Origin of the sequence: Microcoleus sp. AT8-A3 (genome assembly GCF_036705675.1) — a bacterium.
Classification (GTDB): domain Bacteria; phylum Cyanobacteriota; class Cyanobacteriia; order Cyanobacteriales; family Microcoleaceae; genus Microcoleus.
In genome coordinates, this window is the sequence record NZ_JAUBVD010000023.1 from 1 (window position 1) to 52745 (window position 52745).

The window sequence follows — 52745 nt, forward strand, 5'->3', positions numbered from 1 at the left end:
AAGGATCGCCAATTAAATAACTTACAATTTTAATTGTTATTGTGGGATGGGCGTCCCGCCCGTCCAGAAAGGGCGGGCGGGACGCCCATCCCACAATAACCATCACGCATTGTAAGTTATTTAATTCTCATTCCTCACCACTTTCCTGACATCGTGCCCTTGAGTCTCAATTCTTCTCGACTAACTAGAGCTTCGTAGTAATCGGGTTTGATTTCGAGGGCGACTCCGTAAGAGCTAATGGCATCTTGAGTTCGCTGCAATTTTTGCAAAACGTCGCCCCGCTGCGCCCAAGCTTCCCAATTGTCTGGCTTGAGTTGAATCACTTGGTCAAAAGCGACGAGTGCTTGGGAATAGTTCTGCATTTCCCCTAGAATCACACCTCGCTGCACCCAGCCTTGATAGTTGTCCGGCCAGACAGTAATTGCTCGATCGTATGATGCTAGAGCTTGTTCGTACTGCTGCAATTTTGACAAAGCGTTGCCGCGTTTCAACCAAGCTTCAAAATTGTCGGGCACGATTTTAATTACGCGGTTGTAAGCTGCGACGGCTTCTTCGTAACGCTGCAATTTTTCCAGCGCTGCGCCTTGCTGCAACCCTACTTTTGATGTAATTTCTGCTTCTGAAGTCAGAGAGATTACTTTATCAAAACAGGCGATCGCTTCTTCGTATTGCTGCAATTTTTCCAAAGCTTCGCCTCGCAAGTTCCAAGCTTCTAGAAAATTACCTTCAATTTGTAGGGCATTACTGTAAGCGATAATTGCCTCTTTGTAGCGTTCCAATCCTGCTAGGGCGATGCCTCTACCCAGCCAAGCTTCGGGAAAATTCGGATTAATTTGAACGGCTTGGTCAAAAGCAGCGATCGCCCCTTCAAAATCTCTCGATTCTGACAGTGTTTGACCGCGCCCGATCCATGCTTCGGGATACAAAGAATTAATTTGAATTGCCCGATCGAAACAAGCAATTGCCGCGTCGGCCCACTGGTGTTTGAGAGCCATTCCTTTATAAAACCAAGCTTCGCAGTCGTTGGGCTGCATTTGCAGTACGCGATCGTAAGCTGTCACCGCTTCTGCATATTTGTGCAATTTTGCTGAAGCAATGCCGCGATTGAACCAAGCCAGACTATTTTGTGGTTGCAGTTGAATGGCGCGATCGTAAGAAGTTACAGCTTCAGCGTAGCGTTCCGCTTTCATCAAAGCCAAACCTCGGTTCAGCCAAGCTTCCCAATTAGTCGGGACGAGTTTCAGCGCGCGCTCGAAAGCCGTCACGGCTTCAGGATAGCGCTCCGCTTGAACCAACACGTTGCCTTGCCGATACCACATGGCGGGCAAATTCGGATGAAGTTGGGTTGCTTTTTTGTAACAGGTTGCTGCTGCATCCCACTGCTGCAATTCCTCTAAAACTCTGCCTCGCTGATACCAAGCTTCGTGCTTTTCTGAATTGATTTGAATTGCGGTGTCGAAAGCCGCGAGCGCTTCTGAGTGATTTTGCAAACTTAACAGCCCTGTGCCGCGCAGCATCCAAGCCCAGTATTCTTCCGGATTAATTGCTGTAGCTCGATCGGCGCAGGCTACGGTTTCTGCGTAGGAATGCAGTTGTTTGTAAGCTTTGCCCAGATTCAGCCACGCCCGGGCCCAGTCCGGCTTAATTTGAACCGCTTTTCCGTAGCAAAGGACTGCCGCTTCGTACCTTCCCGATGCGTACAATCTATTGCCCCGATCGTAATCTGGAAATGCTGCAAAAATTCTTAAAATCGGCGGCAGCAGAGCTGGTTGGGGGTTTGAGGAGTTTTCAGGAGCCGAAGTCGAGAGGTCTGGCATACGCCTTGCACATAAAAAATTTAGTTGGATAACAAGCTTGCGGTCTTATATATTAACTTATGCTTTTCTTAATCTCGCTGCTGTTTTGAAACAAATTTAGCATATCAGGCTTGGTGCAACCAATCATTTTTACTTAATTATAGTCGGTATAAAATTATGCACCCTTCCCACTTTCGGTACACGCCTATAAAATACGGTCAGTCGATTTTCGATTTTCGATTTTCGATTGACAATTCCCGCATCCAGGATACCCGCCACGTGATTCATCCGTCCAGAAATCAAAAACCTGTATCCCATGAAACTTGCCGAACGTATTTATCTCGCGCAAGTCAATGCTTAAATCTAAAATCTAAAATCTAAAATCTAAAATCGATTGACCGAAAGCATCCAGAATACAAGCAGATATGTCCTAATTCAGATTTCAAACCAAATTTAATATGTTAGAATTTCACGCGCTTTTAGATGTCACGGACTGTCATTGGGAGTCGATCGACTCGCAGCCGAATTATTGGTACGAAGGCCGTTGTCCTCAAAGCGGCGAGCTGCTGAGACTGCCGCGCACTCGAATGTCAGAGGATCTGGCCCGGGGTTTGATGCAGTACCTTGCTGCTGACGATTTCTACGATCGCGAAGGGAAGATGTACGGCATATTGCTGGTGGAGATGCCTTCGGGGGAACAGGGGATACTCAAAGCATTTTCCGGGCTGCTGAACGGTTGCAGCATTGTTGAGGGGTGGGTGCCACCGATTCCGGGACGAGATCGTGTGGCTTTCGAGGAAGCCCGCACCTTAACTCAATTGGAGGCGATGAAACAGGAACTGATTGCACTCAATCAACTCCCGCAGCGACAAGAGTATGAAGCCTTATTTCGGGAGTTTGAATTGCAAGTGCAAGTTTTGAGCGATCGGCATCGCAATTGCAAGCAGCAGCGAGACGAAAAACGCCAGTTACTGTGTCAAACTCTCGCAGCAGAAACGCTAGAGATTGCCCTGGAACAACTGAATAAAGAAAGCCGTTTGGAGAAAAGTGAACGCAGGCAATTGAAACGGCAGCGGGATGAAACATTGCAGCCGCTAAAACAATTAATTGAAGCTGCGGATCGGCGGATGCGCGCGTTGAAACAGCGGCGAAAAGAACTTTCCCGCGAACTTCAGACGCAAATGCACGCGGCTTACACTCTGATGAATTTTTTGGGGAAATCGAGCTCGATCTCCTCATTGATGCCAACAAATTCTATTCCCACTGGCACCGGCGACTGTTGCGCGCCAAAATTGCTCCACTACGCGGCAGTACACCATCTGAAACCGCTGGCAATGGCTGAGTTTTGGTGGGGGCCGCCATCGGGCGATAAGATTCAGGGAGAATTTTATGGTGCTTGTGGCGATCGGTGTCAGCCGTTGATGGGTTTTTTGCTGTCAGGATTGGCTCAAAACCCGATTGTTTCTAATAATATAAATGAGGGTTTGACGGGCGGGCTAGAAGCCCAACCCCTACTCCCCACAAGCAATAATATTTCTTGTGGAACGGGCATCTTGCCCGTTGCGGGCGGGCTAGAAGCCCAACCCCTACTCCCCACAAATCATCATATTTCTTGTGGAACGGGCATCTTGCCCGTTGCGAGCGGGCTAGAAGCCCAACCCCTACTCCCCACAAGCAATAATATTTCTTGTGGAACGGGCATCTTGCCCGTTACCCAAATGCTACCGATTATCTATGAAGACAAATGGTTAATTGCGGTGAATAAACCTTCAGGGTTGCTGTCAGTCCCAGGTCGTTATTTAGAAAATCAAGATAGTGTTTTCAGTCGTTTGCGTAACTTGTTACTTGATAGTTTAAATTTGACAGTTGTGCATCGTTTAGATTGGGAAACATCTGGGATTTTGCTATTGGCGCGGGACAAAGAAACTAGCAGTCAACTCAGGCAGCAATTTGCACAAAAGCAGGTTCACAAAGTTTATGAAGCGGTGCTTTCGGGTACTGTAAAAATAGATGCGGGGACGATCGATCTTCCACTTTGGGGCGATCCAGAAAATCGCCCTTACCAGCAAGTCAATTGGGAGTGCGGAAAGCCCAGTGTTACTCGCTTTCAGGTAATGACGAGGGAGGGAAATTGCGATCGCGTCGAGTTTTTGCCGCTGACGGGACGCACGCATCAATTGAGGGTTCATGCAGCGGATGTTCGAGGGTTGGGGATACCGATTTTGGGCGATCGACTTTACGGATGTCGGGATGCTGCGAAGCGGCTACACTTGCACGCGCGGGAACTTTCGTTTGAGCATCCGCAGTTGGGAGAAAAGCTGCACTTACAGGCAGAAACACCATTTTGAGCTAAGGGCGATCGGGCCACGATCACTATCTGTACAATAACTAATAACTAATAACCCACAACTACCACTGGGGATCGGAAGCCATCAAAGCAGTCGCAGCCTCGCTGGGTAACGGCTTAGCAAAAAAATAACCTTGGCCGTATTCGCAGCCGATCGACCTCAACCGGGCTAATTGTGCCGCCGTCTCCACACCCTCAGCAATCACATCCATACCCAAAGCATGAGCCAGCGCCACAATCGTCCGCACGATCGCCACATTCTCCCCCTCGCTTTCGAGCTCCATTCGCCCCACAAACGACTTATCAACCTTCAAAGTATCCGTAGGAAACCGACTCAAATAACTCAACGACGAATAACCAGTGCCAAAATCATCAATTCCCAACTTGACATTTAACGCTTTCATCTGCTTCAAAACCGCGATCGCCGACTCCACATCCTCCATCACCACACTCTCAGTAATCTCCAACTTCAAACTCTCGGCACTCAAACCCGTTGTTTCCAAAATCACCTTCAGGCGATCGACCAAATCCGGCTGAGCAAACTGCTTCCCAGATAAATTTACACTCATAATCAAAGCTCGATCGAAACCAAACATTTCCTCCCACAGCCGCAACTGCCGACAAGCCTCCTCCAACACCCACTCACCCAGCGGCACAATTGCCCCCGTTTCCTCAGCCACCGGAATAAACTTGATCGGCCCAATCAAACCCCGCAGCGGGTGTTGCCAGCGTACCAAAGCCTCAAACCCAATAATCCTCCCGCTTGCCAAAGAGACAAACGGCTGATAGTGCAGCAAAAATTCCCGACGCTTGAGGGCAATCCGCAAATCCGTCTCCAACTGCAACCTCTCCACCGCCAAAGCGTGCATCGAAGCATTAAACACCTGATACCTTCCCGTTCCCAAAGCCTTCGCCCGGTACATCGCCGTGTGGGCATCCCGCAGCAAGTGTTCCGGCTGTTCCCTGACAGTAGCAGCGGGTTCGCCCCCCAGGGCAATCCCGATGCTTGCAGTCACAAACACCTCCTGCCCATTCAACTCAAAAGGCACAATTAAAGCTTTGTGAATTCGATCGGCCAAATCCACAGCACTGTCAACATCAATATTCCTCACCAAAATCGCAAAATCATCGCCTCCCACCCGCGCCACAGTATCCGCGCGACCAATACTTGCCCTCAACCGCAGCACCACCGCTATCAGCAGTTCATCCCCCACCAAATGACCCAAAGAATCATTAATCACCTTAAACCTGTCTAAATCCAGAAACAGCACCGCAAACAGATGGCTGTGGCGGCCCCTAGTATTGGCGATCGCCCGCCCCACGCAATCCACGAACAAATCCCGGTTGGGCAAACCCGTTAGAGAATCGTGAAAAGCATCGTAAAGCTTCCTGTAAGCACTGACACCCACACCAGTCACCACCAAACCCAAAGTCGGCGACACTAACGGTATCCAACCACCCAGGGTAAAAATTCCATAACTAATCCCCAACAAAGCCATCAATCCCACACCCCCAGCCAATCCCGCCCTCGCAGGATGCTGAATCCGCCAAGCCACAACCCCGCCAACCATCGCCCAAGCACCGTTCCACAAAATTTCCGCCCATTCCGGCCATACCCAAAACAGCGATCGTCCATCCAAAACCGCACTCAATATTTGGCTGAGCATTTGCGCGTGCAGCAACACCCCCGGCATTTTCGGACTTTGCTTTTTAACCGGGCTGTAAGGCGTCAAAAACAAATCTCTGGTACTCGGTGCCGTCGTCCCGATCAGCACAATCTTGTCCTTAACCCAGCTTGGTTCAATTTCCCCGTTCAATACCTGCCTGATACTGACTTGTCGCGCCACATCCTTACCAGAACGGTATTTGAGCAGAATTTGGTAGCCTGTGGTGTCAATATTTGCATAGCCGCCGCTGTCAGAAGTTAAAGGCACAAATTCTGCCTTTCCCCAGTCGATTTGGTGGGGATGAACAGCGCTATTTTTCTGCTGTACTCTGTCTTTGAGATAGAGCAAAGCCACTTGCATAGAAAACGATAAAGCAATCTTTTTGTCTGGTTGCGAGACTGAGAGCAAATTGCGGCGTACAACACCATCAGGATCGAGCACGAAGTCGTTAAAACCAACTCGATCGGGCGGTATCCCCGGAGGCGCAGGCACTCCCTGACTTTCTGAATCGCTCAATTTATAGATCGCCACCACATTCGGTGCTTTCAGCGCTGCCAGCAATTCTTGGTGTCCCGGCGCTTGAGGCAAATCCCGGTACAAATCCAAACCGATGACTTTTGGCTGATACTTTTGCAGTTTTGTCAAGGTTTGAGCGATCGCACCGTCGGAAACCGGAAATCTCCCCAAAGCTTGAATATCGGCTTCAGAAATTTCCACTACCAGCAGTCGCGGATCCGGGCCGGAATCTGGCTGCAAGCGCACTAACGAGTCAAAACTCCCCAACTCCCAGCTTTGCAGGCCTCCCAACTGCCGAACTCCCATATTCAGCAGCGTTACAGTCGCGCCCACAAGCATTGCAGGCAAAATCCTCACCCGTCGGTTTTGAGAACTCAGGTTGAGGCCAGTTGCCACAGACATGACATATCGAAGATTTCGAGAGAATTTGGCAGTCACAGAAAAAATATGTCGGTGCAAATTAGCTTTGCACAAGTCTGTTCTTACAGAATTGAGCTTAATATGAGATTGAATGTAATTTTTTCAGAACTTGTGCCGCAACCGAGTTTCTTTAAGCTAATTACTCGATGCAGGCAAAGTATTTCTCGAATGGGAACCGGGTTTTTGAAGATTTGCCGACAAATCCTGTCTTTCATTGCTTGTTTCCCCAAATTCGCACAAGCGTTAAAATTTAGTCGATCGAACTTTCAGGATATTTTTGAGATTATGGCGAATCAACTTCCGATTCCGGTGATTGTTAACGGTGCAGCAGGCAAAATGGGCCGCGAAGTAATTAAGGCGATCGCCCATGCTAGTGATATGACCTTATTTGGGGCTGTAGACCGCTCTCCTGAGTGCCTCAACGCCGATGCCGGCGAATTAGCCGGATGCGGCCCGTTAGAAGTTCCCATCACTGACGACTTGCAAGGAATGCTGGTATTAGCAGCTCAGGAAAAGCAGTTAGGCGTGATGGTAGATTTTACGCACCCTTCGTCAGTTTATGAAAACGTGCGATCGGCCATAGCTTACGGCATTCGCCCGGTAGTCGGCACTACTGGCTTGAGCAGCGAGCAAATTCAAAAATTAGCTGAATTTGCCGATAAAGCTAGCATCGGCTGTTTGATCGTACCCAATTTCTCGATCGGCATGGTTTTGCTCCAACAAGCCGCCGTCACGGCATCTCAGTATTTTGAACACGTAGAAATTATCGAGCTGCACCACAATCAAAAAGCCGACGCCCCCAGCGGCACGGCAATTCAAACTGCCCAAATGTTAGCAGAGATGGGAAAAACTTTCAATCTGCCAGAAGTTGAGGAAACCGAAAAATTAGCCGGAGCTCGAGGTTCACTGGCCGATGAAGGGATTCGCATTCACAGCATCCGTTTACCCGGTTTAATTGCCCACCAAGAGGTAATTTTTGGCGGCGCCGGTCAAGTTTATACTTTACGACACGATACCAGCGATCGAGCTTGTTATATGCCAGGAGTCTTGCTGTCTATACGCAAAGTCCTTGAATTGCGATCGCTCGTTTACGGCCTGGAAAAAATCTTGTAGTCATTAATCATTAGTCATTAATCATTAGTCATTAGTCATTGGTAATGTGGAATTAATCTGACTTCTAATATTATGTCCGGTCGATTACCCCTAATACGGTAGGGGCGGGTTCACGAAAAATATCAGCCAATAATTGACAATCTCAAAAACCCGCCCTTTTAATCGCGGTCACTCGATCGCACATGATATAACTTCTGATTTGTGACTTCAACATCAATCAGTTAAATCTGTTAAATGCCTTAATATAATCAGCTTCCGAACAGACAGCCGTTGCATCCCGTACATTGCTCGTTGCCAAACTTCCTATGCTAATTCCCTTAACCCGCGAAACCTTTCAAGAACTAATTCCCGCCGTCGCCACGGGAGCGCAATACAAATATATCTGGGGAAAACCGCCCGATTTTTTGAGGCGAATGTTAATCTCAGCAGTCAGCGTAGTTTTCCTCCTGGTAGTCTACAACTTCGCCGGTTCCGATGTCGCGCCGCTAGTTTTAATCACCGGATTGATAGCTGGTTTGTACTGGCTGTGGGGGCCCATTTTGTGGGCGAGTTTGCGGAATGCAGAATGCCGCAAATATCAATACTGCGGTTTTTGGCAAGGACGAGTTTTGGATATATATATTACAGATGAAGTCACAAGTCAAGAAGAAACAGTCAATCAAAAAGGACAACTCGTAATAGTTGACAACCTAGAGCCACGAATCAACTTAGAAGTTGGTGACAAAACGGGATTTACTACTACACTTCGAGCTCCATTGCGGAAAGATCACCAAGGAATTGTCCCCGGTCAAGCTGCTTTAATGTTAATTATGTCAAATCAAGAAGATTTAGGCAGAATTGCCAAAGTTTCAGATATTTATATTCCCAGCCGTGACGTGTGGGTGAGCGACTATCCTTATTTACGCAGAGATTTGTTTGTAGAAATGAGCCAACAGATTAAAAAAGGCAGGAAAAAAGACCGCGATCGCACTAATCCAAGCAGAGATGTAAAAAGGCGATCGTCCGCTGATTATTAATATTCATCGTAGCCACAAATTTAAGAGCGATCGCAATTTCAACTTAGGACAAAATTCACTCTTATAGCTCGTAATGCCTACGGTTCTTCAGGTTTGCCCCTACAGTTTCATCTTTTTTAGTTCCGATCGAGGCGAACCAGCCCACATTCATGTTAAGGATCGCGAATTAAATAACTTACAATTTTAATTGTTATAGTGGGATGGGCGTCCTGCCCGTCCACTCATGACGGGCGGGACGCCCATCCCACTTTCAAGAGTGGAAGTTATTTAATTCTCATTCCTAAGCGCGATCGGCAACTTGCCAAATTTTGGATGACTCCTGTATCTCTAGAAAAAAATCGAGGCTTCAAAGAGCATGAATTCTCCCAAATCCGGCTCTAATACCCCCTTTATTTTTTAGTCTCTTAGAGAGAGACGCAAGGCAAGTCTAGGATCGGTTTCAACCGCCGAGTCTTATAAAAGGGATTTCTAACCCGAATTTAGTATTAGTTCAAGCTCTCAGATTCATCTGTGGAGTCAATCTAAAATCTAAAATCTAAAATCTAAAATCGACTGACTTCTCGATCAACTGTTCCCCTCTTGGCCGTAAGCTTGCCAAGCCAAATCCACCAGCCCGTTAACAATAGCCACAGCCACCACCGCAGACCCCTTGCGGCCCTCAATCCGAATGTGAGGAATCATCGAATCGTGCAGCCGCGACTTAGCCACATCAACCCCCACAAACCCAGAAGGAGTCCCAATCACCAAAGCTGGCCGAATTTCCTCAGATTCAATCAAATCTACGATCGCCGACAAAGCAGTTTGAGCCTGGCCCACCACAAAAATCCCTTCAGGATAGCGTCTTGCCAAAGTTTCAATCCCCCAAGCCGCCCGCGTCCTTTCCCTTTGGGGGCGCGTCAAAGCCTCCATCGAACAGTAAACCGGATTCGCAAAGGTACTTTGGATCAAGGGCGTAATGCCCACCTGCACCATCGGCACATCTACCACAATCGTAGTTCGAGCAGCCAAAGCCGCCGCCCCAGCCTGCAAAGCCTGATCGGAAAAACTAATTAAAGACTTGTACTCAAAATCAGCAGTCGCATAAATCACGCGGCGGACTATTTCGTACTCCGCCGCGGAAAAACCGTGGTCGCCAATTTCGTTATCGATTAATCCCAGACTCTGGGCATCGCTTACGTGCCATTCCATTTGTTGGATAGCTGTTGCCTGTGAGTTGTCAGGTATCAGCTTACCAGCTTTTAGTCATTCGTTGACTGTTGATTGTTGACTGTTGACTGTTGACTGCCAACTGACAACTAAGGATCGTCAATTAAATAATTTCCCTTTTTTCTTGTGGGACGGGCGTCGGGCCCGCCCAGAAAGGACGGGCCCGACACCCATCCCACAACAAACATGAAAAGTGGATTTTATTTAATTCTCATTCCTAAGTTTCCGACGAAGAAGATTTGCCCAACACCGGAGTCAGGAATGCCACCAAAACTCCGATCGCAAAACCGGACACATTCCGAACCACAGGCAACCAGTCAGAAGTCCGAGTCACCACCGGCCCCAGTCCGAAAGCAAAAAACAGAATGCCCCACAGCGGCGAAAAAATCAGCGCCCACTGCCAAGCCACAACCTGTCCCGGCTTCCGAGGCTGAGCCGCAAACCCGCAGATGACGCCACCAACCACCGACGTAATTAACGTCAGAACCCACTGTTCCCTCGGCAAACCGGGAACCACGCGGCATCCGCCCTGACGCAAACAGCCTTCTATGGACTCCAAAGATTCAATAATCGCTCGATCTTCGCCATTGTCCCGCACAAAAAATTGATTACCGTAGCGGGTTTGCAGTTCCACCCAAAAAGTGCGCGGCAGCAGCGGATACAGCGAGTCGCCCACATTAAAATTGAGCAAATTGCCCCCTCGCGGGTCAGCAACTAATAACACACTCTTGTCATCTAGCCCCCAATAGCTTTTGACAGCCAAACCGGGGGTGCGATCGTACTGAGTCAGCACTCGCAGTTTCCAGCCGGTTTCGGCTTCAAATGCCTTTAAATTTTTTGCCAAAGTTTGTTCTTCAATATCCGTGAGGGCTTTAGCTAAATCAATGATCGGCGTCTGAGTTGACGGCAACAAATCGGGGTTGTTGAAAGCGTGGGCCGCAGGTGCGATCGTCCACACGGACAAAGCCAGAAAAAATGCGGCAACAGAGGCTAGAAATTTTCGCGGGAAAAGCTGTGACATAGGAACTTATAATCCGGGTCTTAATTGTGAATGCTAGCTGGCGGTCTTAACCAGAGGATAAGAGAAAACTCATATTTCTTTACAATTATTTACTTTACAGGAAGCCGAGAGCAAGGGGAAGGGTTCGGGGAAGGAAAGTTTTGAACAGGGAAGGGACTGACAATTAACTGTAGAGGGCGCAGTTGCGATCCAGGGCCAACCATCGTTAAGCAAGAGCTCGATTTCCTGACGGGGTGAGTATCGATCCCAGATATTGCACCCGCAATCAAAAACCTGTAGGCGCGGGTTCACCAAAAGCTTTAAGGGGTGCAGACAGGTTAAATAAACCCGCCCCCACCTACAAAAAAGCCCCTTATTGATATTGGTGCAACATCTCAGATTAATAATAATTCAAGCCGATGGTAACAAAGAGAGACCCTGTGTGCGATCGGTTATTTAAGTATTTTCCTGCCTGAAAAAACTTACCTTCATAAAGATTTAGCATAAGTTGAAAAACTACCAGTAAATATACTGGAAATCCAACAGACTAGCAACACCCAAAAAAGCTCTAAAATTATGTATTTTCCCGAATATCTTTATCATCGAGCCGAGCCGATAATGATGAGCAACCGCTGAATAATGATTTAAAAAAAATTAACCATTTCTCAAGGAGCGCCCAGAGTGCCTTTAACCGACCAGATTAGAGAACCTTTAACAGAAATGGAATCCTTAATTCCCGGACTTGCCCCAACTTTCGCCCCACAACGGCCGGGAATTCAGACTAACAAAACCTTATTAGATCAAACTCCGGGCTCTTCTCAAAACCCCGAACAACTTAACTTAATAGAACCCGCAAGCGGGCCCGCATCCGAATTCAGTCGAACAGAAGCTGATGCTTTTATTATTAATAAAGCCTCCAATATTAACAGCATACCGGAGGCTAACACCAGCCCTCTGATAACTAACAGCACTCTCAGGGATACAACAAATTCTGAAGTTGACCCCCTAATTGGTAAACTCGACTCGGACTTAGGAGACCCCCTAACCAACCCAAATCGAATTGCCTCAAATAACGTTTCTTCTGATTCTAATAAATCTGCGACTGACATACCTCCAGTCAACTCGTCAATCAGCAGCTCAGAACTAAATAAAACCACAGCAGCTACAACCGCTGTTCCCGATCAATTGCTGGAAAATAAAACACAATTATCGCCAACCGCCTCCACAAAATCAGAACAAGATTCGGACAAAACATTACCAGTTGTAACTGCATCTACCACGAGCGAAAAAGCTTCCGACAAAACGCCATTACCCGCTACCGCTGAAACGACTTCAAAACCCGAAGAACACCAAACGCCTTTATCATCAGAGACTACACTCTTCTTCGAGTCATCACCAAACAAAATATCATCGGCAACTGCATCAACGTCTGACAATTCAGGAGAAAATACAACATCACCCGCAACTGCCTCAGCCACTGAAAACCCTGAACTAGATCGAACATTACCTGCAACTACATCAACGACTGATAAATCAGAACCAGATCGAACATCACCTGCAACTGTATCAACGACTGACAAATCAGAACCAGATCGAACATCACCTGCAACTGCGTCAGCTTCTGATAAATCAGAATCCAACAAAACCTCAGTTGCGACTACATCAACCACTGACAAATCCGAACCCAACAAAACTTCACCTACCGAAATCTCCACCACCAAAAACTTAGATACAGCCACTAATCTAGAACCCAATAAAACCTCAACCCCAGAACCAGATCAAACCTCAACTCCCCCAACCAACATCAACTTTGACTCAAACGCATTCAGTGTCGATGAAAAAGGAATAATCGGCATACAATTCACATCCGACGGCGGCTGGTATAGCGGACAACTAGCCATCGTCAGCCTACTCGGAATGGAAAAATTCGTTCCCGGTTCCGAGGCGTTCATCAAAGAAGCAGCAAGTCGAGCTTTAAGCAACTCGACAAAGGGCTACATCGCAATGGATGACGATTTAGAAGGAGCATATTACACCGATCCTAACAGCTCAGAAAACCTCAATTCCGGGCAATACCTCGGCACAAAAACATTTGCCATGACGCCTGGGGACAAATTCTTCTTCATGCTAGTACCCAACGGCACCGTACAGCAAGTATACGACAACCCCGCAATCGGCGGCGACAAAAAACCCCTATTTTCAATAGCTACAGACAATCCCAGCGACGGCTTCAGTATCGGTCAAATTGCCGATATTACAGGCGAAGGTCAACTCTTCGTCATGGAAGACATGGGGCTGATTCAAGGGAGCGATCGGGATTACGATGATATCACATTCCGAGTCACGGGCGCTATATCTAAAATCATTCCCCTCAGCCAATTAGTTGACCCCTTCTCCGCATCAATTCACTCCCAGTTAATTCAAAAACTGAAGGGTGAATCGGATAAATCCGATCCGAAATTTACCCGAGAATCAACTGTTACCAATTCCGGTGATAAATCCCAGGGAGAAACACCATCGATAACTGCTGATAACGACCAACAAAAACCTCAGCAAACAGAAACATCAACAGTTGGTAAATCCGACAGCCAAGAATCGCCAGCCACAGAAACATCAACAGTTGCTAACTCAGACAGCCAAGAATCGCCAGCCACAGAAACATCAACAGTTGGCAAATCTGATACTCAAGAATCGCAACAAATAGAACAAACAGCCTCTCCCCCAGAGACACCCAGTGTTAGCCCTAATGAATTAAATTCGGAAATAGAACGGCCAGTATCAGCAGAATCAATTGTCAGCGAGTCAGCAGATGCTGAATTAATTAAAACCGACACAACTGCAACTAATCGCATTCCTAAATTGCCGGCTTCAGCCGACTATGCTGTAAATAATGCTGCTTCCCCACCAACCGCTGAAACTCTGCTAATTCCCACTCCCATCGCGTCACAGCCTCCTGCAAAAACATCTGAGATTGCCGATAATTGGGGCGAAGAATTGCCAAGAGAAACCAATGACAATCTTCCTAATACTGCGTCACAATTGCCGACCCAAATTTCTGAGGTTATTCCCGCAGAAAAGGCTGCTGGTACTCAGGAAAATGACCGGGCTGTTACCGAAAACGCAGCCGAATTTGAAACTGAACAATTTTCCACAACAACCGCTGAGATTATTGCTACAGAAAAGGCTGTCGATTTAATTGAACATGATACCGCTTTCCCTGAAATAGCAGCCGAATTAGAAACAGAAAAATTGGCAACAAAAACTGAGTCAATTGTTGCCGCACCCGAAGCGGATGATACGGTTGAACGCGATATCCCTGTTGCTGAAATAACAGCCGAATTTGAAAGCCAACAATTGCCACCAAAAACAGACGATTTCGCTCTTGCTGAATTCACTGCGGATACAATTGATACGGACATCGCTGTCACCTTCACAGCAGCAGAATTAGAGACTGAAAACTCCCCGGCAACTGTCATTAATTCTCTCGATACCGACCCGCTAATTTCTCACTCAAACTCTAGCGTACAAACCGATTCTCCTATACAGACACTTTTCTCAACTCCATCAGAAACAGCAGCAGGTACGGCACAGATAGCCTCAGTCGAAACAAGCGTTTCACCCTCAACTCTTAAATCCACACCAGAACCAAATTCAAACCCTTATAATAGCAATTCAACTCCCACAGAAACTACCGTCGCCCAGCCCACATATTCTGATACCGAAATTGCGCCAAAACCCGCAGATGTATCGAGCGGTTTGCTGCCGTTAGAGGCAGAAGAATCGGCTCAATTTTCGGACGGTATTGCAGACAGTCAATCTTATTCCACACAGAGTACAGGCAACTTCTAAAGCAATATCAATCCCCCAACAAATTTATCAATAACAACAACAGCCAATTTACCAATCCCCGGTACTTTCCTTGTAGATAACCAAGGAAAAGTCAAATTTGACTATGTATTTGATGGCGGCTCCTTTGAAGGCGAACTCGGAATTTTCAGCCTGGCCGGAATGTCCGCATTCACACCCGGTACTCCAGAATTTATCGCCGAAGCATCCCGTAGAGTTTTAAGCAATTCCACCGACGGACACATTGTAATTAGCGACTCTACAGAATCCGCAAAATTTACTGGTGCGATGCCATTCGACGGGGATTGGGGCAGCGGCGAATATCAGGGTATCAAAACTTTCTCCATGCTACCAGGCGACACCTTTGCCGTCATGTTAGTCCCCAATGGTACAGTACAGTCATCGCTTCAATCCTCGTATTCGGGAAATTTGTTCCCCGAAAACCGTCCCTTATTTAGTATCGCCACAGCCAATCCCAACGATACCGCTCATCTGCTACAAATAGCCGACATTACCGGCAGCGGCAACACCTTTGCCCTCGAAGATATGTCGCCTCCTAACTCGGACAGAGATTACAATGACCTAATCTTTAAAATTAGCGGCGCGACCGGAAACGCACCGCTGCTGGATACAGTCATCAACCCTGACAAAGAGTGGCGCAATACTCCGCTAGGACAACAATTACTCGCCGAAGCCAATCCCCCGAATTCTGACAACAATCCGCCCGTTGTTTCGCCGACAAGCGCTCGAACTTACACAGAATTAGAGACAACTATTTCATTAGACAATCTAGCCACAGATGCAGAGGGCGACCCTCTGACAATTAGCGTCCTCAATCCAGTAAACGGTACTGTAATTTTCAATCCCTTAACTAACAAAGTATCGTTTAAACCGGCACCCGGTTTCTCTGGAATTGCCAGCTTTGATTTCCTTGCCAGCGACGCTTTTGGGAGTTCAACTCCCGCGCGGGTAACAGTCAATGTCAGCGATGTTCCGCTGCTGAATCTAGATTTTGTGAAGCGAAATCCCCGACTGGATGCGGGAGAAAGTACGGAATTGATTGTGCTGGGAGATTTTGCCGACCAACAGAATGTCGTGCTGCCGGATTCTTATTTAACTTACACTTCATTCAATCCAGAAATAGCGCCAATAGATGCTGCTGGAAATGTAACGGGTTTGATCAACGGTACTTCAATTTTGAGCGCGAGTCGAAATAACTTGCAAGCAGTAACAGCAGTGCGAGTAGGAGAATTGCCAGCCCCAACCAACGATGCAGAATTCAATCAAGCATTAGCAGAGATTTATGGTTTGAATGTCTATCCCAAGGCAGTCACGATGACAGCCGGAATGGGGCGAGCGCTTTTAGTAGGAATTGACAAGATCATCCAATCCCCCGATTTGAAATTCGGTTCCACAGGAACTCGCTATTTCCCCGGAAACTCCAACTTATTGCAAGTGAATTCAGACGGCATTATTACTGCAATAGAAGAAGGAGTTACTAACGTTACCGTCATTCACGGAGCAGCCGAACAAGTCGTGCCAGTACGAGTCTCCCTGCCTGCCGCCGCCGGAACAATTTTAGGAGTAAATGGCGGTGCAGTTACTGGCAGTGACGGTTCAATTGTGATGGTGCCGCCCGGTGCTCTTGCCGAAAATACAGCTATTAGCTTGACATCTCTAAGCAGCAATGCTCTATCCCTACAACTTCCCGACGGTTTGCAGTTTGCCGGAGGCTTCAATTTAGACTTGGGTGATGAATCTCTGAAATTGCCCGCTCAATTAGCAATTCCAGCCCCCGCCGGCTTATCTCCCGGTACCGAAGTTTTATTCATGCGAAAAGGTTCGCTGCCGGATGCTAACAATATTCAAAACCCAACTTGGCTGATTCAAGAATCCGGCTACGTCGATGCTTCGGGTACCATCCGAACCAATTCCCCACCATTACCTGGTGTTTTAGATAGTGGCGAATGGGCGATGTTTGCATTTCCAACTCTGGGGTTTTTACAAGCTCCAGTTCCCACACTGGAACAGTTATTCACTATCGCAAATGTAGATGCTACCCTTAAAACTTCTAAAGCCCTCAGCCTCTCAACTAATTTCGGTCTCCAAAGCACCTTTTTAGGAGCCAATGCCGGCTTAATCGGTATCGCCGCCGCCACCGGAGCTCAATTCGCCGCGACAATCTTACTCCTTGCTTACTTAGCTAAATACCTGCAATCTGGATTGAAAGTCATCGCCATTCCACAAGTCGGTTTACCTGTAGTCACTCCTGCGGGTGTCGAACTCGATCCAGAAGGGATTCCCAGCGTCACAGCGACTCTAAATATACCGACATTATTCCCAGCAGACCCCTTCGCACCTCCAGTGCTTCAATCCGCTGAATTTAAGTTGGAAAATGGATCCCCAACCGTCGTCCTGACAGGCAGCAATTTCCTGAATAACTCCAATGATTTGGGCGGTGAATTTGAGGATTTAACTGTCAGCTTCCGCGTCGGCGACAAAACTTATCCCGGCATTTCGATACCGGATAAAAACACAGATTTAGGAGAAAATCGCTACAAAATTGCTGTCAAAATTCCGATTACCGTACCTGTCGGTGAATCCAGCATTGTAGTATCGAGGAAGCAGAAAAAGCGCTTCGGGCCGGGTACTGGAGATTACGAGATTGTCGAACTAGAAAGTGAAGAAAATATCCGCCTCGCCCCTACCTGCGTTGAATTGGCGCTGGTGACCGAACGCACGGGCGACAAAATCAACGTTATTAACCTCAAAGACCCTTTATCAACTGTTGAAACCCAGACCAGCGATAAATTGGCGGTTGCTTTTAACATTCCTGTGGGTAATCCCAATATCCCATCAGACCGACCGGAGTCGATCGCGCCTACCAACAATGCTACCCGCGGCTACGTGACTCTGCGCGACACCGGCCGCGTGTCTGTGGTGGATTTGATAGCCCTGCGAGAGATAGACACTACTCCTGAAACGGCGACTGTAGATGCGATTAGCTTGCCCTCTGGAGCCAGACCGCAAGCTATTGTTATCGACCCCAAAGACAATTATGCTTACATTGCCGACCAAAATCGCCCCAACATCTACGTTCTCGACATCAATCCGAATTCGGCAACTTATCATACCGTTGTTCAGACAATTAACGTCTCATCGCCGCTGGGATTGAGCCAGTTGGCTATCAGCAGCGACGGGCGGCGACTGTTTGCCACAGGTTCCGACAATAACGAACAAACACCTAACCGCCGCATTTACGCTGTCAACATTGACCCCGCCGACAAACCGAAGGCTGAGGGTTCTAACGATCGCAAGTGGCAGCAGCAGATTGGAGTAATTCCCACCGCATCAGAGACAGAGGGCATAGCTGCTACTCCCGACCCCAAGAAAATGGTGTTCACCAACGGATTTGCTAGTGTCCTCACCATAAGTAATGGGGAGCAGATCAAGCTTCAGAATGACGGCCAGGGCTTTGGGGTACTCGAAATTGAGTCTGATGACCCCCTCAACTTTAGTGCTAAAGTCAGCTACGCTCCTCTGTCGCTGGGCCTAGCTAATGACTATTTTGATGTCAACGAGGCAGTGGCTGTAACAGTAACGCCAGACGGGAAATATGCGTTTGTTGCCGGCCGCAACTCTAGGGCAAATATAGGTACGCGCGAGGGTGGAAATATAGGCATTATCAAAGACCCGCTGGGACCCAATCCTCAATTGGTGGCTGCGACTCGACCGATTCCCGACAGCTTAACTAACAACCTAGCGCTTTCGAGCGACGGCAAATATTTGATTGCTTCCTATCCCACCACAAATTTGGGAGGAAGTTCCTACGTTTTCGATGTTCAGGAAATGATTAAGGCTATAGAGAATCCCGGCAATTACAAGCTTGACGCACGAGACAGGGGAGTGGGTACCGTTGGTTTCGCGACTGACACTGAGCGAAATGCGACCCAAGCCGACTTCGCCCGCGTGCCCATTGACGATATCAACCCTCTTGTCAGTATTGCGGCCGACTACGAAATTACGGGGGGAAATTGGATTAATAACTTTGAGTTTAGCGTCCCGGATGGCACGAAACGCGCTCCCATTGGTATCGGCGGAAATCCTAAAGGTTTGGCAATAGCTTCTGTTAAAAATTGGCTGGAATTAAAGGGACCGATTGGTAATAGCGAGAATGATAGCAATCCTTTAACTCCTACTTTTGAGTGGGATATTAAAGGCAAAAATGAGGAATGCGGTCTTCCTAATTTAGACCCAGATAAAGACATTCATGAAGTCAATCTTTATGTCAGCGTATTTCCCAAAGAGGAAGGATTATTACCGGGGGATAGGTGGCCTGGGTTAGAGGCTCTAACATCGGCACAAGACTACAATCCCAATCGTATCCTGACTGCTAAGTGGAGTAAAGATACTGGTAATTGGACTTGGAACGGCGTCAGTAAGCCTGGTAACTTTGAGGAGTTTACTCTTCCTCCCAGTCTCATGTTAACAGCCGGCCAGAAATACTACTGGGCTGTGGAAGCTTTGGGAGAAAATGGAAAACAGCTAGGTACAGGTCAACCCGTAACAGGTGAGTTTAAAACTCTTCTGCCCACGGTAAAAAATAGCAATACTTTCAGCAGCGTCACTGTTTTAACGCGGGGTTTAGAGCCTGGCGAACCGGAACACAGCCAACTGATTGACAACCAACTTAATGGAGTTGCTAAACACATTTATGAAGAAGGAGGTGCCGTTCAGAAATATAACTCTGCAACTGGGAAGTGGCAGTCAGTTGCCCCCGAAGGAAACGATTGGATATTTAGTAACGCCGTTCGGTCTCCTCAATATGGCAAGCCATTAGTGCTGCTAGCTAATTGGGTGGATGAAATTCAACCTCACAAACTTTACAATTCGGGTTTTGCTGAGGCAGCCGCAGATGTTTTATTTGCCTCAATGGTACAACTCGATTTGGAGGAGGGCGGTTCTATCGGAAAGGAGGGTAAACTTTATGATAGTACGGGCAAGTTAATCCGCAATCAAGGAGCTGTTTTCAACTCGCCGCTACATTTTGTTGGTTTCGGTCAGGGGGCTGTTGTTAATAGTGAAATTGTACAGCGTTTGGGTACGTTTTTACCTGATGCCGGAGGTACGAATAGCGCAAATCGCGACCTTCAGATGACGACTATTGACCCTTACGATTACGATGATAATTCTTTTTCTGGACCTTTCCTTAATATTCAAGATCCGGAAATTAAGGTTTGGAATAATGTCACTTATGCTGACAATTACTACCAAACTAATGGTATTGGGAATACAATTAACGGGCGGGAACTTTCGGGAACGAACTGGAAATCTGATTGGAATGTTTCACTCAATAATCTGGCTGGTTTTACGCCGGATGATGGGGAAGGTGCTTCCCATCGGGCTGCTTTGGCTTGGTATGCGGGGACTGCTAATCTCAATGAAAGTCAGTTTCCTTCGGAGAATGGCGAAACAATTTACCGTCGCTTGGGTGATTTGGAGCAAAATAATATTGCTGATGTTACTAAGACTTGGTACACTCCTGAGCACACTAATGCTAGTTTTACTCAGGGCGATACTAAAGCTCCTTGGGAAGGAATTGGTACGGGTTGGTTCGACTCTGTTTTGGGGGGAGGTTCTCAATTACGGCCTTATTTTGATGGTGGGAAGAAGACTAAAAATGAGTTGGGTGACTTTGAGGATTATTTGAAGAAGAATCGGGTTTCGGTTTACGAGGATAATACCTACACAGATAGGATGCGGGGTGATTATGCAGTTCCTACTTTGTTTAATGGGAATTTTGATGCTGTAGCTGGCAGAAAAAGCGCTCAAACTATCCCAGGTTGGTCTTTATTTAATGGTTCCTCTGAAGATGTTTTACAATCCCACTTAGTAGATTGGTATACCATCGGAGAGGAAGTTGCAAAGAATAGAGCCAACACACCCGGCTTAAAAGACTTAATAGGTAGCGGTTACTTAGATGCCATAAGCTACGATGTGGCTCGACCTAATTTTGCCCTGAGAATGGGAGTAGGTGGGACAAAGAAAATCGTACATAACTACTTTGTGATGCCAGAATGGGGAGATTTGCGATTTAACCTCCACGCGCCGTTTCAGAACCGTGGTGGAAAACTTAAGGTCTGGCTGGAAACTACACCAAAGACAGACTCGCAAGGGCAACCAATTATTGGTACTGGCAGTCACCTTCTCAAAGAGATAAATCTCTCAGCAGATCCAGAAAATAAACTAGAGACATATGCAAGCGATATTGACAAAATTGGTTTTGGCAGAGGAGGGTTTGAAACTTTCCATGTAGATAGCAGTAAGCTAGATCAGTTTCGAGGTCAGAGCGCTAAATTGAGGTTTGAAGTTGAGGGAGATACCAGAGTTTATTTAGATGATGTTTTCTTTAAGAGTAGTCACCTTGAATTTGGCAATCCATCAGAAGCTAGGTACAGTCCTGAAGAACCAAACAATAATCCCTATCGCGAAAACTTGTTACTGGAAAAACCGCAGTACACAGCATCTTACAATCGCACGACAAAAACTCCCAACTGGGTAAGCTGGCAGGTAAATAAATCATGGATTGGCGGACAACGCCAAGCTGACGATTTCATCGCCGATCCTACATTACCTAATGGCTGGCCTCAAATTAGTGGTAGCAATTATGAAAATAATAACGGGTTAAGTCTGGGATTTAACAAAGGACATATAATCCCTTCAGGAGATCGGACAAGATATCCCAAAGACAACATAGCCACTTTTTTAGGAACCAACTTAATCCCGCAAAACGCTGACAATAATCTGTTTTTTAGCGCTCCTAATAATCCCGCCGAAGCCTCTGCGTGGTACAATATAGAACAGTTAGTAACAGGTTTAGCTGAAAGTAGTAAACAAGTTTACGTTGTTGCGGGTACCTATGGCACAAATTGGGAACCACAGAAAAAGAGTAACGCTCTCCCCAACGATTCTAGGTATCAAGGGCTTACCAATTCTGAGGCTTTTCGGCAACAAGGAATTAACATTCCTACCTGGACATGGAAAACAAATCTAGTTTTAGAGCATCCTAGCCAAGGGGTGCCTGATGTTAATCGCAATACCAAAATTTACACATTTCTTACACCTAACAGAGCCGAACCATCAGCGCTAGACTGGGCTAATGCTGGGGAGCAAGGAATAGTCCACCCGTTTTATGAAATTGGAGAGCGGTTGCAATTAAATCGAGTTTTATCTCCCATTAAAAATGTGACTGAATGGCGAGACCCCAACACTTGGTTAGTTAGTCTTGAAGAACTGGAAAACTTGCTTAAAGGTAAAAATATTAAGCTGTTTTCAAATATTCCTGGAGATATTCGAGATTCTCTCAAGCAAAATATAAACTTGCCACGTCCATGATTTATAGAAATCAAATTGATGGCAAATAGAACCCTACCTTTTCCAATTAGAAGCATATTCACTAGGACCAATGATAACTTCTCCGTTGGGCAAGGTAGTGTTACGAAAGAATGCAGATTCCGTGAACAGAAGCTCAGCCCCACTCAGGTTAGCTTCTGTAAAATCTACACCATACATTTCTGCATATAAGTTGGCATCTTTCAAATTGGTATAGCTTAAATTTGCTCCTCTCAAGTTAGCAATACACAGATTAGCACCGCTCAAATTTGCCCCCCTAAAATTAACTCTCTTCAAGCAGGACTCTTGAAAATTGACACCGCTTAAGTTAGCATTAGCAAAGTGGGCACTCGGCATAATAATGTTAGGCAAATCCACACCTCTAAGATCGGCCCGATACAAGACTATGCCCTCAAACCTTCTTTCTCCAGCAGCGTAGCGCCGTAGCAATTCTTGAGTTTCAAGAACTCTAACTGGATCGCTTTTATAGCTGCCATCCGGCATAATAGTATGACAAAACAACGCAGATTCTGTATCAATATTCTGCCATTGAGCCGAGACAAAATTGGTGCCAGTTAGGTTCGTCTCAGCCAGGCTAACATTGTTTAAGTTAGTATTCTCCAAATTAGCACCGCTCAGGTCAGCATACTTCAATTGAGCATTAGTCAGATTAGCCTTGCTAAAATTTGCCTCCACTAAGCAAGTGCTCCTCAAATTAGCATTTTCTAGATTAGTGTCACTTAAATTAGCACCGCTCAGGTCGCACCCCTGGAAAATACTTGAGTGCAAATCAGAGCCACTTAAATCGATATCGATCAGGTATTCACCTTGGACAACAATTCCTTCTAAATTCATTCCAGAAAAGTCTCTCCATCCATCTTTGTACAAATTGACAACCTCCGGACCTTCCATCTCTGGGTGATGTTCGTAGAGGGATAGAAGCGGCATAAATTTTTCGGTTTCTTCTTCCCCTTCGAGATATTCTTCGCTATTCATCACTTTTTTTAAGATAAAATATTTACATATTAATAATAGCAGAGCGTGAGCCAGACAAGACTACATCCCAATCGTATCCTGGTGGATGAAATTCAACCTCACAAACTTTATAATTCTGGTTTTAATGTTTCACTTAATAATCTGGCTGGTTTTAAGCCGGATGACGGGGCTGGTGCTTCCCATCGGGCTGCTTTGGCTTGGTATGCGGGGACTGCTAATCTCAATGAAAGTCAGTTTCCTTCGGAGAATGGCGAAACAATTTACCGTCGCTTGGGTGATTTGGCTGAAAATAATATTGCTGATGCTACTAAGACTTGGTACACTCCTGACCACACTAATGCTAGTTTTACTCAGGGCGATACTAAAGCTCCTTGGGAAGGAATTGGTACGGGTTGGTTCAACTCTGTTTTAGGGGGAGGTTCTGAGGTAAGACCTTATTTTGATGGTGGGAAGAATAGTAAAAGTGAGTTGGGTGACTTTGAGGAGTATTTGAAGAATAATCGGGTTTCGGTTTACGAGGATAATACCCCAATACCTGCAATGCGGGGTGATTTTGCAGTTCCTACGCTCTTTAATGGCAATTTTGATGCAATTTTTTACCCGAATAGCATTCAAAATATTCCGGGCTGGTACAGCAATAGAACTGATAACAAACTCAAGCAAAGCGCCCTAATTGATGTAGCAGGTATTCCTGGAGCTACTCCGCCCTCAAATGGCATTCCCAACTATGCTCTACTCCTGGGAGCTGGGAACCCAACCCAAGCCACCCATGACTCGTTTGTTGTACCCGATTGGGGTAATTTGCGGTTTGATGTTTTTGCTCCTGTTCAAAGCGGACAACTGAATGTAAAGCTTGAAACGATCGACGGTCAAAGTAAAGATGTAACCGTCAATCTTGCAGAAGATGCAAACTTTTTGATTGACAGTACCAACAATCAAATTCAGAATACTAAGGATATCTACTCTGATATCGAAAATAAGATTGGGTTTGGGAGAAAAGGATTTGAAACCTTCCAACTTAAGTTAAACCTCACTGATTCAGAAATCGCAGAGTTTCGAGGGAAGCCAGCGAAAATAACCTTTTCTTTAGACGGTGGCGATTCCGTTTACATAGATAATGTTTTCTTCAAGAGCGACCATCTCAAATTTGGCAATCCCACTGAAGCTAGATGGAATCCTAGCAACAGTACATATCAAAACAACTTGCTGCTTGAAAAACCCCAGTACGCAGTGTCTTACAATGCTGACACCAAAATTGCCAACTGGGTTGGTTGGAAAGTAGACAAAACATGGGTTACAAGACCAGAAACACAACCAGGAGAGTTACTAAAAGGATTAAGAGAAAGACCGGAATTTATAACTGACCCCGATCTATTAGCTAGTGGCTTGTCTACCTATGATGGAAATATCTTTACGGGGTTAGGAATGAATCGAGGTCATTTGTCTCCTGACAGAGATAGATTGAGACATCCTAAAGACCAGTTAGCAACTTACCTCACAACTAATTTGATTGCCAGTCAATGGATAATAATCGATTTTTTGTTCAAGGAAGCAACAATGCAGCAGATGCTTCAGCTTGGTTCAATATAGAAAATAAAGTGGTAGCTCCCAGGGTTACTCAATAGCAAACTCATCCCCAAATACCACACAACTCTAGCTTGGCGCTCGGCAGCCGCAGATAGTTTATTTGTCTCAATAGTACAACTCGATTGTTACTTCGTCAAACATAGAAGCTTTCGCATATATGACGCCCAACATAGCAGAACCAGATTGGAATAATGTATCCTCAGATGGGGTTCCAAATCCGCTTAATAATGATGTGTTTTCTCCCTTTTTGGACAGCGCTCGCAGTAACATAACTAATGCAGCGACTTGGAGGAACCCAGATACTTGGCGACTTACTCTTCCACAACTCACAAATATTCTTAACGAACGTAACAAAGTTCGCAACTATGACTTTAAGTTTGATTTCCTGTCAAATCTGCCAGAAGATATTCAGTAAGCTCTGAAGAATCAAGGGAGATATTCTCCTCCTTCTTGATATTTTACTTCTGGGCTAAACGGAACTTAGCCTTACAGGAAGAAGTTCCGTTTAGCCCAGAAGTAATCATACTCTCATAACTTTTTAGGATATTATTATAATCTCATACTTCCCTGTTAGTATTGCTGCAGGAAGAGCGATACAGATTGGAAGTGAAACCAGAAATAAAAACTCCGTCATGGCGAATAACGTCCCAGTAGTTACAAGGGTCTTCGCCAAAGCCCCCAAGCTTCGCACCTTGTAAATTGACTCTAGTAAAATTAACCGAGCTTATGTCGCATCTACTGCTGTTAAATCCTCTCAAGTCACAGTCAAAAAACCTACTGTATTCCAAATGACTTGAGGTGATTTTAGCTTCCCTGAAGTTACAGTACCAAAATTGAGCCGACCCTAACTCGCACCTATGCAAATTGAGTCGGCTCAAATTAACGTAGTTAAATTGAGCACCAGTCAGGTCAATATTTTGCAGTTCAACCCCGCTCAAGTCTGCATACTCCAAAATGATGTTTCTAAAATCTCGATCGCCAGTAGCATAGCGTCTGAGTAATTCTTCTACAGTTATTCTTTCTTTTTCCATAACTCAACTCCTGTATCTATTTACACAATCAACAATAGCACTTTTTTTAATGCTCTATATCCCGACCGCATAACTCATGCAACGGCTTGGAGAAATCCTGATACTTAGAGAGTTACTCTCCTAGAACTCACAGGTATTCTTAACAAACGCAACCGAGAGCGCGATTATAATTTTAATTTTGACTTTCTGTCAAATCTGCCATAAAATATTTCAGATTCTCAACAACCGCCGACTACACAGCCCCCAACAGCCCCATTAATTCCAGCCACATCTAACCCAGTTTCACCTGACACTAATATCAGCGCAGAAGTCTAATCAACCGATTTACAAAACCCAGTACAAACCGCGACTCAATCTTTAACAGACAAACAGAATGATTCAGGAAAAGTTGACCCCCTAGCATTTTTTGGCATCATTGACCCCCAGGGAAATATCGGTCAGTTAATCGACCCGGACAAATTCGTTACCACCCCGGCCTTTACCGTAACTCGCGACATATCTTCAGTACAGGTAGTAGCAATTCCCAAGGTGGGACTTCCCGTCATAACAGAGGTAGGCGTGCAGCGAAACGACGACGGCACTGCAACATTTAAGGCAGCTTTGAATATGCCAGCCCCAACTTCTTCTGACCCCACAACACCTCCTGTCCTCCAAAAAGCTGAGCTGAAATTCAAGGATGATTCCGGTCAACCATTTGAGAACAATGAGCCCCTCTTATTTCTGACCGGGGGCAACATTCTGGTCAACAATGCCAGCGACTCCAAAGGCAGTAAGTTTGAGGATTTGACAGTTAAATTCTATGCAGGCAACTCTATGTATGAGGGGACTGTAGTACCGACACACAGCCGCTCTCTTGGGGGCAATCAGTATGAAGTAGCAGTTAAAGTGCCTGATACAGTAGTGCTGGGCGCTTCAGGCATCGTAGTGGAGAGGAAGCAGAACCAGACCGTCGAGCAAAAAGGTGTTACACCAGTATACAAAGAAATCCAGTACCACAGCAATCCAATTCGCCTGCCACAGGGGGCAGAGTACGTTTTTGCAGCCTTGGGCGGTTCTGACCGAGTAGCGGTTCTCAACGGTAAAAACCCCGAATCAGTGGTTGATACTACAAACAGCAAAGACTTGCTGTTGGCTCAAATTCCTGTGGGGACTAGCAGTGTCACAGATTGGGCAGAATCAACAGCCGTGACTAGCGACGGAAATCGCGTTTACGCAACCTTGAGGAATTCAGGTCAAGTGGCATTGGTCGATGCAATGGTACTGCGACAGGTAGATACTCAGCCAAATACCCCAGGCGTCAATCCCATTGTCCTGCCGGCGGGCGCTAGACCCAAGTCAATAGTCATCAGTCCTAGAGACGATTATGCTTACATTGGCGACTTAAATCAAGCGAAAATTTACGTCCTTGACATCAACCCTAACTCGGCAACTTATCACAAAGTAGTTGAGACTATTAACGTCACTTCACCATTAGGATTGAGTCAGTTGGCAATTAGTAGTGATGGGCGGCGGCTGTTCGGCACGGGTTCTGATAATAATGAGCAAGTGCCTAATCGTCGGATTTATGCAATCAATATTGACTCTAAGGACCGACCGAAGGATGAAGATTCTAATCCTCGTAAGTGGCATCAACAAATTGGAGTTATTCCTACTATTTCGGAGACCGAGGGAATAGCAGCTACGAATGAGCCGACGAAAATGGTGTTCACGAACGGATTGAATCTGATTAATACTGACCAGAATGACGGGCCTGGTTTTGGGGTGTTGGAAATTACTTCGGACGACCCTCTTAACTTTACTGCTTCTGTGAGTTATGCCCCTTTAAGTTTGGGTTTTCCTACTGATTATTTTGATGTGAATGAGGGGGTATCTGTCACTGTAACGCGGGATGGGCGGTATGGGTTTGTGGCTGGTCGCAATTCTGGAAGTCTTGGCCCTAATGCAGATGTGCGTTCTGGGGGAAATATTGGGATTATTAAAGACCCCTTGGGCCCGAATCCTCAATTAATCGGTGCTACCAGACCGATTCCAGAGGCTCTTACTAACGATTTAGTGCTTTCTAATGACAACAAATACCTTTATGGCTCTTATCCTTCTCTGACTGGTAGCGGGAGCGTGTATGCTTTCGATGTTGAGGAAATTATTAAAACTCTGGACAATCCCGGTCAATTCAAAATTGATAGTCTTGACAGGGGTGTTAAGTCTCCTTTCTTCAATGCTACTACGGCGAGGTCTGTGACTGCGGCTGATTTCACAAGGGTTCCTATTGATGATATCAATCCGGCGGTTAGTATTGCTGCTGACTATGGGATTACTAAGGAGAATCGACCTGCTAATCAGTTTACTTATGGGGTGCTGCCGGGGACAACACGCGCACCAGTCGGTACTGGAGGCAATTTACGGGATTTGAGTTCTGCACCGACTGATTGGCTGGATTTGAAGGGGCCTGGTACAACTACAAGTGACCTGACTCCGACTTTTCAATGGCAGTTTTCTCCTGGTTGGGAGGATGTGAAAGAAGTTAATCTTTTTGTCAGTACCTTCGAGCAAGGGAAGGGCTTATTGCCTCGGGATAAGGTTGTCAATTTATCAGATTCGGCACTCCTTCCCGGATTCTCGGAAACACAAAAGCGTCAACTTCTTTCTAAGCCTTGGAACGGTTATGACGATTTCAATCCCAACCGAATTCTGACGGCGACTTGGAAGAAAGATACTAACAAGTGGTACGGCCATGACGGGATTACGCCTCTTAACCAACCTTTAAATGACCCCGCAAATACTAGCACTAACTTCACGCTACCTCAGAGTCTTACTGCGGGGCAGAACTACAACTTTGCTGTAGAAGCTGTGAGTAATAGCGGCGCTGTGACCAAAGATTTGGGGCAGTTTAAAACCCTACCTCCTGATAGCAACAGTCCTTTCAGCAGTGTCAGCGTGTTGACTCATGGTTTTACACTTTTGCCTAACCAGTCTGGGATTCCTGATTCCTTTTTCCAAATGGCCAACAAAATTGCCACTGTTAGCGGTAATACACCGGAAAACAGCGGGTTAATTATGCGCTACGACAAGCCTACAGGTAACTGGATTCCTATAGATATACAGGGACGGGTGATAACTAATTTGACCGAGGGGCTTAACACCAGCGAACCTAATTATTTATCAACTTTGGCAAATAACTTAAAAGCCGGGGTAGTTATAGATGGAAAGGAGATTAAATACCTCAACCAGAACAAACCGTTAGTGTTGCTAACAGAATGGTCGTTGGACAGAGAATCAGTCATTCCTGACGTTGGCTTTTCTGAGGGTGCGGCTGATGCTTTATTTGCTTCTCTGGTGCAGTTGGATCTGGCATTAGGGGGTAAGGTTGGAGAGTATCAAGGCAATCAATTAAACCGGTTGTACAACAGCGAAGGGAAGCTGATTCGCCAGCAGGGGGATTTGTTCAATTCGCCACTACATTTCATGGGCTTCAGTCGAGGGACGGTTGTCAATAGCGAAATTGTACAGCGTTTAGGGACTTTCTTCCCCCAAGCGGGCGGCAAATCTATGGCTGACCGAGACCTCCAAATGACAACAATTGACCCGCACGATTTCTACCAACCTAGTTTGAATTTACAATTACCTGGCTTTATCAGCACAAATTTCAGCGATTTCTACGAACCCAAAATTCAGGTTTGGAATAATGTTACGTTTGCTGATAACTATTATCAGACTGTGGCTGACCCGAATGGTGGTACTGCTACTCCTAATGGTCGTTCTTTGAGCCAACTTCCACAAGAGGAGTTGGATAAGAATCCCAAACCTGCTGGACTGAATTTTCCTAAAGCTAATGGTGTTACTTTAGGGAAGGCAGACCGAGAGATTTTACTCGGTACTCGTGAGAAGGAACCAGGTCGTGAAAACAGTCGTATTGGGTTTACTAAGGATGATTTTGTAGGAGGGACGCACAAGCGAGCATTTGGATGGTATGCTGGGACGGTTGATTTAGACCTGGAGGAAGTTTTACTTCAGTATCCTCATGTGGAGGCTTCTGAGAAGCCTCAAGCAGTTAACGATATGTTGGGTAAAATGGGTTTACCCGAATTGTTCGATCCGAATTTCCCGGCTGCTAAACCTTGGTATGATAATGGCAATGGTGAAGGGGTTGGTGAGGGTTGGTTTTATTCTGTTTTGGGTGGAGGTAAAGACCGACGGACGTTGAGTTCTGTTGGGCGCGTTCCGGTGAGTTTTGATAATACTCTTTCTGCTGGTATGCGGGGGGATTATGCGGTTCCTACTCTGTTTAATGGGAATTTTGACCAGTTTATTCCTAATAAGAGTGGGGCTGAAGAATTTGGTCGGAATACTATCTCTAAGGAAATTCCTGGGTGGTCTTTTCATAATAGTGCCACATCAACTTTGGTGTCACCTATCAACAACCTTGTAGAGTGGAATGAGATAGCTCAACAATCTCCCAATTTTTCCAATTACTTGAGCTTATTAGGTATTAACTCTCAAGCTCAAGATTATCAACCCAATTATGCTCTGAAGTTAAAAGGTGGTGAAAGCATCTCCCATAATCGCTTTATGCTAAATGATTGGGGAAATTTGCGGTTTGATATTCACGCTCCCAGCAGAAGTGGAATACTCAATGTAAAACTTGAAGTAGAAGGAGTAAACATACCAATAAAGAGAATAAATCTAGCTCAGGATTCCGTTACTGTAGCTGAGGCCAACAAAGAAGATGTCGATGAAATCAGAAAAATATATAGCCAGAATATCAATAGTATTGGATTTGGAAGAACAGGATTTGAAACTTTTCAGTTACCCTTGCAATTACTGGCTTACGAAGATTTCGCAAAATCTGTAGGAAAACCAGCTAAGCTGACGTTTAGCCTAGAAGGTGATGACAATGCAAATGTTATCATAGATAATGTATTTTTCAAGAGTCCACACCTCAAGCTTGGCAACCCTACTAACGCTAGATGGGATTTAACTCAAGAACAACCAACAAATTTACTGATTGAAAAACCAGGATATGTAGTATCCTACAATACTCAAACAAAACTTTCTAACTGGGTGAGTTGGCAAGTTAATAAATCGTGGACTGTACCATCTAGTACAAGAACAGACATCCAGTTCATAGCAGATCCTTTTTTGTCGCCCACTTCAGCAAATTCTAACCTGCCTCAAATTGATGGTACTATATTTCGGCAGCCTTGGGTAGGAATGGATAAAGGTCATTTAATTCCTGATCGAGACAGAAACAGAAACTCTAAAGATGCCATAGAAACCTATATGGGGACTAATTTAATTGCACAATCTATGGACAATAATAGATTGTTTTCTACAAATCCATTGACTGCCTCTGCTTGGTTTAATATTGAACAAAAAGTACAGGATCGTGTTCAGCAAGGGCAAGAACTTTATATTATTGCCGGTGCTTTAGGAAATAATTGGACTACTCAGAAAAAAACTAATGTTCCAGCACTCTTAAATCAACTAACAAACAATGGTATTTTTATTAACAGAGGGAATACAAACCCCCAAAACTTTGAGAACAATATTCAGATTCCTGAATGGACCTGGAAAACAATTATGGCTTTGCCTAAACCAAATGGTGAAATTACCTCTGAAACACTTATGTTTACATTTATAACTCCTAACCGCTCAGAACCAGAATCTTGGCCTCAAGAACATCCTCTAAATCAACTCTTAGGGGGAAATCGTCAACCCATCGAAAGCCCTGAACAATGGAGAAACGTGGCAACTTGGCGAATTACCTTGCTACAACTTCAAACTCTTCTTAACAACAGGCCTATTCCCGGCTCGAATACACCTTTTGATTTTAGTTTTCTCTCAAATGTTACTGACAAAAGTGTACAAAAAAATCTTTTAGAAAAAGTCTAGATTTTCTGTTTTAGTTTTTGATTGAAGCAGTTTTACTGAGTTGGCTTTGGGTAAAAATAATGAGGATAAAATTTACGCAATTTATAACATTTTAAGATGTGGTAAGGGCGACAGGTCTTCACCCTTACTATATTTAGCGACCTTGCTTAAATCCCATCCTCATAACATTAAAACTCGCCATCTTTTTTGATATGAGTAGTTTTTTGATAGCAATCGCTACATCCAGCCATATATTCCCCATCTGGTAAAGTAACGTTATAGCAGAAAGGAGGTGACTGTCCATGATATAGGAATACACCGCCTTGGAAGCTAACTTCTATAAAACTGGTACAGGTTGCCTCGCCGAAAAGTTGCGCCTCTCTTAAATCAGAGTGAATAAACCTGGTATTAGTAAAATTGCCACCCTTTAAATTAGAACCTCTAAGGTCGCAATAAATAATTCGTGCCGAGTCCCAACTAAAAGGTTCCAGAATAGCATTACGCAAGTTAACTTGACTGAAATGAGCATAGGACAGATCCAGATTAGGTAGGTTAGCACCTTCTAAGTTAACTCGATGTAAGACTATTCCGGTAAATTCTCTCTGTCCATCTGCATAGCGTCTTTTGAATTCTTCACCACTTAAGCCTCGCTCCGAATCCATTTTTCGATTTCCAGAAGGCATAATAGTATGATGAAAAATTGTCGATTTATTAGTTTGAATATTATTTAACTTAGCATCAATTAAGTTAGCACCAATCAATTGAGCTGTGGTTAAATCAGCGCCTGTTAAATCAGCGCCTGTTAAATCAGCACCTGTTAGATCAGCTTGATGGAGATTAGCATCACTGAGATTGGCATTAATTAAGTTAGCATTCATTAAATATGAATCTGAAAGATTAACTTTTTTCAGGTTAGCACCAGTTAAGTTGGCATTAATCAGAAAATTTCTCATTAATAAAGAATCTTCTAAATTGGCACTACGTAAGTTGATGTCCGTTAGAAAAGTATCCATCAGACAGATGTTCCTTAAGTCAGCGCCAATAAAGTCTCTCTCACCAGCAGCATATCGTCCGATTAATTCTTCCGCATTCATAACTTTTACCCTTAATTTGTAATCGTTTTATAGTAATGTTTTCCATTCATCGATCCGTACAATTATCATTTCGGATCGTTCCATCTGGCATTATAGTATTGCACAAAGTAGCGTCTTCCCATTTTCCGCACAGATTGATTGTATTTGAGTCGTCATATTCAGGATCGGGTCTAGCTCCCATCAGATTAGCATTGCACAGATTTGAACCATCAAATGATGTTTCATCCATAATTGCACCACTAAAGTTAGCTCCAGTAAGATCGGAATTCCAAAACCCAGTTTGATGTAGTTTGGTATTACTTAGATTCGCGCCAATTAGAGTTGCTTTATGAAAACCAGCTTCACCGAGGTCTACATCGCTGAGGTCGGCTCCAGTGAGGTTAGTATTTTGGCAGTTGAGCCTAGATAAAAAACCATTTTTCAAATTAGCTCCACGCTCGGTTGGCATCAGTCACGTCAGCATAGTGCAAAGTTGCGTTTTCTAAGCAGGCATTACTTAGATTAGCTCCCGTCAAGTCAGCCCCTTGTAACCAAGCTCCTTTCAAGTTAGCACCACTAAAATTAGCCTTAATCAACTCAGCGCCATCCAAGTTAGCCTCGGTCAAGTTAGCCTCGGTCAAATTAGCGTCGCTCAAGTCAATACAATCCATGTTAGCATCGCTTAAGTTAGCACCACTCAAGTTAGCATTCATCAACTCAGCAGAAATCAAGTTAGCACCACTCAAGTTAGCATTCATCAACTCAGCACCACTCAAGTCAGCATCTGTTAAATTGGTCTTGGTGAGATTGATATCAATAAGCTTGCTTTTCTTCAAATTGGCATTGCTCAAGTCAACCTCAGCAAAGTCTCTCTCGCCATTGGCATATCTTCTAAGTAATTCTTCAGCATCCATAACTTTAACCCTTAATTTGTAATCGGTTGATAGTGTTAATAATACCGCTTTCCCAGTCAAGAATCTATTGGAAATACTTGGGATAGCCTTCCTTATTGAATGTCATCAGCTCAACAGACGGCACATCAACAGTAATGATAGCCCCCGGTGCCTTAAAGCAAGACACAACCGTCAGCATTGCCCCAGTCAACCAACAAAACTTCTCCCTACCGCTGCCGGCGGGATTTGAATTTGCAGGAGCCTTCAACTTAAACTTTGGCGATAACTCCCTGAATATACCCGCCCAGTTGGCAGTACCAGCACCCGCCGGATTAGCACCTGGAACGGATTAAGAAGGTTCCTTTTGAGCGCTTGCTATAAAAGAATGACTTAGGGATTTATTCCTCTGGTCAGTGAGTGGTTCAAATTCAACATTCACTGACCTTCTATTTCTCTAGCTATTTAGAAAATAGAAACTTTCGTGCAGGCATCAAAAACTTACATTTTCACCAATTCAGCATCTGTAAAATTACACCGAATAAAATTCGATTCTATTGCACCGGCTTTCCTAAAGCTAGCCTTGGTAAAATCGCAATCGATAAACGTACACCGTTGAATACACCCTCGATTCCAATTGGCTTTGGTAAAGTTGCATTGCTTGATGGTAGCTGGTCCTATACCTACCTCTCTTAAATCAGCACTGGTAAAATCAACGTCAATAAAGCTAGAAGTCTCTAAACCAGCCCCCTTGAGCTTTGCTTGTTTCAGAATCGTCCCTATGAATTCCGCATCATACGAGACAGCTCTTTCCAAAATAGCCCCACTCAAGTTAGTTTGATGCAGTCGAGCCGAGCTAAGGATAACTTCTCTGAGGTTAGCTCCGCTCAGGTTAGCTTCATTGAGCCTCCCCACCTGCAATATAGCTCCAGTCAAGTTGGCTCCACTCAAATTGGCCCCCATAAAATCAACGGCTTCTAGGTTAGCCCCTTCCAGATTAGTGCCGCTCAGGTTTATACCGCGCAGGTTGACTCCTCCAATTCTGGTGTTTTCTTCAGTTTGATATCGTTTGATTAACTCATCAGCGTAACGTCTACCCAAAAGAATTCCACTTAGGTCAAGACCTGCAAAGTCTCTTTCTCCAGCAGCATACCGTCCGATCAATTCTTCTGCATCCATAACTTTAATCCTTAATTTGTAACCGTCAACCGCCAACAATCAAATAGCTAAAACTGAGGTTTTGCCACCACCCCGTCGCAGAGACGCCGATCGCGATCGCTCACATTAGGATTAGTTCTCAGATAATCTCCCACCCAGTCACAGCCCCTCACCAGCAAATCGTCAAGATCCAAATTCCACAAAATCACCCGATTATCCCGGCCCGCAGAAGCCAGAACCTTCCCATCCGGGCTAAAACTCACACTCATCACACTATCCTTGTGACCCGTCAAAGTTTTCAGCAAAGTCCCGCTGCGACTCCACAGTTTCACCTTATGATCGTAACTACCCGAAGCAACCAACAAACCATCCGGGCTAAAAGCAACGCTAGTCACGCTGTCGCTAGAACCCTTCAGCAGCGTCGCCACCAAAGTCCCATCTACCTTCCACAATTTCACCGAATTGTCGTAACCAGCCGAAGCCAGCATTTTGCCATCAGGGCTAAAAGCAACCCCCAACACAAAACTGTTGTGAGCTCCTTCAAACGTTCTTAGCAAACGACCGTCCCGATTCCAGAGTTTGAGAGTACCATCATCGCTTGCAGAAGCCAGCATCGAGCCGTCGGGACTGAAAGTCACCCCAGTCACCCAGCCTGTGTGTCCCGTCAAAGTCTTAATCAGCCTGCCGTTTCTAGTCCAGAGTTTCACAGTCTTATCCTTGCTAGCCGTTGCCAGAACCTCGCTGTCGGGGCTAAAGCTCACGCTCATCACGCTGTCGGCGTGGCCGTCGAGAGTCAACAGCACAGAAGGCGAACACGGGAATAGCGGAGCCGAAGGACAAGGGAGAATATTATTCATGCCATCTTCTGTCAAACTCCAGACTTTCACCGTTTTGTCGTAACTCCCAGAAGCAAGTAGCTGGCCGTCGGGGCTGAAACTGACGCTGGCGACTCTCTGAGTGTGTCCTTCCAAGGTTTCCAGCAAAACTCCCGTGCGGCTCCAGAGTTTGATAGTGTTGTCCGTAGAAGCAGAAGCCAGCCTTTGGCCGTCGGGGCTAAAAGTAACGCCTTGCACCCGGTTTTGGTGTCCGTCGAGGGTTTTGAGCGGCACGTCATCGAGTCGCCACAGCCTGATAGTTTTGTCAAAACTTGCCGAAGCCAAGGTTTTGCCTTCCGGGCTAAAACTCACCTGAGTAACTCGATCGGCGTGTCCCTCAAAAGTTCTCAGTAAGCGACTCTCTGGTTTAATGTTGCTAGCATCGGTTGGGCGTTTGTCGCCAACACCAGCAAGATTCCAGAGTTTGACAGTCCCGTCTGCACTTCCAGAAGCAAGTGTTTGACCGTCGGGAGAGAAACTGACACCAAATACCCACTTGCTGTGTCCCCGCAAAGTTGTTAGCAGTTCACCTTTTTTGGCTTGTGTGGAATTTTCTGTTGGTGGGTGTTTGAGTGCAGCGATGCTCCAGATTTTCACCGTTTTATCTTCACCCGCACTGGCGATCGTTTCACCATCGGGGGAGAAACTGACGGTGTAAATTTTCGAGGGTTGTCTGTTTTCGCTGTGCCATAAATTAGCGATTAACTTACCGTCAGAACTCCACAGTTTCACACTACCGTCATCGCTCGCCACAGCGATTATTTTGCCGTCGCGGCTGAAGCTTAGCCAATTTACGGGAGCAAATTGTTCGATCGTCCGCAGCAGCGTGCCGTCGGTTTTCCAAAGTTTGATAGTTTTATCAGTAGAGCCAGTGGCGATCGTTTGACCGTCAGAACTAAAAGCAACGCTGGTAACGCTATTAGTATGCCCTTTGAAAGTAGCTAACAAACGGCCGTCAGTTTGCCAAATTTTGACAGTTTTATCTAAACTTGCCGACGCTATGGTTTTGTTGTCGGGACTGAACGCGACACAGGAGACACTGTTAGTGTGGTCTTTGAAAGTTGCCAGCAAACTGCCGTCGCGCCGCCAAAGTTTGACGGTTTTATCTACACTGGAAGAAGCTATTGTCTCGCCGTCTGGACTGAAGCTAAGACCCCAAACTACATCGCCGTGTCCTTCCAAGCGGTTGCGTTCTTTGACTCCATAAACTGCCTGCTGGAGGGCTGCAGAAATCAGGATTTCGGTGTCTTTGAGAGTATACATTTGTTGGGAGTGTTCGATCTGTTTCCACTTTTTACCAGCTCTCAAACTTTCCATCATGGCGTCAAATTTGTTATTTGAGAAATAAAGTGCTTCCGAAGCTGCTGTCAGGGTACTGATTTCGGCTCGCTGAGTTTGAGCGACAGCTAGCTGTTTTTGACCCACAGCCCGCCACCAAAAATTTACGGCTGCGATCGTGGAACTGGTGAGCAGCATGACGCCGATCACTGCTACTCCCAGCAGTTGTTTGAGAAAAGTATTGGCTCGGTAGAGCTGTGCTTGACTCATTTTTTTGTCCGCTTCTGCTTTGTGGAGTCTCGCTTCTAAGCCGAATCTTTGGCGAATCGGTCGCACTAAATAGTCGTGTACCAATTGATAGCGGTCTTCGGGCGCTTCCCGTAGCAAAAATAGCAAACCGTGACCAACTAAAATGTCTAAAATTAAGTCCAGGTTGTCGGTTTTCTTGGGTCGGCTTTCAGGGTATGCAGCGAACTGTCGCGGTAGGGAAATTCGGTTTCTGCCGATCGCCGATAATTCGGTTTCGCGGGCATCGGCTGGCTGCGGGCCTGTAACTAACGAGAGTTCGTGTTTGGTTTTTATCAGTCTTACGCCTCTTTCATCTGTCAGGGAAAACAAGATTTTCCAAGCTGCGTCTTCGTTAACGGGCCCGCAGTCAGAGATGACTCTTTCGAGCGATCGTTTCACTAATTCCGCTTTGGGATTGTCCCCCAATTGCTGGTATTGTGCTAGACTGGTAATACCTTCTTCTTGCAGTTGCGCTCCTACTACCTGCAATTCGATTGGTCGCACTTCTTGCAGTTCGTCTGCTAAATCTTCTACGAAGGCATCGATCAGTGCCGGCTCTAAATAAAATTCCGCCCGTTCTGTTAAGTGTCCGATGACAGCCCGCGCGTCTTTGATAGAAAAACTCCGCAGTTGGTAGCGGATACTTTTGTCGAGAATATTATTGTTAATAGCGTCAAGATTTGGGAAGCGATCGCAATCTAGTAAGTAGTGCAAATAATCTTCGCGCAAGCACAGAATTATCTTGACATAAGGCAAGTTCAAAAACAAACGCAAAAAATTATAAAAAAGTTGTCTTTGTGCCACAGAAGTTGAAACAAAGAAAAACTCTTCAAATTGATCGAAAATCAGCACAGTTAACAAATTATTTGTGGCATTTTCGCGCAACTGTTCTATAATAAAAGAAGAGACTTCCGAGCTGCGAGCAGGAATAACCGAGCAACTTCTTTTGTGGATTTCCTGTACTCCTTTCGAGATTAATTTACTTTCCTCTTCGGCTTGTTTGTCGTACAGTGCGCTGTTCAAAGCATTTTCTAACTCCACCAGCCAGTCGGTGTAAACTTTGACTACTACGGGCAATGTATCCCGCGCACCCGGAGTAATATTTTTCAAAGCTGGTACTAAGCCTGCATTGACTAGAGAACTTTTCCCGACTCCGCTGGGCCCGTGAATAATAGTTAATTTATGGTCGTCCCTGCTAATTCTTTCTAGCAAGCTATTGATATCTGTTTGGCGCGAATAAGCCGTCATGGAGGCTGCAATGGCAGCTTGGTTTTGAGCTGAGGGGCCTGAAGGATTGACCGCTTGGCGCTGCTGCTGCAATTGGCTGGCTCCAATAAAAGCTCTAAATCCGTATTGATATTCGATCGAACGCTGGGTTTTTTTAATCCGAAACGCTTTAAGATACTCTCCCTGCTCGAAATAAACCGCTTGCAATTCCGTCAAAATATCGATGTAAAGTCGGGGGTCGTACTTCGGCTCGCTTTGAGATTGAGCCAACTCCAAAGAATGAACCGCCGCTTCCCACTGCCCTAGCTGTCGCAAACTTCGGGCTAAAAGTAAAAGATACGAACTCCTGTCGGATTTAGGATGTTGGATTTTAGATTTGGGTTCGTTACTTAACTCGTTAGGGCCCACAAATTCTGGATAATTTCCCTCAAACCCCAATCTCAAATCTTCAATCAGCAATCTCAAATCATTAGGCGTTTGATCCAAAATCGCCAAAGCCAACTCGGCTAGCTGGCGGGCTTGACTCCACCTCGACTCTTGCAGGGCAACTTCAGCCAAAAAGCCGTAATCTTGAGCTAGTTGGCTGGGAGTACCGTAAGTGAAGTGCAACTGCAAAGAATTTTCAGCTAATGCTTGCAACTCTCCCCAAGCTTTCAAGCGCTGCAGCACTTCTCCGAGGTGTGCTGTCACCTCAGCTACCAATTCCGGGCGTGAGGCAAGGGAGAAAGCGTTTCTAGATTTTTCCAGGCTAATCCAAGCTTGTTCCCAGTGCTGGCGGTTGGCTACCGGGTTTCTGGCTGCTTGCAAGCGGTGACACAGGGCTATGTGAAACAGCACTATGCCTTCTCTCTCTAAAAATAAAATTTTGGGGACAGGATTCGACAAGGAGGAGAAGGTTTCTGGGTTTTCGGAATGTTCCAAGTTGCCGGTTTGCTGCTGCCAAAATACTAAACTTTCTTGGTAATGAATTAAGGCAGTTTCGGTTTGGTCGCTGACATAGTAATCTCTACCGAGAACGAATTCCAGGCTGGCTTTGAGGGCGGGTTCTAATTCTTCACCGCGATTTTGTAAATCTCTTAAAGCTAATTCTAGTTCTCGGCGTGGCAAAGAGCCGATCGCCAAATCGAAGGTATTGCCGGGACTCAATGGCGAATAGGAGTGGATATCTGATTGTCGTCGGTTTTGGGGCCGTGAGTTAAAAGTTAGAAAGCGTTCTCCGGGGCTGATTTCGCGCTCCAGGCCGCGTTTTTCGGACGGGGTTTCGCAGGTCTCACAATTAGTGATGGTGCTGAGGTTGCTGCTGGCGAGTTCTTGATGGAGTTCGCCTATTTTAAATATAGTATCAGCCCGCCTAGCGAGGAAATTAATTAATTCGTCAACGCCCATTTCAAATTTAATTGTGGCGGCGGCCCAACTTTTGAAATCCGGGGCCAGACGAATCATTTTGGTGACGATATCATCTGTTACCCACAAGATCACTGGGCAGGAAAAATTTTTGCGAAATTCGTCTCGCACTTGATTGGTAGAAGCCATCAGTTCGTCGATCGCTACTACTGTTTCTAAACCGAATACCATCAAAGCCGAGGCGGCATCCACAGGCGAGTACCCCTCCTGGAAAGAGCTTGAGAGCAGGGTAGTGTAGAGGGTTTTGACTGAAGCTGGCAGGACGATATCTTGAATTGGAACTGGGGACACTTCTCGCAGCCGCTGCGCTATTTGCTGCCGCAACTGCTCGTAGTTGCAGCGCACCAAAATTAGCGAGAATTGGTGTTGAGACATTGTGATTGACCTGACCAGAGTTTTGAGCGAGCGCTCGTTGTAGTTTGCAGTTTCTTGTACCTTAATTAGATCGGTCATGCGTGCACCTCTTTTGCATTAATCAATTACCTAACGCTCGCCAATCGTGACTGAAAGCGTCTCTACTTAGACATCCCCGTCTCTGTCTGACGCTTTATCTCTGTATAAATACGTAGTTTTCCGTACTTGTCCTATCAATACTTACATATTTATTAGATCCAATGTAAAGATATCATACCTCTCAATCTCAGAGAATGCTAGACTTGCGAATAAAAATTTAAGGTTATCTTAGATTTTTTGATTAAGCGATATATAAAGGACTACAGATCATAAATAGCCAAGTGCTTAGTTCACGATCATACCGACGGCTAGCTATTAGTAAACAACTTCGATATATCTGTAGCAGGCATTTAGCATAACAGCAAAAAAAATGTACTCCGGTATGGGATTATGTGAAATTAAGAGCAACAGCTAAAAACAGACATAGGGGGTCTGACATTGCAGATATGAGAGTTGAGAGTGGGCAAAGTCCTTAGTGGTGGCAAAGTTTTACAGGACAATAAAATACACCGCCTATAGCCAGCATTCAACAGAAATTAGCCAGTGGAAAAAACCGCTGACTGATTTCTGTATTGGATGGTAAGATTTCGGAGTTTTGAGCGATGAATTTTTAGTTAAATTCTTTCTAAATCCCTCGTATTTAAGGGTTTTTAGAGTCACGAAGCTATCTCAAAAATCCCAACTATTTTGGCTCACTGCGCTGCAGCCACTCCTTATATTTTCGGGTTTCTGCTAGGGCTGGATTAATCCCAAACCAACGACCTTCTTGATCGCGGTATTCAAAGACAAACATACTTCGCAACAAAATTTGAGACTCTTCTTCGCCTGTTACACTTTGTCGGTTGACAACTTGAAACAGTAATTCCCATTCCATGTCATTGATGGCTCCCAAAAGGTCATCGCGATATTCTTGAATGACGCTTTCGAGGCATTCGCGAGAGAAGGGAGGGTCTTCGTGCTGCAAACAGCTATACAAAAGCATCAGTAGATTGCGAACATGACCGCCACTAATCCGACAAAGCCTGTCTAAAGTTTCGGGAGAGTCAAACACCTGGGAAATCAAATCAATGCGTTGATGGGGAGCAACTGCGGGGAAAGCTCTGGCTAATACTAGCTGGCGCAGCAGTGCCATTCCTTCGAGGTGGTCTTCGCCCGATCGCACTTGCACTGGTACCATGGGCATCACCTTGGGCTTGACTCCAAATCGACTGGCGAGGCGGCCGAAGTCGTTGGAAAAAATCAAAGTCAGGGGAATCGTGTAGACAACATGGCAATTAAGTTTTTTCAACTGTTCGCCTCGGTCTAAAAACAGATATTCTGGCTGGGTGCGTCCGCTGGGTTTGAGGGAGGCGTCGAGGCGATCGAGGTTGTCAACGATGACTGCGAGCCCTTTTTTACCTTGCTGCTTGAGTTCGGCGTTAGCTTTGTTGAGGAGTTCTTCGTTGATCGACTGCAAGATGCTGTTGGTGCGGGGTTCGAGATATTGCCTGAGTTGCGATCGCAGTTTGGGAGAGTCTTTAGTTTTAGCAGTAACTCTAGCAATGCCTACAGATAACTCGGCTTCCGCTGACAAATCTATGGGAGTCTGCAAAAATTCTGCCACTTCTGCAAACAGATTGGTAAAATAGCTCGGTCTGAGTTTAATTTTAGCCGATTCCATAGTTTCGCTAACTTGGCGGGCAATGCTCAGCAAAATATCGCTGATATCTACATCCCCCATGTCTAAGTCTTGGGAAGACTCGAAGTAGACGACGCAAAAACCCTCTTGCTCTAACTCAGCTTTTAGTCGAAACAATTCCGTAGATTTGCCACACCCGATATGCCCTGTAAATAGCTGACAGGTTGGCTCATTGGGGGAGATGCGGGTAATGGTTCGCTGTAAAGATTCAATGATTTTGCCGCCACGCACGGAACCAAAATCAATGTAGTATTGATAATCCCCTGGGTCTCCCGCAACAAGGGTCTTGCTGGGGTTGCAGGCTTTATAGAATCTGTCTAATTCGAGTGCGATCACAATTGAAGCCGAATAAAAGTTAAAAAGTTAATCGAAAGTCTAAACTTTCTTTACTTGAGTTTAGTTTGATTTGTAACCTTTTGCCCTGTGGGGTAATGCCCTAAATACCCAAAGAACCTTGAGCTGGTAAGGGGTTTTCCCGGCGCTGGAATTGGGAATTTTTAATTAATAATTTTTTATTACTTAGCGGGATCAGTGATATTACTGATATTGCCCGGAGGATGGGTAAATTTGCGGATATCTGGTTAAATGGTAGGGGAAAACAGGGTTCGAGAGAGAAAGATTAAACAGTTTTGAATTTGTGCTAATCGTTAATTACTATATTGTCAAGAGGTAGATGGCTAGTTTTGGAGCGGTTTCTCAAACAGAGTTAGGGCGCAGGCGCCAAAAGTTGCGGCAGATCCGTCGCGCTCGATTGGCGGCTGTGGTGTGGCAAATGCTGGCAGCAAGCGCAATGGCTGGAGGTTTGTTGTGGTGGATTGCTCAGCCGGCTTGGTTGATTGCCCGATCGGAACAAGTGAAGGTGGAGGGCAATCAGTGGCTATCGGATAAGGCGGTGCGGTCTTTAGTGCCGCTGTCTTACCCGCAGTCGCTGTGGGGGATTCAACCGCAGGCCCTGGCCCAAAAGCTGGAGTCCACCGGGCCGATCGCCAAAGCGAAGGTGACTCGTAACTTGTTTCCACCGAGTTTGACTATAGAAGTGGCAGAACGCTTGCCCGTGGCGGTGGCGCAGCCGACGGCGGTGTTGAGATCGAACAGTGAGAAGGAAAAAGTGGGGTGGCTGGACGCTCGCGGAGGTTGGATGCCGTCGGATAGTTATACTGCTGTACGATCGCACAATAGTTCGATCGGGCCCGGCAGCATTCCGGGAACACAGCCTCAGCGTTCTTTGCCCACTTTAAAAGTGATCGGGCCTTTGGAACAGTATCGCGCCTCTTGGCCGAAGTTTTACCAAGGACTCAGCGGCTTGACGGTGAAAGTATTTGAGATTAATTGGCAAAACCCGAACAACTTGATATTGAAAACAGAGATCGGTACCGTACACTTAGGGCCGTACAGTTCCAAGACTGCGGAGCAACTTAAGGTCTTAGACCGAATGCGACAATTGCCAAAACAGATAGATTCAAGCCTCATAGCCTACATTGACTTAAAAAATCCTGCGGAGCCGATCGTCCATTTGCCACAACTCCCCGGCAGTTTGGAGTCGGACTTAATTGCTAAATAGTTTGCTAAACTTATCTAAAGTTGATTGTTGAGAGGAATTTCCATGTTTGCCGTCAAGCGAGCGCTCAAATTGAATAATAGGGAAGCAACCTTGATGGCAAAACACGCAGGATTCCGGCGTGTAGTATTTAACATGGGATTGAGCTTGCGAGTCCAAATGTACGGTGAGGGCAATTTTTCAGACTCAAAGGTCATCAACGAAGTCAAGAAAGTTCTCACCAACCACGTCAAGAAACAACCTGAATGCGCTTGGATGAACCAGTTGTCTTCTCGTGTTTACCAAAACGCTTTGATTGACTTGAAAGATGCGTTCAGTCGGTATCGCTTGGGAAAAGCCGATCATCCGAAATTTGCCAGCCGCCGGGATGGGCAATCATTCACGGTTGATTCGTCTAATGGAAAAGTTTTACTAACTGCTGGCAACACCATTAAGATTCCCACGCAGGGAACTTTTCGACTTCACGAGCCACTGGAATGCGGTTTTGTCTCTCAAACTTTTACCATTTCACAAGAAGGAAATCGCTGGTTCGTCTCTTTCTGTGTTGATGCGGAACTTTTACCAATTCAACAACCCGAAAGCTCTGTAGGGATTGACGTGGGTATTAAATATTTTGCTACCCTGTCAAACAGTCAAGTGTTTGATGCACCAAAGCCATTAAAGCAAGCGAAAACCAAGCTTGCACGGTTGCAGCGCAAGGCATCAAGACAAATAAAAGCCTCAAACAATCAGCGCAAAACTTACAACAAGCTCGGCAGACTTCACGCACGAATAGCTTGCATTCGCAAAGATTTCCTTCAAAAGTTAACGACTTATTTAGCTAAAACTTTCAAGTCAATCAATATAGAAGACTTGAACGTAAGCGGAATAATGGCAAATCACAAGTTGGCTGGGGCAATATCCGACTTAGGGTTTTACGAATTCAGGGGGCAGCTAAATTATAAGTGCAAAATGTATGGAGCGAATTTAGTGCTGGTAGATCGATGGTTCCCCAGTTCTAAAACTTGTGCGAATTGCGGGCATAAAAAAGATATGCCACTAAGCGTTCGGACTTATGATTGTCCTGCTTGTGGCTCCTCAATAGATCGCGATCTCAATGCCAGTTTAAATATTTTAAATTGGGAACCCAAGGCTATTGGGGGATAGCCTGCTTATCTTGGGATGGCCGACCACCCAACAGCGCAGGAAGTCAACTCCGAATTGCAGCTAAAGGTGGCTTTAGCAAAGTTTGGGTAAGTTTGACAAAGCAGAGTTCCACTCCCGCACCCACTCGCGCCCAGAATTGATCCTCTGTCAACAGAAGGTAGAAGGTATCGATCGATAGGCAGAATTTTTGCCCATCAGGATCGATAGGGCTTGAAATCAGCACAGTTTTTGGATAGCGCCCCGCGTCTGGGCCTAGTATCCATTTTTTTTCCTTCTGACGCAGCTTACAATTGCCTTAATCCGGTCAAGTACCTTGATGGCGTCAAGCGAGGTCTAGGCTAGCGAGGTCGGCCAAATCCGAGATTGCTAACATTAAGCATCGATCTGTGTTAGTTTTTCGCGCAACTTAGCCTATAGTTGATTGTGAATTGGCGTTTAGTTAACAAGCTCTAATCTACCATCCCCGACTCTAATGAAGCTTAATAATAGACAGGGGTCTGACCAAGACAGTCCCCCTTCGGAAGAAGTAAAAAATTTTCCGGTGGCTGCAGATTCCGCCAATCCCTTTAGACGCAAGTCTGGTTATGTAAATGTAGATAGTATTGATATCGATCCTATGGTCAATCCCAAAGACATAATGCCCAGCAGTGCCGCCAAAATCAAAGTAATTGGCGTCGGCGGTGGTGGGGGCAACGCCGTTAACCGGATGATTGCTAGCGAGGTTTCTGGTGTCGAGTTTTGGTGCGTGAATACAGATTCCCAAGCTCTGGTTCTCTCAAATGCTCCGAAACGCTTGCAAGTCGGACAGAAGTTGACGCGCGGTTTGGGCGCGGGGGGCAATCCGGCGATCGGTCAAAAGGCTGCTGAGGAATCCCGCGATGAGGTTGCTAATGCTCTGAATCATGCGGATTTGGTGTTTATCACGGCCGGCATGGGCGGGGGTACGGGCACGGGCGCGGCTCCGATCGTGGCTGAGGTCGCTAAGGAAATGGGCGCCTTAACTGTGGGCATAGTAACGCGGCCTTTTACGTTTGAGGGACGGCGGCGCACCAGCCAAGCTGAGGAAGGAATCGCGGCTTTGCAAACTCGGGTGGATACGCTGATCGTAATTCCTAACGACAAGCTGCTGTCTGTGATTTCGGAACAAATGCCGGTACAAGAGGCTTTTCGAGTTGCTGACGATATCCTGCGCCAAGGGGTTCAGGGTATTTCTGACATTATTACTATTCCCGGTTTGGTGAATGTTGACTTTGCTGACGTGCGGGCAGTAATGGCGGATGCGGGTTCGGCTTTGATGGGCATTGGCGTGGGTTCTGGCAAGTCGCGGGCTAGGGAGGCGGCGATGCAGGCTATTTCTTCGCCTCTGCTGGAAGCTTCGTCTATTGAGGGCGCTAGAGGTGTGGTGTTTAACATCACTGGCGGTACTGACATGACGCTGCACGAGGTGAATGCGGCGGCTGAGACGATTTACGAGGTTGTCGATCCGAATGCCAATATTATTTTTGGAGCGGTGATTGACGAGCGGCTTCAGGGCGAAATTAAGATTACTGTGATCGCTACTGGTTTTTCGGGGGAAGTTGCGTCGCCTCCGCCTCCGGGGCGCACGCAAAATGTTAATGCTCCTTGGCGGGCTGCAACTGTTCCGGTGACTCCTGCTCAACAGACGCCCGATCCGAAAGCGAAACCGCCGCAGGATTTGGGATTGGATATTCCTGAGTTTTTGCGTAACCGTCGTCCGCCAAGATGATTTTAGATTTTAGATTTTAGATTTTAGATTGGGGATTTGGCGATTGGGGATTTGGCGATTGGGGATTTGGCGATTGGGGATTTGGCAATATTGAATCTCCAATCTCCCATCTAAAAAATCGAAAATATCGAGCATCTAAAATCTAAAATCTAAAAAATCTAAAATCTAAAATCTAAAATCTAAAATTTCCAGGGTTTGGCCTGGTTCGGGTTCGAGGAGTTGGGTGGAGAGGCCGGATTTTGCTAGTAAATCGCGAAATTCGGGGATGCTGCCGATCGATCGCACTAACATTGGTAAAATGCCTGTGGCTCGGATGTCTCCCGTCGCTGTAGGCAGAAAAAACCGAGGTTTGAGAGTTTGGGCGAGCTTGAGGGCTTCCGAAGGCCCGATGATGACTTGTCCGAGGAATGGGAAGATTTGACCGATGACTGGGGCGATCGCTACGTCTACTGTGTCTATTTTCTGTTTAACTTTGTCTAATGGCGGCAGGTGCGGTTCGTAATAAAGTGTCTCGCCGCTGCTTAAATCTTTGAGCAAATAGCCGTTTTCTTCTTGTCCGGGCCCGATTTCGGCTCCGGGTACGGCAGTAATTTGTAACTTTTCTTTAAAATTTAACTCTTGCCAATTTGCTAAAGATGTGATATTAGTGTAGCCTAAACTGCTGAGGACTTTGGCGGCGGTGGGTGAGGCGATCGCGGGAATTGTGCGATCGAGTTGTTGGAGTGTTTGTTTGTGACAGTGGTCGTCTAATCCTTGGGAAATTAGGATGAGGTCGATCGGCGGTAAGCTGCTGGGAGTGAAGGCGACGGGGGTGTTGTGGTAGGCGGTGAACAGCCAGGGTTGACCGTAAAATACGAGGGGATCGACCAGCCAGGGATCTACGAGGATGGTTTGACCGGCGATGTGGAATATCCAAGAGTTGAGGTCGATTCGGGTGATTTTCACGGTTGTTTGCAATAATTCTTTACAATTGGTTTAATCATAGCTAATTTTGTTTGGGAATTTTAAGCCCTTCGGAAGCACAGGCGGGACGCCCGTGCCACGGGGAACCCAGATATTATTGGGATGTGTCTGTGTTTATCGGCGGTTGAAAAAAGATGATTAAATCGAAGATTCCTGTGGCTTTGACTGTGGCGGGTTCTGATAGTGGCGGCGGGGCGGGGATTCAGGCGGATTTGCGGACTTTTGCGTTTCACTGTGTGCACGGTACAAGTGCTTTGACTTGCGTGACGGCTCAAAATACTTTGGGGGTGATGCGAGTTGATGCTTTGTCTGCGGAGGCTGTGGCCGCTCAAATTGAGGCGGTGGTTGGGGATATTGGGGTGCAGGCTGTGAAAACTGGGATGCTGCTGAATCGGGAAATTATGGTGGCGGTGGCTTCACAGGTGGAAGCTTTGCGAATAGGGAATTTGGTTGTCGATCCGGTGATGGTTTCACGATCGGGCGATCGATTGATTGATGAGGGGGCGATCGCATTTTTGCGCGATGTTTTGATCCCAATGGCTGCTGTCGTGACTCCCAACCGGTTTGAGGCTCAGATTTTGAGCGGTTTGCAGATTGTTTCTCTAGACGATATGCGATCGGCGGCGCAGCAGATTTATCGTTTGGGTGCGAAAGCTGTTTTGGTGAAAGGCGGCGGGATGGCGGGAGATTTGCGGGGGATTGATGTTTGGTTTGATGGTACGCGCTTGGATGTGTTGAAGACTGAGAATGTTGATACTGGGAATACTCACGGGACTGGTTGTACTTTGAGTGCTGCGATCGCTGCTAATTTGGCTTTGGGGAAAGATTTGTTTACAGCGGTGACATTAGCTAAGAATTATGTTACTACTGCTCTCAAATATGCTTTGGATATTGGGGAAGGCCAAGGCCCAGTAGGTCATTTTTTCCCCCTGTTACAGAAGTAATAAGTTATTTGTTACTTGTTGGAGTCTGCTAATAATATCAAATCCACGATTCATCGAAATTATTCCTCTCTCTCTTCTCTTCCTCTGTGTTCTCTGCGTACTCTGCGGTTAAATCATTCCGATCCAACCGGAATTGATATAACCAATAACATGAGTGAACCGCCAACAGTCAAAAATCAGTTAATTTCTTAATTTTTCAGGCGAAAGAGCGATCGCCACCAAGTCTTCAATTTTCTTAATATTCGGATCGCCGGCCAAATAACCAATCCCTCGGTGCAAGTGCAGGCGAAACTGTTTCGCTAGAGTTTCTTTTTCTGTGCCTAAATTGTCTTGGTGACACCGCTGCTTGAGGGCCATTATCAGGATATCAGCCATGTCGCCGCCGAAGACATCCCAGCTTAATTCGACGTTGCTGTCGCTGGGAATTGGTACTGGCGATGGGATGCTGGGCTCGGCGAGCGATCGGCAAAATCCCCACCTGCATAGAATATTCCACTGATCGATTTTGGTCGATCGTTTCAGTTTTGATAGTTGGTCTTTGCCGGTTTGGGATAGGCGGATGCGATCGACTGGTGGTTCCATGAGTTTGAGATTGTTTGGTATATTGTAAACAGTGTTAATGTTGGGGAAGCAAAGCCTCTAGATTACCCGAAATAATTAACATTTTTTTACACGGCGCGACTTGATTAAATAGGTTTTTTTTGGTATTCTTATTTTAGTAGGATTTATCCTTAATAATGGGATGGTGGCAAAAATAAAATTTTCGCAACCATCCCATTATGATATATATTACCGCAACTCCCCAGCAAAGTCAAGGGGGTTGCGGCTATTTTTTAGCGCAAATTTTTATTCCCAAAAATAACCAGTTTCGACGGTGGTTTGGTGTTTGGCGGAGTCGTATTTGAGGAGATAGCTGTGGGCGATCGCCTCTAATTCTTGGAGTTTTTCGTATTCTACTTTTCTAATTTCCGTGTCGGTAGACAGCAGGATGACTTGGTGGCTGGCCGAGGGGAAATAGCGTTCGACTAGGTTGTTTCTGTGGGAGGAGTCGAGGCGGCCCAAGGGAGTGTCGATCGCCACTGGCAATTGTCTCCCGGATACTCTAGCCAATCCCCACAAAAAGGCGATCGCCAGCAATTGTTTTTCCCCGGCAGAAAGTCGGTGTTTGGGTACCGGTTTGCCTTCTGGATCGTAAATGGAGAGGCTAAATGTTTGAGTGTCGATCGCAACTCTGTGCACGAGGTCAGTTTTGTGCAACAGGTAGCGGAAACAGTCGGTAATTTCTATTTCGAGTTTGTTGAGTTTTTTGAGGGTAAGTTTTTCTTTAAAGAGTTTCAGGGTGGCTTGGGCTTTGGCGATCGAAGCGATGACGTGTTGGCTGTTTCTGATGGTGATGAATTCGCTGCTGTAGTTTTCTAGTTCTTTTTGGTTTTTGGCTAATTCTCTCTCTAATTCATCGACGCGGCGGTTGGCTGATTCCAAGGCGGCGGATGCGATAGCGACTGCTTTTTGGGCTTTCCTGACTTCTTCTTCTAGTTTTTCGTAGGCTTCGGGGGAAGCTGCGGCTGCGAGTTCTCTGTCTGTGAAGTCGATTTCTGATTCGATGTTTTTGATTTCTTCTATTTGGTCGCGGGCTAGAATTTGCTGGGCTTTGATTTGGTAGCTAAGGAGATTTTCTAGTTGCTGGATGCTGTTGTTGTCGGCGTTCATCCAGGGCGGGGCATCTGTTCCGGCTTGCTGTTCGAGTTCTTGGTTTTCTTGGCGGATGAAGTCTTGAATTTTATCTAACTGTTGGGGATTTAACGAGATTTCCGCGATATAGTTTAGAAGGCGATCGCTTCTTTGTTTGATAAGATTTTGGGCAATCTTTGCTTGCTGCTGGCTGGCTTCTGTTTCGGCTTGAGTTTTTGCTTCGCTTAGCAAGGGCGAAATTAGGGCTAGTGGTAGCGTATTTGATGCCAATTCCATCATGGTTTGACGGGTTTTTTCGGCCTTATTTCGGTAGTCATTTAGCTTGCTGTCTAGCTGACTGCGATCGGCGGCAATTTTCCCGCCTTGATAAATAAATTTGTCTGATGCTTGTTTCTGATTTTTTTGAGCTTTATCTAATTCGTTTTTAAAGCTAGCTTGTTCTTGCTTAGCTAAGTCTATTTCATCGGTAATTTCCTTAAAAGTTTGTTCGATTTTCTCTAAAGCAGCCAAGTCTTTTTTGCCAGCAATTTCTTTCCGCTTGCGGCCGGCTAATATTTCTAAATCGACGGCGAGGCGTTCTGCTAATTCTAAACCTAAAAGAGATTTAATCGCCCCGACGACAAAATCTGGCGGTGTTTCGAGTTCGGCGAGTTCTTTTACTTGTTCGCCGTCAAACAGAAATAGGTTGGATATTCCAACTGGCAAAAGGGTTTCGATGTATTCGTCCCAAGTGTTAGTAATTGCTTTGTCCGACCACCAATCGCTGACAATCTCGCTGTATATGAGAATGCTTAAGGTGTCTTTGATATCTAATTTTTTCCAGTATCTAACTATTTTAAATTGAGCTAATTTGTCATCTTGGACTTGTTCAAATGTTAGTTCGACGCGGGTATCTTCTAATGGGGGGGTGTGGCGGTTGACGCATTGATTGAGAAAGTCGCTGTAGCTTAAATTGCCTCTGGTAGAACATTGGGCGCGGCCACCGTAGAGGGCGAGGCGAATGCCGTCCATGAGGGTGGTTTTGCCGCCGCCATTCATGCCGCCAAATAAAATGACTGGGCAGGGATTTCCGTCTTTTTCGGGGCGGAGATTGATGGTTTGGGTGCCTGCATAGGGGCCGAAGTTTTTGAGGACGAGTTCGAGGAATTGCATTGTAGATGTTGTTGAGATGGGATGAAAGTTGGTGGGTGCGATCGGCGTGTCCGAGAGTTCGGGGTCGATCTGTGAGTCCCCCAGTACGACAGGGATTGAAATCCCTGTCTCATAGCTGAAGTCCTCTGAAGAGGACTGAAGTCCGGGCTCGTTTGATTTGGCATCCACAGTCGGTTTTAACCGACTTTCGCTATTAGACGGGGATTTCAATCCCCGGCGGGCTTGTGGGTAAGCCCGATCGACTCGATTGGTCGATCGGGGTCGATCTGTGAGTCCCCAGTCCGACAGGGATTGAAATCCCTGTCTCATAGCTGAAGTCCTCTGAAGAGGACTGAAGTTTGTGACTGTTGAATCTGGGTTTTTAGTCGGTTTTAACCGACTTTCGCTCTCTCGACGGGGATTTCAATCACTCCTAGGATCTTTGGGTAAGCCCGATCGCCCCCAAAGTCCGAATAGCTGCATAGTCCGCGAGTCTGAGAGTCGGCCAATGTTTTTCAATTAATTCTCTGCCGAATTCGGGTGCCACCGAGTGGGTGGATGGTCTTGATCCGTGATTTGTTCTAAATGGGAATTGGTGGTTTTTTGCAAGTGATGTTCCTTTTGATTTATCACATAAGCGACTGCTGAGTCTAGTTGTTTTTGTCCTAAAGAAAATACTCCGTATCCTTCTTGCCATGAAAATTTATTGGGATTTTGCAAAGTTTGATTGAGATAACGGCTGCTGCTACCTTTAATATTTTTAACGAATTCAGCGATCGATTGTGTCGGAGGAATGGAAACTATTAAGTGGATGTGATTTTCTGTGCCGCCGATCGCATGAAGGATGCAATTGAGGGTGTCTGCTTTGCCGATGATATAAGAGTAAAGTTCGGTTTCTTTTGCGGGAGATATGAGAGGCTGTCGCTCTTTTGTTGCCCAAACTAAATGATAGTACAGCCGCCACATTGCCATAAAGATTTTTCCTCCTAATTGTTTAGGTTAATTTATCATTTTGTGACCAAATCCGAGAGTGCGATCGGGGTCGATCGGCGAGTCCGACGATCCGAGAGTCCCCCAGTACGACAGGGATTGAAATCCCTGTCTCATAGCTGAAGTCCTCTTGAAGAGGACTGAAATGGGCGATCGTTTGATTTGGTTCTTCAGTCGGTTTTAACCGACTTTTGCTATTAGACGGGGATTTCAATCCCCGGCGGGCTTGTGGGTAAGCCCGATCGACTTGCAGAGGACAATCGGGGTCGAGAGTGCGATCGCGGTCGATCGGCCATTCCCACGATCCGACAGTCCGACAGGGATTGAAATCCCTGTCTCATAGCGAAAGTCCTCTTAAAGAGGACTGAAATCGGCGATCGTTTGATTTGGTTCTTCAGTCGGTTTTAACCGACTTTTGCTATTAGACGGGGATTTCAATCCCCGGCGGG

General features: G+C 46.0%; 28 protein-coding genes and 1 pseudogene. 12 read left to right on the forward strand and 17 right to left on the reverse strand.

From position 1 onward, the window contains the following. Positions 1-134 precede the first annotated feature (134 nt). Positions 135-1817: a tetratricopeptide repeat protein gene (locus tag QUB51_RS15300; protein WP_333261890.1), complete on the reverse strand. Its 1683-nt coding sequence runs from the start codon at positions 1815-1817 to the stop codon at positions 135-137. Positions 1818-2254: 437 nt separating this feature from the next. Here QUB51_RS15300 and QUB51_RS15305 point away from each other — a divergent pair, with 437 nt between their 5' ends. Then, a complete protein-coding gene (locus tag QUB51_RS15305) occupies positions 2255-4144 on the forward strand; it encodes a pseudouridine synthase (protein WP_333261887.1) in 1890 nt (629 codons plus the stop codon). Between the two features lie 61 nt (positions 4145-4205). Here the strand turns inward: QUB51_RS15305 and QUB51_RS15310 are convergent, their stop codons facing one another. Further along, positions 4206-6728, reverse strand: a complete 2523-nt coding sequence (locus QUB51_RS15310; RefSeq protein ID WP_333208447.1) for an EAL domain-containing protein — start codon at positions 6726-6728, stop codon at positions 4206-4208. 303 nt (positions 6729-7031) lie between these two features. On the opposite strand from QUB51_RS15310, the gene dapB reads away from it, so the two are divergent. Continuing rightward, positions 7032-7859, forward strand: coding sequence for a 4-hydroxy-tetrahydrodipicolinate reductase (dapB, locus tag QUB51_RS15315; RefSeq protein ID WP_333208486.1), 828 nt, complete (start codon positions 7032-7034; stop codon positions 7857-7859). Positions 7860-8164: 305 nt separating this feature from the next. After that, positions 8165-8875, forward strand: coding sequence for a phosphate ABC transporter permease (locus QUB51_RS15320; protein ID WP_333058320.1), 711 nt, complete (start codon positions 8165-8167; stop codon positions 8873-8875). A gap of 564 nt (positions 8876-9439) precedes the next feature. Here QUB51_RS15320 and QUB51_RS15325 read toward each other — a convergent pair. Beyond that, positions 9440-10063: a precorrin-8X methylmutase gene (locus QUB51_RS15325; RefSeq protein WP_333058319.1), complete on the reverse strand. Its 624-nt coding sequence runs from the start codon at positions 10061-10063 to the stop codon at positions 9440-9442. A gap of 235 nt (positions 10064-10298) precedes the next feature. Next, positions 10299-11102: a TPM domain-containing protein gene (locus QUB51_RS15330; RefSeq protein WP_333058318.1), complete on the reverse strand. Its 804-nt coding sequence runs from the start codon at positions 11100-11102 to the stop codon at positions 10299-10301. A 660-nt stretch (positions 11103-11762) separates the two neighbouring features. Between QUB51_RS15330 and QUB51_RS15340 the strand changes: the two are divergent. Next, positions 11763-22322, forward strand: a pseudogene (locus QUB51_RS15340) (DUF4114 domain-containing protein). A gap of 33 nt (positions 22323-22355) precedes the next feature. On the opposite strand, the gene QUB51_RS15345 reads toward QUB51_RS15340, so the two are convergent. Beyond that, positions 22356-23315, reverse strand: coding sequence for a pentapeptide repeat-containing protein (locus QUB51_RS15345; protein ID WP_015179873.1), 960 nt, complete (start codon positions 23313-23315; stop codon positions 22356-22358). Between the two features lie 45 nt (positions 23316-23360). Between QUB51_RS15345 and QUB51_RS15350 the strand changes: the two genes are divergently transcribed. Both QUB51_RS15350 and QUB51_RS15355 read left to right on the forward strand, forming a co-directional pair. Further along, positions 23361-24905, forward strand: a complete 1545-nt coding sequence (locus QUB51_RS15350) for a DNA/RNA non-specific endonuclease (protein ID WP_333208450.1) — start codon at positions 23361-23363, stop codon at positions 24903-24905. A 154-nt stretch (positions 24906-25059) separates the two neighbouring features. Beyond that, entirely contained in the window at positions 25060-25317 is a 258-nt protein-coding gene (locus QUB51_RS15355) for a hypothetical protein (RefSeq protein ID WP_333058349.1), read from the forward strand. 142 nt (positions 25318-25459) lie between these two features. Here the strand turns inward: QUB51_RS15355 and QUB51_RS15360 are convergent, their stop codons facing one another. Then, positions 25460-25933, reverse strand: a complete 474-nt coding sequence (locus QUB51_RS15360) for a pentapeptide repeat-containing protein (protein WP_333058348.1) — start codon at positions 25931-25933, stop codon at positions 25460-25462. Between the two features lie 528 nt (positions 25934-26461). Here QUB51_RS15360 and QUB51_RS15365 point away from each other — a divergent pair. Continuing rightward, entirely contained in the window at positions 26462-31822 is a 5361-nt protein-coding gene (locus QUB51_RS15365) for a DNA/RNA non-specific endonuclease (RefSeq protein ID WP_333261878.1), read from the forward strand. A 167-nt stretch (positions 31823-31989) separates the two neighbouring features. On the opposite strand, the gene QUB51_RS15370 is transcribed toward QUB51_RS15365, so the two are convergent. From QUB51_RS15370 to QUB51_RS15380, 3 genes are read right to left on the reverse strand one after another with little or no spacing between them, the layout of a single operon-like run. Then, positions 31990-32895: a pentapeptide repeat-containing protein gene (locus QUB51_RS15370; RefSeq protein WP_333208452.1), complete on the reverse strand. Its 906-nt coding sequence runs from the start codon at positions 32893-32895 to the stop codon at positions 31990-31992. Positions 32896-32941: 46 nt separating this feature from the next. After that, entirely contained in the window at positions 32942-33343 is a 402-nt protein-coding gene (locus QUB51_RS15375; protein ID WP_333056113.1) for a pentapeptide repeat-containing protein, read from the reverse strand. Next, entirely contained in the window at positions 33321-33788 is a 468-nt protein-coding gene (locus QUB51_RS15380; RefSeq protein WP_333056114.1) for a pentapeptide repeat-containing protein, read from the reverse strand. Before QUB51_RS15380 ends, QUB51_RS15375 begins: the two co-directional genes overlap by 23 nt. 95 nt (positions 33789-33883) lie before the next feature. On the opposite strand from QUB51_RS15380, the gene QUB51_RS15385 reads away from it, so the two are divergent. Then, positions 33884-34120 carry a hypothetical protein gene (locus QUB51_RS15385; protein WP_333056115.1) on the forward strand — a complete coding sequence of 79 codons (237 nt, stop codon included), beginning with the start codon at positions 33884-33886 and terminating at the stop codon, positions 34118-34120. Between the two features lie 145 nt (positions 34121-34265). Here QUB51_RS15385 and QUB51_RS15390 read toward each other — a convergent pair whose 3' ends face one another. The 3 genes from QUB51_RS15390 to QUB51_RS15400 all read right to left on the reverse strand — a co-directional run bounded on the left by QUB51_RS15390 (position 34266) and on the right by QUB51_RS15400 (position 42461). Beyond that, complete coding sequence (locus QUB51_RS15390) at positions 34266-34943, reverse strand: pentapeptide repeat-containing protein (RefSeq protein ID WP_333056116.1); 678 nt, start codon at positions 34941-34943, stop codon at positions 34266-34268. Between the two features lie 47 nt (positions 34944-34990). Then, positions 34991-40447, reverse strand: coding sequence for a WD40 domain-containing protein (locus QUB51_RS15395; protein ID WP_333261875.1), 5457 nt, complete (start codon positions 40445-40447; stop codon positions 34991-34993). A gap of 682 nt (positions 40448-41129) precedes the next feature. Beyond that, positions 41130-42461, reverse strand: a complete 1332-nt coding sequence (locus QUB51_RS15400) for a P-loop NTPase fold protein (protein ID WP_333056118.1) — start codon at positions 42459-42461, stop codon at positions 41130-41132. A gap of 337 nt (positions 42462-42798) precedes the next feature. Between QUB51_RS15400 and QUB51_RS15405 the strand changes: the two genes are divergently transcribed. The 3 genes from QUB51_RS15405 to ftsZ all read left to right on the forward strand — a co-directional run bounded on the left by QUB51_RS15405 (position 42799) and on the right by ftsZ (position 46576). Next, positions 42799-43686: an FtsQ-type POTRA domain-containing protein gene (locus QUB51_RS15405; protein WP_333232635.1), complete on the forward strand. Its 888-nt coding sequence runs from the start codon at positions 42799-42801 to the stop codon at positions 43684-43686. A gap of 42 nt (positions 43687-43728) precedes the next feature. Then, complete coding sequence (locus tag QUB51_RS15410; RefSeq protein ID WP_333056120.1) at positions 43729-44829, forward strand: transposase; 1101 nt, start codon at positions 43729-43731, stop codon at positions 44827-44829. Positions 44830-45301: 472 nt separating this feature from the next. Next, on the forward strand, positions 45302-46576 hold the full coding sequence (gene ftsZ / locus QUB51_RS15415; RefSeq protein ID WP_333056121.1) for a cell division protein FtsZ: 1275 nt from the start codon (positions 45302-45304) through the stop codon (positions 46574-46576). Positions 46577-46741: 165 nt separating this feature from the next. On the opposite strand, the gene QUB51_RS15420 is transcribed toward ftsZ, so the two are convergent. Continuing rightward, on the reverse strand, positions 46742-47521 hold the full coding sequence (locus tag QUB51_RS15420; RefSeq protein ID WP_333056123.1) for an MBL fold metallo-hydrolase: 780 nt from the start codon (positions 47519-47521) through the stop codon (positions 46742-46744). Between the two features lie 152 nt (positions 47522-47673). On the opposite strand from QUB51_RS15420, the gene thiD reads away from it, so the two are divergent. Beyond that, entirely contained in the window at positions 47674-48483 is an 810-nt protein-coding gene (gene thiD, locus QUB51_RS15425) for a bifunctional hydroxymethylpyrimidine kinase/phosphomethylpyrimidine kinase (protein ID WP_333232632.1), read from the forward strand. Between the two features lie 180 nt (positions 48484-48663). Here thiD and dndE read toward each other — a convergent pair whose 3' ends face one another. The 4 genes from dndE to QUB51_RS15445 form a co-directional block, all read right to left on the reverse strand. Then, complete coding sequence (gene dndE / locus QUB51_RS15430; protein WP_015179042.1) at positions 48664-49065, reverse strand: DNA sulfur modification protein DndE; 402 nt, start codon at positions 49063-49065, stop codon at positions 48664-48666. A 264-nt stretch (positions 49066-49329) separates the two neighbouring features. Next, positions 49330-51327: a DNA sulfur modification protein DndD gene (gene dndD / locus QUB51_RS15435; RefSeq protein WP_333261899.1), complete on the reverse strand. Its 1998-nt coding sequence runs from the start codon at positions 51325-51327 to the stop codon at positions 49330-49332. Between the two features lie 498 nt (positions 51328-51825). After that, positions 51826-52278: an IS200/IS605 family transposase gene (gene tnpA / locus QUB51_RS15440; RefSeq protein ID WP_333056125.1), complete on the reverse strand. Its 453-nt coding sequence runs from the start codon at positions 52276-52278 to the stop codon at positions 51826-51828. A gap of 215 nt (positions 52279-52493) precedes the next feature. Further along, a complete protein-coding gene (locus QUB51_RS15445; protein ID WP_333261871.1) occupies positions 52494-52637 on the reverse strand; it encodes a hypothetical protein in 144 nt (47 codons plus the stop codon). Positions 52638-52745: the final 108 nt, after the last annotated feature.

What these genes read in the sequence shown, in the direction of transcription:
- QUB51_RS15300 (WP_333261890.1), bottom strand. Translation starts at nt 1,817, where the DNA reads ATGCCAGACCTCTCGACTTCGGCTCCTGAAAACTCCTCAAACCCCCAA.
- QUB51_RS15305 (WP_333261887.1), top strand. Translation starts at nt 2,255, where the DNA reads ATGTTAGAATTTCACGCGCTTTTAGATGTCACGGACTGTCATTGGGAG.
- QUB51_RS15310 (WP_333208447.1), bottom strand. Translation starts at nt 6,728, where the DNA reads ATGTCTGTGGCAACTGGCCTCAACCTGAGTTCTCAAAACCGACGGGTG.
- dapB (WP_333208486.1), top strand. Translation starts at nt 7,032, where the DNA reads ATGGCGAATCAACTTCCGATTCCGGTGATTGTTAACGGTGCAGCAGGC.
- QUB51_RS15320 (WP_333058320.1), top strand. Translation starts at nt 8,165, where the DNA reads ATGCTAATTCCCTTAACCCGCGAAACCTTTCAAGAACTAATTCCCGCC.
- QUB51_RS15325 (WP_333058319.1), bottom strand. Translation starts at nt 10,063, where the DNA reads ATGGAATGGCACGTAAGCGATGCCCAGAGTCTGGGATTAATCGATAAC.
- QUB51_RS15330 (WP_333058318.1), bottom strand. Translation starts at nt 11,102, where the DNA reads ATGTCACAGCTTTTCCCGCGAAAATTTCTAGCCTCTGTTGCCGCATTT.
- QUB51_RS15345 (WP_015179873.1), bottom strand. Translation starts at nt 23,315, where the DNA reads ATGAATAGCGAAGAATATCTCGAAGGGGAAGAAGAAACCGAAAAATTT.
- QUB51_RS15355 (WP_333058349.1), top strand. Translation starts at nt 25,060, where the DNA reads ATGACGCCCAACATAGCAGAACCAGATTGGAATAATGTATCCTCAGAT.
- QUB51_RS15360 (WP_333058348.1), bottom strand. Translation starts at nt 25,933, where the DNA reads ATGGAAAAAGAAAGAATAACTGTAGAAGAATTACTCAGACGCTATGCT.
- QUB51_RS15370 (WP_333208452.1), bottom strand. Translation starts at nt 32,895, where the DNA reads ATGAATGCGGAAGAATTAATCGGACGATATGCTGCTGGTGAGAGAGAC.
- QUB51_RS15375 (WP_333056113.1), bottom strand. Translation starts at nt 33,343, where the DNA reads ATGCCAACCGAGCGTGGAGCTAATTTGAAAAATGGTTTTTTATCTAGG.
- QUB51_RS15380 (WP_333056114.1), bottom strand. Translation starts at nt 33,788, where the DNA reads ATGGATGCTGAAGAATTACTTAGAAGATATGCCAATGGCGAGAGAGAC.
- QUB51_RS15390 (WP_333056116.1), bottom strand. Translation starts at nt 34,943, where the DNA reads ATGGATGCAGAAGAATTGATCGGACGGTATGCTGCTGGAGAAAGAGAC.
- QUB51_RS15395 (WP_333261875.1), bottom strand. Translation starts at nt 40,447, where the DNA reads ATGACCGATCTAATTAAGGTACAAGAAACTGCAAACTACAACGAGCGC.
- QUB51_RS15405 (WP_333232635.1), top strand. Translation starts at nt 42,799, where the DNA reads ATGGCTAGTTTTGGAGCGGTTTCTCAAACAGAGTTAGGGCGCAGGCGC.
- QUB51_RS15410 (WP_333056120.1), top strand. Translation starts at nt 43,729, where the DNA reads ATGTTTGCCGTCAAGCGAGCGCTCAAATTGAATAATAGGGAAGCAACC.
- ftsZ (WP_333056121.1), top strand. Translation starts at nt 45,302, where the DNA reads ATGAAGCTTAATAATAGACAGGGGTCTGACCAAGACAGTCCCCCTTCG.
- thiD (WP_333232632.1), top strand. Translation starts at nt 47,674, where the DNA reads ATGATTAAATCGAAGATTCCTGTGGCTTTGACTGTGGCGGGTTCTGAT.
- dndE (WP_015179042.1), bottom strand. Translation starts at nt 49,065, where the DNA reads ATGGAACCACCAGTCGATCGCATCCGCCTATCCCAAACCGGCAAAGAC.
- dndD (WP_333261899.1), bottom strand. Translation starts at nt 51,327, where the DNA reads ATGCAATTCCTCGAACTCGTCCTCAAAAACTTCGGCCCCTATGCAGGC.
- tnpA (WP_333056125.1), bottom strand. Translation starts at nt 52,278, where the DNA reads ATGGCAATGTGGCGGCTGTACTATCATTTAGTTTGGGCAACAAAAGAG.
- QUB51_RS15445 (WP_333261871.1), bottom strand. Translation starts at nt 52,637, where the DNA reads ATGAGACAGGGATTTCAATCCCTGTCGGACTGTCGGATCGTGGGAATG.